A 56101-nucleotide genomic window follows, 5' to 3' on the forward strand; every position below is an offset into this window, starting at 1 on the left:
GTCTGCCGCGTTCAACTGAATCAGCGGCCCAGCGTACGTTGGGGTTGCCTGCAACATCCTTTGCTCCTCCGGGCTGTCTTCTGGTGCAGCCGTCGTTTATCGTCAGTTTTCATGTTACCGGTTTATGTAACCGGTAACATTGGCGCAATCGTAGACGCGTTTTGCGATAATTGCTAGCCCCTTTTTTCCTGTGTTTCCCTAATCGGCCCATCGATCACGTGACCAAGCCCACCACCGTGTCCCTCGTAGATACCGCGCCCCCCGTCACACGCCGCGCGCGCAAGAGCACCGGGCGCGTCACATTGAGCGACCTTGCCAAGCTGGTGGGTGTGACCAAGGTGACGGTGTCCCGCGCGCTGAACACGCCGGAGCTGGTGTCGGGCGACACGCTGGCACGCGTGCGCGAAGCGGTGCGGCAGACGGGCTACACACCGGACCTTGTGGCGGGATCATTGGCATCCAACCGCAGCCGGTTGGTCGTTGCGCTCATCCCGACGATTGCGGGCAGCGTGTTTCAGGAAACGGTGGCCGCGCTCACCACAGAACTGGCTGCGGCGGGCTATCAGTTGCTGATCGGCCAGAGCGGCTATGACGAATCACGCGAAGATGCGCTGCTCGATGCCATCGTCGGACGGCGCCCTGCGGGCATCGTGCTGACCGGCGTGGTGCACTCGGCCAGCGTGCGGCAGAAGCTGCAGGCTGCCGGCGTGCCGGTGGTGGAAACGTGGGACATCACGCGCAACCCGCTGGACATGCTGGTGGGCTTCTCACACCAGAAGGTGGGGCAAGCGGCGGCGCGCTATCTGAAGCAGCGCGGCGCAAAGCACGCCGCCGTCATCACGCCGAACGACCGCCGCGCGCAGGCACGCGCGCAAGCTTTCGTGAAGGCCTTCGGCTCAGGGGCCGACATTCCCATGATTGCCGCCGAATCCCCCGCCAACCTGGGCGACGGCCGGCGTGCGCTGGGCACATTGCTTGCGCAGCATCCGGGCACCGATGCCATCTTCTGTGGCGCCGACATCCTTGCGCTCGGTGTGCTGATGGAAGCGGAACATCGGGGCATTGCCGTGCCCGGCCAACTTCGCGTGGTCGGCTACGGCGACCAGGTGTTCGCCAAGGACACCACGCCTGCGCTCACGACCATCCGCATCGACGGAACGGGCATCGGCAAGCTGGCGGCAACGTTGCTGATCGATCGCATCGAACACGGCGACGAAGAACGCCGCACGGTCGATGTGGGTTTCACGCTCGTTGAGCGCGACAGCGCGTAGCGCTCAGGCAGTCGCCGCATCCGCATCGAGCGGAAACACGGGCCGCTGCACCTTCGCAAACGGAAAGCGCGCGTAGTCTGAACTCGTTACGCCGCCGCCGTCGCACTCCACCACGGCCTTGGCAATCGGAACAAAGACGGGCCGGCAGTACATGCGCGACTTCAGCAGCACGAAGCGCGCGGCACGTGGGTCCACACCGATGTGCGTGAAGATGCCGAGGTCCCAATGCTCCTGCGGCGTCTCGGTGACGACAATCTGCGCCGCGCCGATGTCGAGCAGCGCCGTGCGGCCCATGCGGATACGTTGCCCGGTATAGGTGGGCCCCGTGATCGTGTATTCGCCGTCGCTGATGGCGACGACCTTGCCCGTCAGCGCGCGCGGCACCGGGTAGATGCCCAGTTGGGTGAGCGGCACCTTGTCGCCTATGGGCAGCGTGACCGTGGCACCCTCGCCCGCCTCGATCATGGCCGCGACGGCTTCCGGATCGCACACCGGCCCGACAGCGATGCCGCTCAAGCCTTGCTTCAACGCTTCGTGCAGGACGTGCATGTCGTCGCACGTGCCGCCAGACATGCAGTTGTCGCCGTGGTCGAGCAGCAGCACGGGGCCGCTGACCGGGGCGTCGGCCAACTTGGCCGCGCGCGTGATCGATTCGGTCAGCGGTTCTGAGCGGTAGACGAACCCTTCGCGGTCGGCCCAGATGGCGTCTGCAATGCGTTGCGCAGTCGCGTCGGCAGCGTGCTTGTCGCCGTTGCCGACCACCACGATGGAAAGGCACGGGGCGGCTATGTCCGCCAGCCCAAACCCGGCCAGGATTGACACGGCCAGCATGCCGTCTTTCTCTGCCTGCCTGGCCAGCGCCACGGCACGGTGCATCGCGCCTTCATCGGTGCAGCTGCGCAGCGTGTGCGTGACCAGCGGCAAGCGGCGCCATGCCAGCACAGGGTTCGCACGCCCGGCCAGCTTGTCGAACAGCAAGCGGCCGGCGTGCTCGCCGGTCTCGTACATGTCGACGTGCGGATACGTCTTGAAACTGACGGCGATGTCGGCCAAGTCGATGAACGTTTGCGTGAGGTTGCCGTGCAGGTCCAGCGCGACGGCAATCGGCACATCGGGCACGACCGCGCGCAGGCGTTCGAGCAGGTCACCTTCACCGTCGTCGCTGTTCTCCGCGACCATCGCGCCGTGCAGGTCGAGCAACAGCGCATCGCACCCGGGCGCCGCCGAGACGATGGCGTCGCACAACGTGGTGTACGCGTCGGCTGCCACGCGCCCGCTGGGGTTCGCACCGGCAACGACGGGCACGACGATTTCCGCACCGGCCGCCTCGGCCAGATCGATGAACGCACCGGCCGCCGTGCGCGTGCCCTTGGCGGCGCGATAAGCGTCATCGCCGTAGTGCGGATGGAACGATGCCAACGGCGTCGGCACCGGCGAGAACGTATTGGTCTCGTGATTGAAGCGGGCGATCAGGATACGCATGGGCGGTCGGGTGGTGGTGTCAAACGCGGCCGGCGGCCTGCAGCATCGCGTGCAGCAGCACGTTGGCCCCGGCTTCCAGATGTTCGGGGCGGGCGTCTTCGATCTCGTTGTGGCTGATGCCGTCCTTGCACGGCACGAAGATCATCGCGGTGGGGGCCACGCGGGCAAGGTAGACCGCGTCGTGGCCTGCGCCGCTGATCACATCCATCTCTGACAAGCCCAGCTTGCGGGCTCCGCTGCGCACTGCGTTCACAAGCGTGGCGTCAAACGGCTGCGGCGGGAAGTAGACGACCTGGCGCAAGGCGATATCGATGCCGCTGCGTGCGCGCAGTTCGGCCACTGCCTCATGCAGTGCCGCGTCCATGTCGGACAACATCGCATCGTCGGCGGCACGAAAATCGATCGTCATCGATACTTGGCCCGGAATCACGTTGCGCGAATCCGGATGCACGCTCAGACAGCCCACCGTGGCGCGCGCATGCGGCGGGCGCTCGAGCGCGATGCGGTTGGCAATGCCGACCAGTTCTGCGGCGGGCAGCAACGCATCGCGGCGCAGCTCCATCGGCGTGGGGCCGGCGTGCGCCTCCATGCCGGTCAGGACCACGTCGTACCAGCGCTGGCCAAGCGCGCCCGTCACCACGCCAATCGTCGTGGCGTGCGCTTCCAGCACCGGCCCTTGCTCGATATGCGCTTCAAAGTAGGCGCCAACCTGCCTGCCGCCAACTGGCTCGGCGCCCGCGTAGCCGATGCTGTTCAGCGCCTCGCCCACGGCCACGCCGTCGCGGTCTTGTGCGGCCAGCACGGCGTCCAGCGCAAACTCGCCGATGAACGCGCCGGAGCCCATCATCACCGGCACGAAGCGCGAACCTTCTTCGTTGGTCCACACAGCCACTTCGATGGGCGCTTCCGTTTCGATGCCCGCGTCGTTGAGCGTGCGCACGACCTCGATGCCGGCAAACACGCCGTAGTTGCCATCGAACTTGCCGCCGGTCGGCTGCGTATCGATGTGGCTGCCCGTCATGACGGGCGGCAGCGCGTTGTTGCGTCCCGGCCGGCGCGCGAACAGGTTGCCGATGGCATCGACGCGCACGGTGCACCCAGCAGCCTTTGCCTGCGCGACAAAGAAATCACGCCCCTGGCGGTCGAGATCCGTCAGCGCCAGGCGCCGCACGCCACCCTTGGGTGTCGCGCCAATGCTGGCCTGCTGCATGAGCGTGTCCCACAGGCGCGCGCCGTTGATACGGAGTTGAGTCTCTGTCGTCATCATTTCTCGCAAGTTCATGCAGCCAGGCCGACACCAAGGTAGCGGTCCTTGATGGCGTCGTCGGCGCGGAAGGCTTCGTTGCTGCCGGTGTAGACCACACGGCCCTGTTCAATGATCACGTGGCGGTCAGCGAGCTGCGTGCAGACCTCCAGGTTCTGCTCGACCAGCAGGATGGACACGCCCGCCTGCTTGATCATCTTCAACTGCGCGACGATCTCTTCCACGATGACGGGCGCCAAGCCCTCCACCGGCTCGTCCAACATCAGCAGGCGCGGGTGGTTCATCAGCGCGCGGCCAATGGCCAGCATCTGCTGCTCGCCACCGGATAGGTTGGCGCCGCCGTTGCGCCGCCGCTCATGCAGGCGCGGGAAGATGCGATAGATGTCGGCCAGTTGCCACGGAGAATCCCGCCGCGCGCCGAGCTTCAGATTCTCTTCCACCGTCAGCAGCTTGAAGATGCCGCGATGCTCGGGCACGAGGCACAAACCCTGCGCGGCAATGCGATGCGCCGGCTGTCCGGCAATGTCCTTGCCCCGAAAGCGCACCTGCCCACGCGGCGTCACCACACCGGCGATCGCCTTGAGCGTGGTCGACTTGCCCGCGCCATTGCGGCCGAGCAGCGTCACGAGTTCACCCTCGCCCACCGATAGCGCCACGCCCTGCAGCACGTGGCTCTTGCCGTAATAGCCGTGGAGGTCTGCAACGTCGAGAATCGCCGTCGTCGTCATTTCTTGCCTCCCGTGATCATGTTGCCGAGGTACGCGGCGCGCACGCGCGGGTCCGACCGCACGGCGTCGGGCGTGCCCTCCATGAGCACCTTGCCCTGCTGCATGACGGTGATCGTGTCGGAGATGTCCATCACGATGTCCATGTTGTGTTCGATCAGCACGACGGTGTGGTCCTGCGCCAGGCCGCGAATGAGCGTCTTCATGGCGGGCAAATCGTCTACGCCCATGCCGGAAGTCGGTTCGTCGAGGAAGATCGCGCGCGGGTTGGCGGCCAGTACCATGCCGACTTCCAGCCGACGCTGCTGGCCGTGCGAAAGGGCAGCGGCCGGCGTGTCGGCCAGGCGCGGCAACTCAAGCCGATCCAGCACTCGGTCGACCGTATCGGTGCAGGCCAGATCGCCCTGCGGCAGGCGCCAGCCGTGCATGGCGCGGCGTGGCGTGGTGCCGAGTGCCGCCAGGCGCAGGTTCTCGCGCACGGAAAGACTCGGGAACAGGCTCGTCACCTGGAACGAACGCGCGATGCCGCGCTGCACGCGCTGGAAGTCTGCCTCGCGCGTCACGTCATGGCCATCGAAGACGATGGTGCCGCTGGTGATCATGCGTGTGCCCGTGAGCATGTGGAACAGCGTGGTCTTGCCCGCGCCGTTGGGGCCGATGACGGAGTGGACCGTGCCGGGCATCACACGCAAATCGACGCCGCCCAGTGCGGTGAACTTGCCGTACTGCTTGACGATGCCCGTGGCTTGCAGGATGGGCGTGGTGGTCATGCGCTTTCCTCCTGCACCGCCGGTGCGTTACGCGGTGTACGCACGCGCTGCCACAGCTTCTGCCCGAGCCCGAACAGCCCGCGCTGCATGAACAGGCTCACCGCAATCAACAGGAAGCCGAGCAACATGAGCCAGCGCGGCCACAGGCTGGAGAGCCAGTCTGACAGCAACACATAGAACGCTGCGCCCAACACCGAGGCAAACACGTTGCCCGTGCCGCCGATGACGGTCATCACCAGAATCATCTCGCTGACGTGGTAGTCGATATTGGCCAGCGGCGCGATGCCCGTGAGCATGGCGTGCAGCGCGCCGGCCAACCCAGTAACGGCACCGGAAATGACAAACGCCAGCAGCTTGAATGCGCGCACGTTGTAGCCGACGGCGAGCGCACGTTCTTCGTTGTCGCGGATCGCCAGCAGCGTGCGGCCGAATACCGATTCCGTCACGCGCTGCACGAGGAAAAACACGACAAGGAACAGCACCGCGACGAACGCGTAGAACGCCCACGGCGACGCCGCAAACGCCGGGCGCGGAATGTCGAGCAGGCCGTTGTCTCCGCCCGTGAGCGATGGCGTGGTGTAGGCCAGGAAATAGAACATCTGCGAGAAGGCCAGCGTGAGCATGACGAAGTACGTGCCGCGCTGCCGGATGGCGAACCACCCAACCACCGCCGCCACGATTGCGCCGACAACTACGGCCAGAACAAGCGCCACCGGCATCGGCAGCGCCAGTTGCGTGAGGCCGATGCCCACGGCATAGCTGCCCAGTCCGAAGAAGATGCCCTGCCCGAACGACAGCAGCCCCGTGTAGCCGAGCAGCAGGTTGCAGGCCATCACGGCCATCGCATAGACGAGCACTTCGGTGGCCAACGTGCCGGACGTCAGCACCAGCGGCAGCAACAGCGTCACGCCCAGCGCCAGCCACCAGAAGCGGTGACGCAACAATCCCTGGAATGCGGCTTGCATCATCCCCTCCCCAGCAGGCCGTGTGGGCGCAGCAGCAGCACGGCCGCCATCGCCACGTAGATCATCAGCCGCGCGCCCTCGGGCCACAGCGTGCTCATCAGGCTCTGCACGATGCCGACCAGCAGGCCGCCGACCAGTGCCCCCGCAAAGCTGCCCATGCCGCCCACCACCACCACCACGAAGGCAACGCCGAGGGCCTCCACGCCCATGAAGGGTTCCGCGCCGCGAATGGGCGCAGCCAGCACACCGGCCACCGCCGCCGTCGCCGCACCCAGGGCAAACATCAGGCTAAACAGGCGAAACACGTTGATGCCGAGCAGCGAGACCATCTCGGTCGATTCACTGCCTGCGCGCACCGCGCTGCCCAGGCGCGTGCCCTCCAGCAGCCACCACAGCCCGAGCGCCAGCACGGCAGTAAAACCGATCACGAAGAGGCGATATTTCGGATAGACGAAATCGCCCCACATCACCACGCCCTGCAGCGCATCGGGCGCCGGCACATCCACGCCCAGCGGCCCCCACGCCACGATGATGAGTTCCTGCACCACCAGCGCCAGCCCCACGGTGACGACGATGTGGAACTCGTGCGCCTGCGCATACACGTGGCGCAGCAGCACCTTCTCCGTCACCCAGGCAAGCGCGCCGATGACGATGGGCGCGAGCACAAGCGCCAACCAGAAATCCATGCCCATCTGCAGGGCCTGGAAGCAGAGATACGCACCGAGCGCATAGAACGCGCCGTGGGCAAAATTGACGAAGCGCAACAGCCCGAAGATGATCGACAGCCCCACCGCCAGCAGGAAGTAGAGCATGCCGATCCCCACGCCGTTGACGACCTGGAGCAGGTAGACGTTCATTGGAATCGCAGGTGGAGAGACGAGCACCCGCACCCTACGTTGAGTGCGGGCGTATGACGCATCAGGTCAGCTTGCACTGCGTCTGTTCGACCGGCAGGAAGGCCTTGCCCACCGACACCACTTCGGCAAAGTCGTCCTTGTCCTTCATGCGGTTCTTGGGCTTGCCCTTGAGCAGGTAGTAGTTCTTGAGCACCTGGTGGTCAGCCGCGCGAATCTCTTCGGGGCCCGTCAGGCCGTCGTACTTCATGCCCTGCAGCGCGGCAATCACGGCCTTCGGATCGGCGCTGCCGGCCTTGATCATCGCGTCGAGCAGGATCTTGGTGCAGGTGTAGGAGCCCGCGAGGCTGTAGTTCGGGTTGGACTTGAACGCAGCCTGCGTGCGCTTCACCAGATCGTGGTTGGCGGGCGTATCCACGTCGTGCCAGTACTGCGCGCCAAAGTACACGCCATCGCACAGGTCGGCGCCGAGCGATTCGAACTGCTCCAGGCCAGACGCCCACGCCACCAGGATCGTCGTGTTCTTCTTCATGCCGAAGCTCACCGCCTGGCGCAGCGTGTCGGACGATTGCGAGCCGAAGTTCAGGATCAGCAGCACGTCGGGCTTGGCGGCCATCGCGTTGGTCAGGTAACCGCTGAACTCCTTCTCGGTGAGCGCGTGGTAGCTGTTGCCCACATGCTCGATCCCCTTTTCCTTGAAGATGTTCTTGGCCGCCGAGAGCAACCCGTCGCCAAACACGTATTGCGGCGTGATGGTGTACCAGCGCTTGGCCTTGGGCATCGATTCGATCAGCGGGCGCACGGTGCGCTCGATGGCGCCGTATGTGGGCACCGACCAGCGGAAGGTCGCGCGGTTGCAGTCCTTGCCGGTAATTTCATCGGCCCCTGCGGTGGTGATGAACACGCCGCCAAACTTCTCCGCCTCCTTGCCCATCGCCAGCGATTCGGACGACAGGATGCCGCCCGCGAAGTAGCGCGCATTCTTCTGCTGCGCGAGTTCCTGCACCTTGCGCACGGCCGTGGCCGGCTTGCCTTCGGTGTCGAGCACGCTATACGCCAGCGGCCGGCCAAGCACCTTGCCGTATTGCTCCACGGCCAGCTTCATGCCGAGGTCGGCAAACTTGCCGTTGGCGGCAAACGGACCGGACATCGGCACCGGGCAGCCCAGTTCGATGGCATCGGCCGCCCACGCAGAACGGGCCTGCAGCAGCGAGGCGGGCACGGCGGACAGCGCCGCCAGTTTGAGCAAGTCTCGACGATTCAAAGCGCACTCCTTGGGTTCATGTGGATGACAGAACAGCGCTCGGAGCCACCACCGACGGCAGCTTCCTCCTAGCCTTGACCGGCGAGGTTTTCGCCGACCATCACGTCGAGCAAGAACCAGACCAGTTTCTTATATTTGTTATGATAAATAGGCGAAATCATCATAGAAGCCGCGTCCACGCCGCGTCAACGACGACGAGGTCGGTGTTTACGCCAAGGTGTGTGCGATGGAGGTGCCGGGCGACGATGCGGAAACGCGGTGCGTGCGCACGATCGAAGGGCATGCATGCACCACGTCGGGCAGCCCGTGCAGCACAACCCGGCAGTTAGAATGCGCGCAACTAGGAACGGACATTCATGGCCACACTCGGAGCAGGCAAGACGGCGTCAATCGGCATCCGCAAGCAGAAGCGCGCCGACCTCGTTGCAGAAGAACTGAAGCGGCTGATCACGCAGCGCAACCTCAAGCCCGGCGACAAGCTCCCGCAGGAGATCAAGCTGCAGGAAACCTTCGGGGTGAGCAAGGGCACGATTCGCGAGGCGCTCAAGTCTTTGGAGGTGCAGGGCCTGGTGAGTGTGAGCACGGGGCCCGCCGGCGGCGGCACCATCGTCGAGGTGCCGCTGGACCGCACGTTCCAGCTCATGCAGAACTATCTGTTTTTCAAAGACATCGGGATTGCAGACGTCTACACCGTGCGCCGGCTGCTTGAGCCAGAGCTGGCCGCCGGGGCGGTGCCGCATCTGACGGACGACGACTTCCGCGCGCTTGAACACACCATCGACCTGTGCGACCCGGCTTCTGCCAAGGCCGCTGCGCCGCTCGACCAGCGTCAGGAAGACCTGAGCTTTCACGACATCCTGGCCGCAGCCAATCCCAACCCGATGCTGCGGTTCTGCTGCGAGCTGATCAACGAAATGATTCGGCAGCTTGTGGTGTTCGGCAACGAAACGTCACCGAAGGACCACGCCAAGTTCGGCGCGTCCAACGTCAAGTTCCACCGGCAGATTCTGGATGCGGCACGCGCGCGCGACGCCGAGACCGTACGCGAACTCATGAGCACGCACATGGAAGACTGCACCCATCACGTCACGCGCATGAAAGGCCGGGTGCACGGCCGCCTCGTGCTCGACTCCGAGATGCCGCGCCGCCATCGTCCCGTGCTCGACGAACACGACGACAGCGGCCACGAAGACTGATCGCTCAGTAGGTTTTGTACGGCAGGAACTTGCCGCTCATGACGATGCGCACGCGATCGCCCTTGGGGTCGGGCTCGCGGGTGAGGTCCATGTTGAAATCGATCGCGCTCATGATGCCGTCGCCAAACTCCTCGTGGATCAGCGCCTTGAACGTTGTGCCGTACACGCTGACGAGTTCGTAGAAGCGGTAGATCAGCGGATCGGTCGGCACTGCCGTGGGCAGCGACCCCTTGTACGGTGGCACCTGCAGCAGCGCGATGGCCTCTTCAGGCAGATCCAGCGCCGCGCCAACGGCCTTTGCCTGCGCTTCGGTCAGCGTCATCTGGCCGAGCAGCGCTGCGGTGCTCCATTCCTTGCTGTGGCCGATCACCTCAGCCAACTGCGTCCACGTCAGTTTCTTTTTGATCTTCTGCAGGACGATCAGATCCGTTACGTATTCGCGTTGCATGGCGGCTCCCTGGGTTGGCTGAGAAAGTGCAGCCCGCGACATGAGCAAGGTCAATGCCAACCAGGGACCGCCGCGCCTGCTTTGCGGAGGTTGCGCAGATGACGGCCATGCCGCCATCGCGCTTTGAGGCGTGACGCGAAGCGCGTCAGAACCAGTGCATGATCCCGGTGTACACGCCTTGCTGGCCCGAACCCGGCGACGGCTTGCCGCCGCCCGCCTCAACCGAGAAAGACGCATTGCTGCCGTTCATCACGGTACCGATGGTGCCGTACAGCAACGTGCGCTTCGAGAAGTAGTAGTTGGCGCCCACCGTCAGCAGCGTGCCATTTCCGCCGCCCTGGTTGCGGTTCGCCCGGTATGCACCGCCGATCAGCGTCAAAGCCGGTGTGATCTGATAGTTGGCCCCCAGCCAGTAGGTTTGCTGGTGGGTCGCGCCGGTCGGGTTGTCCGCATCCGCAACAGTGGCGCCGCCCGACTGGATACGGCTGTAGCCGCCGAACAGCTTGACGTCACCGATCTGATAGGTGCCACCTGCCGTGAACAGGCGGGAAGCCGTATAGAGGTTGGTGAACTCGCCGTTGGTGTCGCGAATTTCTTCGTAGAACGCCTTGAGCATCAGCGGGCCGCTCTGGTAGGCCAACGCACCGGCAAGCTGCCTGCCGGCATTGAAATGCCCTGCGGTTCCGTTCAGGCCCGCCTGGGCGCGGAACGAGAAGCCGCCCCAGGTCGGCGAGTTGTAGGTGATCGCCTTCTGGCGCGAGCCCCAGGTGCGGTTGGCTTGCAGCGTCTCGGCGCCCATGTTCTGCAGACCCATCGGGTCAATCGACCATGTCTCGCCATCGGGGATGCCCATGGCGCGGCCCAGCAACAGCGTGCCGTACGTCTTGCTCGACAGCCCGACGACCGCAAAACGATTGAACAGCGCATCCGACGAACCGGAACCCGAGTTGAAGCCGTTCTCGAGGTTCATCACGGCAGACAGCCCGCCACCCAGATCCTCGGAACCCTTGAGGCCCCACATGCTGGTCCCCCATTGGTTGCCGCCGTACTGCAGGTTGCTGGCGGTGCCGTTTGCTGTCGCGATCTTGTTCGTGTAGTCGATGCCGCCGCCGACGCGGCCATACAGCGTGACACTGCTCTGCGCGGCAGCTAGGCCGCTGGTCGCTGCCAGCAGGGCTGCAGCGGCCGCGATGGCAATCCGCTGGGATGGGTTCTTGATACGCATAGCTTTCGTCTCCTCAATTTGGCGTTGTCTTTGTTCGTTCGAGCCGAGTCTCTTGGCGGGCCCGGACAGGAGAATGAGGAGAATTGACAGCGCTGTCAATGTAGGGAGTTGCCCTAGTTCTTTGCCAAGGCACGTCACTGCAAGGCGTTGGAGACAATCGCGTGTGGTGCCTCGGACCTAGGGCAAATCCCGAGATTGACAGCGCTGTCAATTTTGACCATTCTCCAGTCCCAACCGGCCCGTGAACCGGATGCCGGTGCCGGCCAAAACGCCCTTGCGCGTGATGGCGACGAATCTCCATGTGCGCGAGCCGTCCTGCGGCTGGCCACAGAGCCGTCGATGTACTTCCGTCCTAATCTGCAGTACATCTTGCATCCGGACGGCACCAGCCAGAACAAGAACGCGTTCGTGATCAGGCTGACAGCCGGCATAGCGTTCTGAACGACAACATCAATGAAGAAGGAGACATTCATGCTTTCCCGCGTACTGAACACCATTGCCGCTGCCGCGGTCCTCACTTTCGCAGCCACCTCGGCCCACGCCAGCAAGGAAGCCCCGGTGATCGGCTTCTCGATCGACGACCTGCGCGTGGAGCGCTGGACGCACGACCGCGACTACTTTGTCGAATCGGCCAAGAAGCTGGGCGCGACCGTGAACGTGCAGTCGGCCAACGCCAACGAAGCCAAGCAGATCGCCCAGATCGAAAACCTGATCGCCCAGAATGTCGACGTGCTCGTGATCGTGCCGTTCAACTCCAAGGTGCTGGGCAACGCCATCGCCAGCGCCAAGAAGAAGGGCATCAAGGTGGTGTCGTATGACCGCCTGATCCTGAATGCCGACATCGACGGCTACGTGACCTTCGACAACGTGAAGGTGGGCGAGCTGCAGGCGCAGGGCGTAGTCAAGCTGGCACCGAAGGGCAACTATTTCCTGCTGGGCGGCGCCGCCACCGACAACAACGCCCGCCTGCTGCGCGAAGGCCAGATGAAGGTCCTCAAGCCGTACGTCGACAAGGGCGACATCAAGATCGTCGGCGAGCAGTGGACGCCGGAGTGGGACCCCTCGAAGGCGCAGAACATTGTTGAGAATGCGTTGACCGCAAACAACAACAACATCCAGGGCATCGTTGCCTCCAACGACGGCACGGCCGGCGGCGCCATCCAGGCGCTGGCACGCCAGAAGCTGGCAGGCAAGGTGCCGGTGTCGGGTCAAGATGCCGACCTGGCCGCCGTGCGCCGCGTGGCTGAAGGCACGCAAGCCATGACGGTCTACAAGCCGATCAAGGAAATTGCCGCCACCGCCGCCGAGATGGCCGTCGACTTCGTCAAGGGCACCACGCCCAAGTTCAACACCAAGCTGAACAACGGAAAGAAGGACGTCGATACCGTGCTGCTGACCCCGACGCTGCTGACCAAGGACAACCTGGATAGCACCGTCGTCAAGGACGGCTTCTATACGCATCAGCAGATCTTCGGCAAGTAAGCAGCCGGTGCAGCAGTCGGTCGTCGGTCATCGGCGGCCAGTGGTCAGTCGTAGTCAGTAGGAGAACGCCATGAGCAGTAACGGCACCCTGTTCGAGATGCGCAACATCGTGAAGTCGTTCTCCGGTGTGCGTGCGCTCGACGGCGTCAGCCTGGCAGTCAAGCCGGGCGAGTGCGTCGGATTGTGCGGGGAGAACGGCGCCGGGAAATCGACCCTCATGAAGGTGCTGTCGGGGGTCTACCCCTACGGCACCTTCGAAGGCGAGATCCTGTGGGAAGGTGAGCCGCTGCACGCGCATTCCGTGCGTGACAGCGAGCGCGCCGGCATCGTCATCATCCATCAGGAGCTGATGTTGGTGCAGCAGCTCTCCGTCACGGAGAACATCTTCCTCGGCAACGAGATCACCAAGCCGGGGGGCCGCATGGACTACGACGCCATGCACGCCAAGGCGGAAGAGCTGCTCGCCCGCCTGCGCCTGACCGACGTGAACGTGGCCGCGCCCGTGATGAACTACGGTAGCGGCCACCAGCAGCTCTTTGAGATTGCCAAGGCGCTGGCCAAGAACGCGCGGCTGTTGATCCTGGACGAGCCGACGTCTTCGCTGTCCGCCAAGGAAATCGAGGTGCTGCTGTCCATCATCGACGACCTCAAGCGCAGCGGCGTGGCGTGCGTGTACATCTCGCACAAGCTCGATGAGGTCAAGCGCGTGTGCGACACCGTCACCGTCATCCGCGACGGCAAGCACATCGGCACGCGCCCCGCCGCCGAAATGACCATCGACAACATCATCACGATGATGGTCGGTCGCGAAATGACATCGCTCTTCCCCAAGGTGGAACACACCGTGGGCGAAGTCGTGATGGAAGCGCGCAACGTCACCTGCTGGGATGTCACCAACCCGAACCGCAAGCGCACCGACAACGTGAGTTTTGCCGTACGCCGCGGCGAGATTCTCGGCGTTGCCGGTCTGGTGGGCGCCGGGCGTACGGAGATGGTATCGGCGCTGTTCGGCGCCTACCCTGGCCGCTCCAGCGCCGAGATCATCATCGAAGGCAAGCCGGTCAAGGTCAGCACACCCGCGCAGGCGATTGCCAACGGCATCTGCCTGGTGCCCGAAGACCGCAAGCGCCACGGCATCGTCCCGCTGATGGCCGTGGGCGAGAACATCACGCTCGCCACGCTGGCTCAGCACGCACGCGGTTTGCGTGTCGACAAGGGCGCCGAACTCACCACCGTCGACCGCGAAATCAAACGCCTGCGCATCAAGACCGCAAGCCCCGCACTGGCGATTGCCAGCCTCTCCGGCGGCAACCAGCAGAAGGCCGTGGTCACGAAGATGGTGCTGGCGATGCCGAAGGTGCTCATCCTCGATGAGCCCACGCGCGGTGTCGACGTCGGCTCCAAATACGACATCTACAAAATGATTGTCGACCTGGCCGCCAGCGGCGTGGCGATCATCATGGTTTCTTCCGAGATGCCGGAAATCCTTGGCATGAGCGATCGTGTCCTGGTCATCGGCGAAGGCCAGTTGCGCGGCGACTTCGTCAATCAAGGCTTGACCCAGGAGCGCATCCTGGCTGCTGCAATCAACGCTGAACCCGGCCGCCAAGCGGCTTGAATTGCCATGTCCAATATCCTGCAATCCCAACTCGCCCGCCAAAACGGCGGCAATGGCGGCCCGCGCCTGGATGGCCGCGCCATCCAGCAACTGTTCGTGCGCTACAAGGTGCTGGCGCTGCTGCTGGCCGTCGCACTCATCTGGATCTTCTTCTACTTCCAGACCAACGGCACGTTCCTCAAGCCCAACAGCATCTCCAACCTGTTCCTGCAGATGTCGGTGACGGGCATGCTGGCCTGCGGCATGGTGTTCGTCATCATCGCGGGTGAGATCGATCTTTCAGTCGGCTCGCTGCTGGGCCTGCTGGGCGGGCTGGTCGCCATCCTCACCGTCAACCTCGGATGGAACACCTGGCTGGCTGTGGGCACGGTGCTCGTGGCGGGCGCGGCCATCGGCGTGGTCAACGGTTTCATCACGACCAAGCTGCGTGTGCCGTCGTTCATCGTTGGCCTGGGCGGGATGCTGGCCTTCCGTGGCTTGCTGCAATGGAGCACCGACAGCGTGACGATTGCCCCGGTGCCTGATGACCTCGGCAACCTCGCGCAGGGCTTCGTGCCGGCATGGTTGTCGTGGTCGCTGGCTGCCGTCATCGTGGTGGGTTCGGTTGTGCTGACCGTGCGCCGCCGTCGCGAGCGCGCTCGCCTATCGCTCTCGCTCACGCCGATCTGGGCGGACGGGCTGAAGCTGCTGGCCATCGCCGCAGCATCGTTTGGCTTTGTCGCAGTGCTCAACGACGCCAGCGGCGTGCCGCTGCCCGTGCTGATCCTGCTGGTGCTGCTGGCCATCTTCTCGTACGTCGCTACGCAAACCGTGTTCGGCCGTCACGTCTATGCAGTGGGCGGCAACATGGAAGCCACGCGCCTGTCCGGCGTGAACGTCGGCCGCGTCAAGCTGCTGGTGTTCGTGCTGATGGGCCTGATGTGCGCGTTCGCGGGCATCATCACCACGGCCCGTTCGGCCGCAGGTTCGCCCTCCGCCGGTGTGGGCGGCGAACTGGATGCCATCTCGGCCTGCTTCATCGGCGGCACGTCGATGCGCGGCGGCTCGGGTACGGTGTACGGCGCGCTGATTGGCGCGCTCGTCATGGCCAGCCTCGACAATGGCATGCAGCAGATGAACGTCGACGCCTCGTGGCAGATGATCGTCAAGGGTGTGGTGCTGGTGGTCGCAGTGCTGATCGACGTGCTGTCGGGCTCCAATCGCGGCTGACCTCGGCGGCTGACGTCGGCAGACGCCACACAACTCCTGGGCCCGTCTAGGCCCCCTCCTGATCTCGAACGACACGGCGGCGCGCGATGGTGTTGCAGCGCCAGCCGCCGGTCGCGCCTTTCTTTCCTTCATCCCGAACGGAATTCCACATCGTGGCTGACTACCAAACCCCTGCTCGCGTTCTTGTGACCGGCGTCGCTGGCAACCTAGGCCGCAAGGTCGTCGAGGCACTGGCCTCCGCCCCGTGGTGCACCTCCATCATCGGCGTCGACTGGGTTGCACAGAACATCGAGTTCTCTCCGCAAGCGGCCCAACGTTTCCAATGGGTCAAGGCCGACCTGACGCAAGCCGATGGTGCATGGACGGATCTGCTGAGCAACGTCGATGCGGTCATCCACCTGGCTGCCATCCACTCCACGCCAGACGCCACGTGGGAGCAGGCGCTGGCCTCCTACGGAATGACGCTCAATGTGCTGCAGGCCGCCGCCACGCACGGCGTGCGCCGCTTCGTGTTCGCCTCGTCCAACCACGCGATGGGCGCATACAAGGACCAACCCCTGGCCGGCACCATCGGCCCCGGTAAACTCACCGCCGAGCTACCGCCCGCCCCAGGCACGCGCTGGAATAACGGCACTGAAGACGTCTACTCACTCGCCTACGGAACGTCCAAGGCAATGGGCGAACGGCTCTGCAAGGCAGTGGGCGCCGTCTGCGCAGCCAACGGCGGCAAGCTGTCGATCGTGTCGCTGCGCATCGGCTGGGCGCTACCCGACGAGAACGACCCCAACGACATCAACTATTCCGGCACCGCCGGCACACCCGTGCCGACCGAGTTGCCCGATGAGGCCAGCCGCGTCGCACTGCGCTGGTTCCGCAACATGTGGCTCTCGAATGGGGATTTGCGCCGGCTTTTCCTGTGCTCCATCACGGCCGACCCGGCGCGCTGGCCAGCACCGGCCATCGTCGTGAATGGCGTGTCGAATAACAGAGGAATGGATTGGGGCCTGGAGACCGGGCGCGAGTTGCTGGGGTATGACCCGCAGGATGATTTGTATGGGTTGATTGGCGTAAGGCAATAGCGCTCCACGCAAAAGCCCGGCAATGAGCCGGGCTTTTGCGTGGAGCGTAGGAAAATCAGGCGACTTGAACCGGCCGCAGACTCTCTCCTTCCGATTCAGGCTCTTCATCGAGTGCGGCATTGCCACGACCACCCTTAAAAGCACGCAGCTTCTCCAGTAGCAGCGCGCTCAGAGTCCCGAGCGCGACACCACCGATGAGCGACAGCAGCGCCAGCGCAAGCGAACTTGGCCCCGAACGGTATTCCGGCAAAGTCGGGCCCGAAACAAAGCGCGCCTCTGTGATGTGCTTGTTGCGCATCTGCTCGGCAATCACCATGAGCTGGTTATAAATCTCGCGGGTTTTGTCGTCTTTAAGATCTTTGCCCGTGAACACAGCTTGAGCCGTCTTTACAAACTCGGTCAGCAACGCGCTACCGGTCTTAGCTTGGCGGGTACCTTGGTCGATACGTTCGTAGAATTCATTGCGCAGAGCGTTCTGCTCGGCGTCGCGTTCCAGCAATGTGAGTTGCGATTTCAGGTCAGCAATTTCGGTTTCAATGCCAACGAGCTGCGCAACGGGAGACAGATAGCGCGACGCGTTGGCGTCACTGCCGGTCGAAAGCAATTGACGCGCTTCCATCTTCGATGCTTCAGGGTACTTGCCCGCGATCAAGCGGGCCGCTTCGAGCCGGCTGGATGCCTGGGTCAGGGCCAGCCTCTTCTGGATGATCAGGTTGTCGATCTGTTGCTTTTTCGCCTTGGCTTCGCCAGCTTTGGTGTAAATGGTATCCAGGAGATCTTCACTCAGCATGGTGTCCTTGATGTAGTCCCCCATCAGTTGGACACGCGCTTGCGCGTTCTCTGCCGACCGATCCTTGAACGTAATCGAGAACCCCAGGATCCCGACGGCGTCGAGCATCCCTTTCGCGTCGGTGAGGTAACGCAGGTCCTCTTTCGATAGCGGCAGAACCGCCTGCACGTGCGCCTGGACGAAGCGTTCGCTCAGACTTCCCAACAAATACTGACCGTTGACATCGCCAATTTTCTTGTTGTCTTCGAGATAGCGCTGTAGCGTCTCGCGATCCCAGAACGCAGCCTTCTGGACGTTGTATTCCGCAAACTTGCGGGGTGCGCGCATGAACCCTTCGCTGGAGTACTGACGGCCAACCCAAAATGAGAGCGCAAAAATCAGTAAGGAGAATACGGTCGCAAACAGAATGATCTGTTGTCGTAGTTCCCAGCAGCGCGCAATGAAGGCTTGCAAATCAACATCGAATGAATCGCCATCGTCATACGCCGCAGGATTAATCTTCTTCATTACCTCTACCGTCCTAAAAATTTCCAATTGCTTGCAGGCACGTGCACTAGGAGTCACTTGACGCATTCTTATTGCGTCGGCTTCTGCTCAGCGCAGTGGGTCGCAGCCCCGCTGCCCACTATGAAGCTGTAAGAACCGTTACAGCTTAGTGACGAACTGGACAATCGGAATGAGAAATGGACGAAATCAAATACACACGCCCTGCTTCTAATGGTTGCCCAGTCAACGTAGGTGATTCTCGGCAGTTTTGCACCCGACTTCAAGGTCCGCAGCTGCGTGACGAGACAAAATTCGGGCACGAAACGATAATGGCTTAGGCTTTTGGCCAGTACCCTCCAACGTGTGGGTTGACTAATGCGTGACTTGCATAAGGAACGCAAATGCATCCCTATGGAAAGCCGGCATGTCTTCCAAGCGACAGTGGTAGCGCCGCGCCTTACGCCGGCGCGCAAGTCGATTCCCGAATCACCAGCTCATACTGCAAGTTTTCGTGCACCGAATGCGGCTTCAGCCCAGGCAGATGCGGACGATGAATCGCAATGAGCTGTTCCACAGCCGCATGCGCCATCGCCTGGATCGGCTGGCGCACGGTGGTGAGCGCTGGCCAGAGCTGGCGTGAGAGCGGCGTGTCGTCGTAGCCGCAAATGGAGAGTTCTTCGGGCACCTTGATGCCGCGCGCCTGGGCCACCCGCAGCACGCCGGCGGCCATGTCGTCGTTGCCGGCAAAGATGGCGGTGGGACGTGGCTCGCAGGACAGCAACCGCTCAGCGCAGGCCACGCCAGACTCGAACGAGTGCTCGCCCTGCTCGACCAATCGTTCGTCGACTTCGATGCCGGCCTGCGCCATCGCGTCGCGATAGCCAAATACGCGCTGATACGCCGCGCCATGGGCCGGGTCGCACACCACGAAGCCGATGCGGCGGTGGCCCAGCCCGATCAGGTGCAGCGTCATGTCGCGCGCGGCAGCGCGGTCTTCGGTGTTGACGGACAGCCCCTTGTGCTCGCGGTCGGCGGGGGCCAGGCGCACGTAGTCGATGCCGGCTTCATCCAGTGCCGTAATGAGCGACGGCACGTCCGACACCGGCGGCGTCAGGATGATGCCGGCCAGGGCACGCTGGCGCGCACTCTGGATGATCTGCTCGGCGAGGTTCGGGTCGCGGTAGTTGCACGGCGTGAGCAGCAGGCTGTAGTCGAGCGCCTGGCAGGCTTCGAGCGCGCCATGCTGAATGTTGACGATGTAGTTGTCGGAGGGGTTGTCGTAGACCAGCGCGATGATGTCGGCGCGCTTGCTGGCCAGTCGCCGGGCAGCCGGGTTGGGCCGGTAGTCGAGCGCCTGCATCGCCTCGACCACCTTCGCGCGCGTCTTCTCGCTGATGTTGGGCTCGTGATTCAGCACGCGCGAGACGGTCTTGATGGACACGCCCGCATGCGCGGCAACATCATCGACGGTGACAGCTCCTGCGTTGCGCTTCATGGTCTGACGATGGTCTGGCGAGAGTGGTTCTGGAACACGGAACGGGCGCCATCACGCGCCCGTCTATGTGTTCGATTTTACCGCCAACCCCCGCGCGGCGCGGCCGAAAAAAAACTAACGGGCGCTCAATCCCGAACGGCCGATCGGCAACCGGACGATGCCTTGCGCCAGGCTCACGCCCAGCAGAACGAGGCCGCCCCCGATCCAGTGATACCCGTGCACCGTCTCACCCAGCATCACGGCAGCCATACCGGCCGTGAAGACCGGCATCAGGTTCATCAACACCGCCGTACGCTCGCTGCCGATGCGCTTGAGCCCCTGCATCCACAGATACGACGCGGCGATCGACGAAGCAATGCCGGCATAGACCACCAGCCCGATGCCCTTGGCCGGCACGGCCAGGCTATGCGCCGTCATGGCCAGTGGCACGAGCATCACGACGGCCATCAGTACCTGCACGTACAGGTTGAGCCACTGCCCGAACGGCAGCGCCCAACGACGATAGAGGATGTTGTAGAGCGCATATGCCGTGGCGCCGGCAAGCACCAGCACGTCGCCGTGATTGATGCCGCCATCGAACAGGTTGGCCGGCTCTCCGCGCCCCAGCAGATACAGGACGCCCAGGAGCGACACCACCACGCCCATCACGGCTTGGGCCCCGACCGGCTGGCGGAATACCACCACATTCAGCATCAGCCCCAGCATCGGGACCAGCGCCCCGATCACGCCCATGTTGGTCGCGCTCGTGCTGTGCGCCGCGTAATACGCCAGGCATTGGTACATCACCATGCCCAGCAGCGCGAGCACCGCAAAGCGCCGCCACTGCGCCAGCACAGCCCGACGTTGACGCCACAGCGGCCGCGCGCAGAACGGCGTGAGCACGATGGCCGCCAACAACCACCGGTAGAACGAAATGGCCGCCGGGTCCACTACCCCGGCCGCGGCCTTCGACACGATCGTGTTGGCGGCCCAGATCAGCACCGCCATCAAGGGATACAGCACAGGCACGACGGCCTCCTCGAACACTGGAAGACGGCAGTGTAGTAATGTCCGGTTCAAAACATATACTTCAAACCGGACAACATCACCCCTCGAAAGCGACAACCGTGGCTGACACTCTGTACACCGCCTACCGCGATGCCGATCGACGGGTGCCGCAAGGAGCCCCGTTCTACTTTCGCTACGACCATTTCGAGCCCGAAACCGATATCGAGCCGCACACGCACCCGTGGGGCCAGATCAACCGCATCAGCCTCGGGTTGATGGAGGTGGTGGTCGATGGCCGCCGGCTGACGGCACCCGCCGAATACGTGATCTGGGTGCCGGCCAACCAGCCCCATTCGGCGTCGATCCGGCAGGCGACGGACTTCCTCTCTGTGTACATGGCCGAACCCCTTGCGCAGCGGCTGCCGCCCATGGCCTGCCTGATTCCGCAGACGCCGCTGGTGCGCGCGCTCTTCGAAGACTTCGCCACGCGCCGCGTCACCACCATGACCGACGAATGGGATCTGCGCCAGTTCGAGCTTCTGGTTGAAACGTTGGTGCGCGCCGGCCACGCCGACAGCTACCTGCCCGACAGCACCGATCGCCAGCTCGAGCCCATCCTGCACGCCATCCGCCTGGACCCGGCCGAGGCCACCACGCTGCAGCAATGGGCCGAACGCGTGCACAGCACCGAACGCACCCTGGCGCGCCGCTTCCAGACCGAACTGGGCATGAGCTTCGTGCAATGGCGCAACCGCGTGCGCCTGCTGCGGGCGCTGGTGTGGCTCAAGGAAGACCGCCCAGTGCAGGACATTGCGCTCGCGCTCGGCTATGGAACACCCTCGGCGTTTATTGCGATGTTCCGCAAGCAGGTGGGGTTTTCGCCCGAGCGCTATCGCCGGCAGATGTGCGGCGAGACCGAATGCCCCGGCGCATAGGCCATCGGCATCAAGGTGCCGAAGCGCGTGGCATCATGCGCGCGCTGCGACGGTTCGAACCGCAAGCGAATGGGCCCGGTATCGGCACGGGTACGGAGGGTTTTAATGCGTTGGCCACGCAGTTGAAGGGGCTTTGCCCAGGCTGGGCACTGGCAACACTTCGCTGCAACAACTCAAAACAATTGTGAGAAACCGCGCCGCGTCGCCGTTTGCGGGCCGCCATGTCCTTTAGAATTCGCTCTGTTGCAGATTTGGAAGTCCACACATGCGCACACCACGGTTCGCATCTGCCCGGATGCTGGGCAGCGCGCTCACCCTGAGCACGTTGGCACTCAGCGGCTGCAGTTCACTGATGTCGGAAGGCACGACCACGGCGGCCGGTATCGGGGGGGCAGCCCTCGCCGCCAAGGTGACCGACAACGCCGCGGTGGCCACCGGCATCGGGCTGGGCGTACAGGCCGGCGCACGGGCCGCGTTGCAGCACAGTCAGCGCGTTGTCCACACCGAAACGCAAGACCACATCGCGCAGATTGCCGGGGCGCTGGCCGACAACACTGTCGGCAACTGGCTGGTCAAGCACCGCATTCCCTTGGAGCCCGACGAACACGGCCGCGTGGTGGTCACGCGTTCGATCAACGGGCCGCTCGTCAACTGCAAGGAAATCCTCTTCACCGTGGACGGAGTTGAAGACGGCGCCGCAAAGGTCGACTTCTTCGTCGCGTCGATCTGCCATGACGGCAAGCAATGGAAGTGGGCGACGGCAGAACCGGCCACGGCGCGATGGGGATCGCTGCAATGAGCCGCGCGCGCTGGTTTGCCGCAGCGTGTGCGGGCCTGATGACTGGCTGCTCGTCGGTCGGGCCGTTGACCGGCGCCGCGGCGGGCGTGGCCACCGGCACCGTCACGGGAAACCCGGCGGTGGCTTATGGCGTGGCCGTGTCGGTCAACGCCGCGACCGATGCGTCGATCAAATACGCAACGCGCAAATGGGCCGCCAGCGAACAGGATGCGCTGGCCATGGCAGTCGGGCGGTTGAGTGACAGCACGCCTTCGCTCAACTGGTCGCTCGAACGCATGATGGGCCTGACCAAGGCGCACGGCCAGGTCGTGTTGGTGCGCACGTTCACGACACCGCTGGCCACCTGCCGCGAAGCCGTGCTGACCGTTCAGGAAGCCCAAGCGCCCAAGAATGCGCCCGGTGCCGGTTACACGATCTATGCATGCCAGAACGGCAGCACATGGCAATGGGCCAACGCCGAGCCCGCCGTGCCGCGCTGGGGCAACCTGCAGTAGCGCGCTTCCTCCATCGGCGCTGAGCAGCCACGCGCGCGGCACTTGCCTAGACGCTCCCTGGCGCCGAATTAAGCATCGGTCAGACGAGACATTAGAAAGTTTCACCTCAGATTGTTGGAGAACGGGCCGTTCTGGGGGATGCGCTTTCTGCGCGCCCTCTCTACGATGCGGGCGCGCTTTCGATGCGGGGGCAGCGCGTCAGCCATATGCGCTGTGGCATCGAAGCGGCTTTCCAAACTCCATCAATAAGAAGGACTTTCATGTTTCGCATTTTCGTATCCGGTATTGCCCTTTCTCTTGCCCTGTCTGGTTGCGCGGTCAGCGTCGGCAGTGGAACGGGCGTTGACAAGATTGCCGACGCCACGCAGGAATCGTTGCAAAAGCAATTCGTCCCAGGCGTCGCCAAACGTGAGGACGTAGCGCTCGAGCTGGGCGCGCCGAGCGACAAGGCGGCGGCCGGCGGTCTCGACATCTGGAACTATCGTTACGCGCGAAACGCGGCGATCGGCGTCGTGTTTGTCGGGATTCCGATTGGTTCGAAGAAGATCGCCTCGTTCTACTTCGACGATGCCGACGGCGTGCTCAAGAAGATCGAATACAAGGTCCTGCAGCAGTAACCCCTTTCTCGCCCGCCGTGCCCGCCACCTTGGTGCGGGCGCGGCATGGCCAACCTTCCCTCCCCGCTGCACGTCAATTCCCCCAATGGCAACGCGCGAACAAGGCTGGCTTGTTAAATTTAATACGAATCATTATCATTTGTGTTCTCAAATAAATTGAACACTGCCATGCACGGTATTGCCCTCCTGCTCGGGCTGCTGGCGGCGGGCTGCCTGTATGCGGCCGTGCCCAACCAGGTGTTGCTCGCGCCCGCTTCGCGCCTGCGCAGGCGCGTCCTGTGTAGCGTTGCCGTTGCGTTGTCGGTCATCGCCGTGGTGCTGTGGAACGACGTGCTCGGCTGGGCGGGGGCTGTTATCGCGGTGGTGCTGGTGGTCACGGGTGCGTTGTCGCTGTGGCCCATGGTGGGTGCGTGGATGCAGCTACGGCGTGCAGGCGTTGAGGCGCGGTCATGAACGGCATGGGCACCAAGTGGCTGGCCGGTACCGTTCTGGGGCTGCCGCTGTCGGTCGCGCTGTGCACGCTGTCGATTCTGTGGCTGCCGGGCGGCTGGGAAAGCGGCGTCATCGGCGCGCTGCTCGCGTGCCTGCCGCTGTGGGCCGTAATCATCAGCGTGAGCGTGCTGTTTTCAACCAGCGCCCGCGCGTGGAGCGTGCTGGCGGCCGCCAACGCGGTTTCGTTCGGCGTGCTCTGGCTACCGCGCCTGATGGTGACCTGACCTCGCCATGAAATCGACGACCTTGCGTCTGTATCAGACGCTGCATACCTGGGTGGGCCTGATAGCGGGTTGGGCGCTATTCATCGCGTTCTTTGCGGGGGCGCTCACCGTGTTCCATGAAGAACTGCATGCGTGGCAGAACCCGCTGCGCGCCAACCATGCGGCCGTCGCCACCACCCCTGCCGATATCGACCACTTCGTAAACGCGCTGGTGCGCACGCATCCGGCCGCTGCGGCCAGCGCGTACGTCATCTTCCCGAACGAGGGCGAACCGGAATTCTCAGCGTATTGGCAGAACAGCAAGGGCGATTGGCAAATGACGACCGGCAGTGGGCTGGCGGCTGGCAAGACCTCGCCGAAAGACCTGTCGATCGAGCCATCGAAGGGCGAGCTGGCCAATTTCCTGAACCGGCTGCACTACTCGCTGGGTCTGGACGCGCCGGGCATGTACTTCATGGGCGTGATCTCGGTGCTCTACGGTGTGGCGCTCATCTCAGGCGTGCTGCTGCACCTGCCGCGCCTGAAGAAGGATTTTCTGGCCGTGCGCCCAGGGCGCAATCTCAAGCGCTTCTGGATGGACATGCACAACGTGCTGGGTCTGTTCAGCCTGCCCTTCCACCTGATCTTCGCGATCACAGCGCCGGTGCTGTGTCTGAGCATCGTGCTGATGACCGTGTTCAACACGGTGGCGCTGAACGGCAAGCTGTTCGATGCGGTGCCGCGTGTGACAACAGCGGCCGGCACGGTGGTTGCGGCCAACCGCGCAGCGCCGATGCTGCCAGCCGAGCAACTGCTGGCCCGTGCACGCGAGTTGACCGACCCGAACTTCACCATCAAGTCGATTCACTACCAGCACATTGGCGATGCGAATGCCGTGGCGGAACTACGCGGCAGCAGCACGCGCGCGGTCGGCGACTACGGCTCGGTGGCAATTCACGCAACGGCCGACCAGCCCAACAGCGGCAAGCTCGTCGGCAACCAGACGGCCGATGCGCGGGACACCAACCATGCCCTCTACAGCTTGGTCTACGGATTGCACTTCGGCACGTACGGCGACATCGCCTTGCGTTTCGCCTATCTGGTGATGGGCCTCGCGGGGGCCTTTGTCTTCTACTCGGGCAACCTGCTGTGGATCGAATCGCGCCGCAAGCAGCGCAAGGCAGAACAACCGCGTCTGCATCAACTGCTGGCCCGCGCCACGGTGGGCGTGTGCATCGGATGCTGCGTCGGCGTGATGGCGACATTCCCGGCGGCGTTGCTGTGGCCGGAGCGTTCGGCGGGCGTGACGTACTACACCGTGTTCTTCGCGGCGATTGCGTGGGCGATGCTGCGACCGCCTGCACGCGGCGCCGTCGAACTGCTGAGCGCTGCGGCCATTGCAGCAGTGCTAGCGCCCATCACCAATGCGGTCGTCACCGGCGACCACCTGCTGCGCACGATGGCGCGTGGCGATTGGATGGTGGCCGGTTTCGACCTGGGTGCACTGGCGCTCGCGTGCGGCTTTGTCGGCCTTGCGCGTGCGACGCTGCGCCGGGCGCGCCACGGTGCGTCCGATTCTGTCTGGGCCACACCGGTGCGTGAAGCGCGCATCGGCAATGACCTGCGTCCGAGCGTCGCCAGAGAGCCATAGCTCCACACGCTCCGCACCAAGAAACCACAACACCCGCACAGAACTCCGCGCATGCCGAACGTCGGCTCGCGCGTGACTGCGCACGCCTGTCCACAACATTGATCCAGGGGAGCTTGATCATGCGAGCCGTTGCTTTACCACCCGCTTCACGTCGTTCCATCAACCGCCTTCGCCCAACGCCGCTGGCACGCCGCCTCGCGCTGGCGTTCGTCACCATGGGTGCAGGTGCGTCAGCGTACGCGCAGCAGACCACCACGCAGGTCGACCTGCCCGCCACGCAAGTCACGGCCGGCAAACCTGCTGCCTATGGCGCAAAGCAGGCCAGCACCGGCGCACTGGGCGACAAGGCTGTGCTCGACACGCCGTTCACCATCAACGTTGCCACGCAGGAGCTGATTCAGAACCGTCAGGCACAGACCATCGGCGAGGTGTTCAAAGGCGATCCGGCAGTCACTGCCAACAACGACGGCTACATCGGCGAGGCGTCGAACATCACCATCCGCGGCTTGCAGCTCGACTTACTGGAGGGCTACAAGGTCGACGGCCTGGCCGTGCCAAACTGGGGCAGCGATGTGCCGCTCGAACACTTCGAGCGCGTGGAACTGCTCAAGGGCCTGTCGGGCTTCATGTATGGCTTCGGCACCCCGGGCGGCATCGCCAATTTCGTAACCAAACGCCCGACCAACACCTTTGGAGGAAGCGCCACGTTCGGCTTTACCAGCGGCGGCGCGCTCAAGGAATCGGTCGATGTGGGCGGGCGCTTCGGTCCGACCAAAGCGCTCGGCGCGCGCCTGGGTGTGGTGCATGAAGAAGGCGACACCTTTGTCGACGGAGGCCATATCAAGCGCGACTCCGCATCGCTCGCGCTCGATGCGCGCATCACGCCCGATCTGCAGTGGTCGTTTGACGGCCTGTACATGCAGCGCAACGTGCAGGGTGCCTATTACGGCATCATCCCCGGCCAGGATTATGGTGTACCGGTCACTGAGTTCGTGCGCACGCCGCGCGCCATTGACGGCAGCCAGCGCGTGTCGTCGCGCGGGTCGTATTACGAGACCGAGATCAAATCCGTCGGTACCGAACTGAACTGGGCCGCCTCGCCGGATTGGAATGTGCGCGCCGCCTATCGCTACACGCAGCAGAACCGAGGCAATGCCGACAGCGCGATCCAGCTGACGGACAACGCTGGCAACTTCAGCGAATTGCAGTACAGCTCGTACCAGCGCTACCAGTACAGCCAGGCGCAGGTGATGGCCAACGGCAAAGTGCGCACGGGTTCGATCGAGCATGAACTCGTCTTCGGCACCTCGTGGCAGAGTCTCACGCAAGCCACGGGCGGCTTTGCTTCCACGCTACTCGGCACGGGCAACTTGTACGACACGTCGGCGTTCGTGTCGTCCGGGGCGACGCCGATGCGGGTGCCCTCGTCAGACGGTCTGGCGCGCACATCCCGGATCGACCAGACATCCGTGTTTACGAGCGATACAGCCAAGTTCAACGAGCACTGGTCGGTGCTGGGCGGGTTGCGCTATACGCGTTTCAACCAGACCGGCTACAACGCCGACGGCAGCACCTCGGCCAAATACACGCGCGAGCCGATCACGCCCACCCTGGCGGTGATGTTCAAACCCGTGCAGCCGGTGACGCTCTACACGAGCTATGTGGAATCGCTGGAGGCCGGCGCCACCGCACCCATCACGGCACTCAACGCGGGCACGGTATTCGGGCCGCTCAAGAGCAAGCAAATTGAGGTGGGCGCCAAGGCTGAACTCCACGACTGGACATTCGGCGCGGCGCTGTTCCAGGTGCAGCGCGGGCTGGCGTATTTGCGACCGGATAACGTCTATACGCAAGACGGCATGACGCGCTATCGCGGGCTGGAGTTGAGTGCACGCGGCAAGCTCGCGCGTGACTGGACGCTGCTGGGCGGGGTGCTGTTCATGAACTCAGAGAACACGGAGTCCGATGCGTCCGTGCTGGGCAAGCGCGCCTACGGGTCGCCGCGCTTCAAGGCGACGGCCTATGTGGAATATGCCGTGCCGCCGGTGCCGGGGCTCGTGTTGTCGGCGGGCGGCCAATACGTTGGCAACTCGGCGCTGGAAGCAAACAACAGCAACATCGTGCCGGGGTATCACACGTTTGACGTGGGGGCACGGTATTCGACCAAGGTGGGCGGCAAGCCGGTCACACTGCGGTTCAACGTCGACAACCTGACGAATGAGAAGTACTGGCTGCCGAGCTGGGGGTTCATTCTGGTGCAGGGGGCGCCGCGGACGTTTAGGGCTAGTGCTACGGTTTATTTTTGATTTTTCTGTTTTGCTTTTGTTTGGTGTTGTTGGTACGCCCCTTGTTTCATCCCCTGCCGGGGCTGACTCACTTTCTTTGGTCTTGCCCAAAGAAAGTAAGCAAAGAAATGCGCGCCCGAGATGGCGACCCATTCCTTGAATTTCTGTAACCGTGCGGGGAAGGAGGCAAACTCGCTGCGCTCAGACAAGCCTCCTTCCTTTTTCCGCCCGCTTACAGAAATTCAAGGCGCCATCTAGGGCAGGGGAAGTCAAAGGCCAAACCATCTAAGCGCAGGCCCAAACGACAAGGCCAACCTCACGACGGGTTAGCCTTTTTCTTTTGACGTTAGGCCCTTGATGGCGCCTTGGATTTTTGTTGCGGGAAGGATAAAGAGGGGAGGCCTGTCTGAGCGCAGCGAGTTTGCCTCCCCTCCCTTCCCGCGACACAAATCCAAGGAGGGGGTCGCCATCTCGGGCGCGCCTTTCTTTTGCCTACTTTTCTTTGGCAAGACAAAGAAAAGTAGGTCGTGCCCGGCAGGGAACGAAACAGGGGTGGACCACCAGCATAAAAAACAAGTTGCATATCTAACCATCGTCCCCTACCATCCACCTCACCATGTTCGACCACTGCCTCTACTTCAACACCACCGCCCTGGCCCGCAAGCTGGACCGCGTCTGGGCAGACGCCTTCGCGCCGTTCGACCTCACGCCGCCGCAAGGCTTCATGCTCCGCGCAATCGTCGACCGCCCTGGCATGCTGCAAAGCGAGTTGTCGGAAGCGATGTCCGTCACGCGCCCCACGGCAACGCGCGCACTGGATGGGCTGGAGGCCAAGGGCTTGATCGAACGCCGCAAAACGGAAGCCGACGGCCGCGAGACCGCCATCTTCCCGACGCGGGAAGCGGTCAAGATCGGCGCCGCGTTGAACGAGGCGAGCGGCGCCGTGACCGCAAGGTTGAAGCGCGTGCTGGGCAGTACCGAATTCACCGATACGGTGACGAAGATCCGCGGTGTGCGCTCCACGCTGACATAAGCGTCCATTTTTTTTGACCAAGTAGTTGCATTGCTAACTAACAGGAGAAACCATCATGCCTATTCTCAACGTCAAAGTCAGCGCCCAACGTTCTGCAGAAATGACGCAGAAGATTGCCAGCACCTTGCTGGACCTTACCTCCCGCATCCTGGGCAAGGACCCGAAGGTCACGGCCATTGCCATCGACTATGTCGACCCGGAAGACTGGATCGTCGGCGGGCAGACGCTGGCCGCGCAAGGTAAGAACAGCGTCTATTTCGACATCAAGGTAACGGACGAAACGAATACCAAGGCGGAGAAGGCGCAGTACATCGCCGAGGCGTTCGCGGCGTTTGCTGAGCTACTCGGCAATCTGCATGAAGAGAGCTATATCTATGTGCAGGACGTTCGCGCCGCAGCTTACGGCTACGGCGGCAAGACGCAGGAATACCGCTACCAGCACGCGTAAATATGCCGGCCGCGTCGCTCCCCACCCCAACAACGATCAGGTGAAAGCATGAACCGCATGAGCGCATTCTTCGCGGCCAGTTGGCTGGCCGCCGCGTTGCTGTACTTTGGCCAACATTCGTTGCCGTTGACCGCGCTGTCGGGTGTGGTGTTGCTCGCTGGCTTCGATCTGCTGCGTCCGTGAAACTTCAGTGGGTGCGGTGCTGCGCCCGGTATTGCAAGGGGCTGCAGCCGTGGCCCGCGAAGAACGCGCGGCTCAGTGCGCTGACGCTGCCATAGCCGCATTCATCGGCAATGTGGTCGAGCGGCTGGCGGCCGGTGCGCAGCAAAAACGCCGCGAGCTCCCCACGGAGCGCCGCCACGTAACGCCTCAGGTTGCTGCCGGTGGCGGCGGCAAAACGGCGCGTCAAGGTCCGCTCGCTCATCGCTGCCTGGGCCGCCAGTTCTGCAAGTGCTGGGGGCGCTGCCAGTTCCCGCTCCACGATGTCCTGGATGGCCAGGATGGCCGCATCGCCGTGGCGCTTGAACTGCGCGGTCCACACGGCCATGTGTTCGTATGACGGCAGCGATTGCGTGAGCGCCGTGCGCAGCATCCGCCGCGATGCACCCGCCCCGCAGCAGTGATCGATGACGTACGCGCAAGCGTCCACGGCGGGGTTGATACCGCTGACGGTGATGATCCGTCCATCCACCGCAAGTGGCTGATCCGGCGTGTAACGCACGCCGGGAAAATGCCGGGCAAACCAGGCGCGCTCGCTCGCCAGCCCCGTCGCCCGGCAGCCATCAAGCAGCCCCGCCTTGGCGAACAGCGGCGCCGCGTTCATGCCAACGACCAGGGCGCCAGCCTCATAGCGCCTGCGCAGCCAATCGGCGATACGCGCCTCTTCCGCATCCAATGCCGCCTCCGGGGCGAACTGCGCGGGCACGATCACGACGTCGTAGGCCGTCTCGATCAACGCAGCGGTGGCGGGCACAGGCATATCACCAAAGCTCGATACGGCGCCACCATCGGTGGACAGCAGATCGATGTCGAAAAGCCGGCTGCCCATCACATCCACGCTGCGCGCCTGCATGGTGCCGGCAATGAGCAGCATCTCTTGAGTGAGAAACACGTAACCGGCAAACAAGCGAGGCGGCAGCAGGATCGCGATGCGCGCCCGCGCGTGCACACCGTGGCGTTTGGAGGCTGCTTTCGGCTGGCGCTTCATATCAATAAAGTGGCGATCCAGATCAACCGGAATTGTCACGGCCTTGTTGAAATACGGCAACCCCGCTGCCACCGATCCTGAGCCGCCATGATTGCCCGCACGCTGTTCGACGCTGAACACGACACCTTCCGAGACTCCGTCCGCCGCTTCATCGAGGCCGAAGTCCTGCCCCACCACGAGCGCTGGGAAGACCAGGGCTACGTCGACCGCGCCATCTGGGAAAAGGCGGCCGCCGCCGGCTATCACTGCGCCAGCATGCCCGAAGCGTATGGCGGCGCAGGTGCCGACATCCGCTACAGCACCGTTCTGATGGAAGAGATCGCGCGGGCAGGCGCAACGGGCCTGGGCTTCGGCCTGCACTCGGAAATCGTCGCGCCGTATCTGCTGCACTACGGCAGCGAGGCGCTGAAACAGTACTACCTGCCCAAGCTGGCGAGCGCAGAGATGATCGGCGCGATTGCCATGACAGAACCCGGCGCGGGCTCGGACCTGCAAGGCGTGCGCACCACCGCCACGCGCAGCAGCGACGGCAGCCACTACGTGCTCAACGGCTCGAAGATCTTCATCACCAACGGCTGGCACGCGGATGTGGTGATCGTCGTGGCGCGCACCACGCCGGAAGGCGGCGCCAAGGGCACGAGCCTCTTTGTCGTCGACACCAGCATGGACGGCTTCAGCAAAGGCAAGCGACTGAAGAAGGTCGGCATGAAGGCGCAGGACACCGCCGAGCTGTTCTTCGACAACGTGCGCGTGCCTGCCGCCAACCTGCTCGGCGAGGAGCATCGCGGTTTTGCCTACCTGATGCAGGAACTGCCGTGGGAGCGCCTGCAGATCGCCATCGGCGCCATCGCTTCGGCCGAAGGCGCGCTTGAATGGACCCTGCGCTACGTGCGCGAACGCCAGGCCTTCGGCAAATCCATCCTCGATTTTCAGACCGCACGGCACGCACTGGCGGAACTGAAAACCGAAGTCCAGATCGGCCGCGTGTTCGTCGACCAGTGCATCGCGCTCAAGCTGGCCGGCAAGCTCGATGCCGCCACGGCGTCCATGGCCAAGTACTGGACCACCGACCTGCAGTTCAAGGTAATGGACCGCTGCGTGCAGCTGCACGGCGGCTACGGCTACATGTGGGAATACCCCATCGCCCGCGCGTGGGCCGATTCGCGCGTGCAGCAGATCTACGGCGGCACCAACGAGATCATGAAAGAGCTGATCGCCCGCACCCTTTAACGAGCACGACCTTCAGGACGCAACGCTATGGAAGCCTATATCTACGACGCCGTGCGCACCCCGCGCGGCAAGGGCAAGAAAGACGGCAGCCTGCACGGCGTGACGCCGCTGCGCCTGGCCGCGACCGCACTGCGCGCCATCCGCGATCGCAATCAGCTCGACACGGCACTCGTGGACGACGTGGTGCTCGGCTGTGTTGAACCCGTGGGCGAGCAAGGCGCGTGCATCGGCCGCGTGGCAGTGCTGTCCGCCGGCTATGCCGAGACGACGGCCGGGGTGCAGATCAACCGCTTCTGCGCTTCGGGCCTGGAGGCCTGCAACATGGCTACCGCACAGGTCATGGCCGGGCAAAGCGACTTCGCCATCGGCGGCGGCGTAGAGAGCATGTCGCGCGTGCCGATGGGCGCCAGCGGTGGCGCATGGCCGGTCGACCCGGCCGCCGCCATCCCGCTGTATTTCGTGCCGCAGGGCGTGTCGGCCGACACCATCGCCACCAAGTGGGGCTACAGCCGCCATGACGTCGACGCCTATGCCGCGGAGAGCCACCGCCGCGCCCATGCGGCCAGCACGGCGGGCTGGTTCACAGGTTCGATCGTGCCGGTGCGCGACCAGAACGGCCTGACCATCCTCGACCGCGACGAGATGATCCGCCCGCAGACCACCGTGGACACACTCGCGCAGCTCAAACCCTCGTTCGCGGAATTGGGTGAGCAATACGGCTTTGACGCGGTGATCCGCCAGCGCTATCCGGAACTGGAACGCATCGAACACGTGCACCACGCGGGCAACAGCTCGGGCATCGTCGATGGCGCCGCGGCCGTGCTGATCGGCAGCCGCGAGGCCGGCAAGCGCGCGGGCCTCAAACCGCGTGCGCGCATCCGCAGCTTTGCGAGCATCGGTTCGGAGCCGTCGATCATGTTGACGGGGCCATCGTATGCAGCAGAGAAGGCACTCAAGCGCGCCGGCATGTCGGCATCCGACATCGACCTGTACGAACTCAACGAAGCCTTCGCCTCGGTCGTGCTGCGCTTCATGGAGGTGCTGGCCGTGCCGCATGACCGCATCAACGTCAACGGCGGCGCCATTGCGATGGGCCATCCGCTCGGTGCAACGGGCGCCATGATTCTCGGCACGCTGCTCGACGAGCTGGAGCGGCGTGGCGCAAGCACGGGCCTGGCCACGCTGTGCGTCGGTGCCGGCATGGGCACCGCCACCATCATCGAACGCGTTTAAGGAGCGTGCTGACATGATCGACATCACCATCGACACCGACGGCATCGCCACGCTCACGTGGAACCAGCCGGGCCGCGCGCAGAACGTGCTCAACGGCGACACCTGCGCCGCCTTCTTTGCCGCCATCGACCACGTATGCGCCGATGCCAGCGTCAAGGGCATTCTCGTCACCTCCGCCAAGGCGGATTTCATTGCCGGCGGCGACCTCGAATGGCTGCAGGCCAGCGACGACGCAGCCACGTTGTTTGATCGCACGTGCGAACTGCATCGCATGCTGCGCAAGCTGGAAACCTGCGGCAAACCCGTGGCCGCCGCACTGCCGGGCTCCACGCTGGGCGGCGGGTTGGAGATTGCGCTCGCCTGCCACTACCGCGTGGCGGCGGACAACGCCCGCGCGCGCTTTGGCCTGCCGGAAGTCACGCTGGGCCTCTTGCCGGGTGGCGGCGGCACGCAGCGTCTGCCGCGCTTGATTGGTGTGCAGAAAGCGTTGCCGATGCTGCTGGAAGGCAAGCGCATCAAGGCGGCCGACGCGCTCAAGCTCGGCATTGTCGATGCGGTCGTCAATGCGGGCGAGGAAGCCGATGCCGCGCGCACGTGGCTGCTGGGCGACGGCCCGACCCGCGCGCAGCAGCCGTGGGACATCAAGGGCTACAAGGTGCCCGGGGGCGGCATCGCCAGCCCGGCCGTGCAGCAGCTATTCACGGCGGCCAACGCCATGCTGCGGCAGAAGACCTACGGCAACTATCCGGCAGCGGCCAGCATCCTGTCGTGCGTGTACGAAGGGCTTATCACTGATCTCGATACGGGCCTCAAGACCGAGGCGCGCTACTTCGTGCAGGCGGTGCTGTCTCCGGAAGCCCGCGCGATGATCCGTACGCTTTTCTTCAGCCTGAACGCCGCCAACAAGCTGGCCGCGCGCCCGGCCGATGTGCCGGTGCGGCGCTACGCCAAGGTGGGCGTGGTCGGTGCCGGCATGATGGGTGCGGGCATTGCCTATGTCACCGCCAAGGCGGGGTTGCCCGTCGTGCTACTCGACACCACGCAAGAAGCTGCCGAACGCGGTAAAGACTATTCACGCAAGCTCGTCGAGAAACAGGTACAGCGCGGCCGCCTGCATGCCGAGCAGGCCGAAGCGCTGCTCGCCCGCATTAAACCGACCACCTCATACGCGGACCTCGACGGCGCGGGCCTCATTGTCGAGGCCGTATTCGAGCAGCGCGAGATCAAGGCCGACGTCACGCGCATGGCCGAGGCCGTGATCTCGCCGGACGCCATCTTCGCGTCCAACACATCGACGCTGCCGATTACGGGGCTGGCGGAGGCGAGCCAGCGGCCGGGCAACTTCATCGGGCTGCATTTCTTCTCGCCGGTCGACAAGATGCCGCTGGTGGAGGTGATCGTCGCAAGGCAGACCACGCGGGCCACGCTGGCGCAGGCGCTCGATTACGTGAAGGCCATCGGCATGACGCCCATCGTCGTCAATGACAGCCGAGGGTTCTATACGAGCCGCGTGTTCTCGACCTACGTGCTCGAAGGCCTGGCGATGCTCGCCGAAGGCGTGGCACCCGCATTGATCGAGAATGCCGGGCTGCAGGCCGGCATGCCGGTCGGGCCGCTCGCGCTGATCGACGAAGTCTCGAGCGAACTGATCCACAAGGTCAACCAGCAAACCCGCACCGACCTGGGTGTCGCCTACATCGAGCGCCCAGGCGAAGCCGTGGCCGAGCGCATGGTGGCCCTGGGCCGCATCGGCCGCAAGGCGGGAAAAGGTTTTTACGACTATCCGGAGAACGGCAAGAAGGCGCTATGGCCCGGGTTGGCGACCGAATACCCCAAGGCCGCCACGCAGCCCGACGTCCTGACGCTGGTCGATCGCCTCATCACCGTGCAGGCCGTGGAAACCGCACGCTGCCTGGATGAAGGCGTGGTGACCGACCCGCGCGATGCCGATGTGGGTGCGCTGCTCGGTTGGGGATTCCCTGCATTCCGGGGTGGGCCGGTGTCGCACATCCATCGCGTGGGGGTGGGCGCCTTTGTCCAGCTGTGCGACCGGCTGGCTGCAGAGCACGGCCGCCGCTTCGCGCCGCCCGCCCTGCTGCGTGACATGGCAGACAAAGGCACCGCGTTTTACGAACGCTGACCTCTCCCGCGCCGCGCAAACCCAGATCGCGCGGCGCCTCACTCGGCAAGCGTTGCGCCCAAGCACCAACCCGGGTGCCGCCCGGGGTTGCCCACCCATAAGCAAACGATTGCGCATCCATGCGCCCGTCTGACCGTTCGGCTTAAGACACATGTGCTTCGCTCCGATATAGAGTGGAAGGCACATAAAATTGCCGACGTCAGGCACGCTGCGCGCGTGCCCGAGACAACTGGACACGCAAACGCTGGAGTGGGGATGCCCGCAGAGCAATCGAAGGCTTCTTCTGATGGCACGACCGGTAACACGCCCGGGCAAAGATGGGGGCAGAGGCTGCTGTCGCCGCTGAATGTTGGTGCGGCGGTGGTCTTGCTGTTCATCTGGACGTTCACATTCCATCAGCTCACCCTGGAGCACGACAGGCTGATCCGCGATGCGCAGGCGCGCACGCAGGTTGAAGCACGGGCATTTGGTGAGTACTCACTCGGCAGCGTGCGGCGCGTGTCGGAGTTCCTGCTCGATCTGCGCGCGAGCTGGCTGTCGGGTCGCGACGTGTTCGAGCACGTCATCCACGAGCGGCAGGAAGCCGTGCGCGATCTGACCTTCCAGGTGGCCGTGATCGACGAGAACGGCATGCTGGTCTACTCCAGCATCGGCCCCACGACAGAACGCCTCGACCTGAGCCAGCGCGAGCACTTTCGCGTGCACAAGGAATCCGGCGGACGCGACGTGCTGTTCATCAGCGACCCGGTGCAGGGCAAGGTCTCGAAAAAGTGGTCGATCCAGTTCACACGCCCGATCCTCAGGGCTGGGCAGTTTGCCGGTGTCGTGGTGGTGTCGGTCAGCCCGGAACAGTTCGCCAGCTTTGCCAATACGCTTGCGATTGGCAAGGACGGGGCTGCCACGATCATCCGCGAGTCAGGGCAGGTCCTGGCACGCGTGCCCAATCCGACCGCGGGTATCGAAAAGCCGCCGCGCGCCCGGCAGTTCAACAAGCCGGGTGCGCTGGGAACAGGCAACTACCGCGTGGTGTCGGGCACCGACGGCGTGGAGCGCATCATCGGCTATCACCATGTGCCGGAGATCGGGCTGTACTTCCTGGTGGGCGAGTCGGTGGCCTCGGTGCTCGCGCCTTACGACGGCTATCGGCGCACTTCGCTGGTGGAGGCAGCCGGCTCCACCCTGCTGCTCGCGCTGCTGTATTTCACGCTGCGCCACCAAGGTGCCGAGCGCAAGCGGCACATCGAAGAGATGCGCCTGGCCTCCATGGTCTATGCATCGAGCAGCGAAGCGATGATGGTGATGACGCTCGACGGCCGCGTGATCGACGTGAACCCGGCGTTTACCGTCACCACGGGCTATTCGGCGCAGGAGTTCAAGGGCCAGTCCAGCGACACCATCCGTTCCGAATGCAACGAGCGGGCCGTGATCGAAGCCATGCGCGAGGGCGTTGCAACCAAGGGGTCGTGGAGCGGCGAATACCTGATCCGCCGCAAGGACGGCAGCGAGTTCCCCGCCCTGCTCACGATCGACACCTTTGCCGACAGCACGCTGGGTGAGCCGCGCCGGGTTGCGCTCATCCACGACATGACGGAGAAGAAGCGCGCCGAAGAGGTCATCTGGCGGCAGGCCAACTTCGATGCGCTCACCGATCTGCCCAACCGGCATATGTTCTACAACCGCCTGCGCCAGGAGATTGCGCGGGCGCGTCAGACGTCCACACAATTGGCGTTGCTGTTCATCGATCTGGACCGTTTCAAGGAAGTGAACGACACGCTCGGCCATGACCAGGGCGACGTTCTGCTCAAGGAGATTGCCCGGCGCATCTCGGCCATCGTGCGCGGCACCGATACGGTCGCGCGGCTGGCGGGCGACGAGTTCACCATCATCCTGCCGGACCTGTCCGATGACGGGGCGGTCACGCCCATCATTCGCAGCCTGCTTGCGCGCATTGCCGCACCGCTGCCGCTTGGCCAGGAAAGCGTGGAAGTGTCGGCCAGCATCGGGGTGGCGCTGTACCCGCGCGACGCCGACACCGCGGAATCGCTGCTCGTGCGCGCCGACCAAGCCATGTTTGCGGCCAAGAGCGCGGGGCGCAATCAATGGGCCGTCTTTACCCCGGCCTTGCAGCGTGCCGAACAGGAACGCCTGCGCGTGACCAGCGACTTGCGCGTGGCGCTCGCGCACGGGCAGCTTGCGGTGCACTACCAGCCCATCGTCGATCTGCTCACGGGCAAGGTCCACAAGGCAGAGGCGCTGATCCGCTGGACCCACCCCGTGCGAGGCGAGATCGATCCGGGAGATTTCATTCCGGTGGCCGAGGACACCGGGCTGATCGTCGAGATCGGCAAATGGGTGCTGAACAAGGCGCTGGACCAGCTCACGCACTGGCAGGCCACGCTCGACACCACGATGCAGGTGTCGGTGAACAAGTCGCCGCTGGAGTTCCGCGCGCACCAGTCGGGCACCGAATCGTGGCCCAAGGTGGTGGAGCGCCGGGGGCTCCCGCCGCACAGTCTGGTCGTTGAAATAACCGAAGGCTCGTTGATGGCAGACAGCGCGGAGGTGATCGAGCACCTGCACGAATTCCGGCGCGCGGGTGTGGACATCGCACTCGACGATTTCGGCACGGGGTATTCGTCGCTCTCGTACCTGAAGCGCTTTGATATCGACTACATCAAGATCGACCAGTCGTTCGTGCGCAGCCTCGCGCACGACCCAAAAGACATCGCACTGTGCAGCGCCATCGTGAGCATGGCGCACGCGCTGCGCATCAAGGTCATTGCCGAAGGGATTGAGACCGAGGAGCAGAAGGCGATCCTGGTGGCGGCAGGCTGTGACTACGGCCAGGGCCACCTCTTCTGCCCGCCGGTGCCGCCCGCCGCGTTTGAAGCCTTTGTGGCCAAAAGCCAGCTTGCCGAAACCTAGGTACCACGGCGCGCGCCGCTTCGATCATTCGGCCCGCATGGCTTGCAGCCCCTAGACGCCCCGGGCCGCATGTGAACCCGCGCCGACCACCGTGCGGTTCTTGCCTTCGTGCTTGGCCTGATACAGCGCAAGGTCGGCGGCTTCGATCAGCGTGGTGGTCGGCACGTCGTGCACCGGATTCACCAGCGCGCCGCCGATGCTGACCGTTACGTAGTCGCCGGTGGACGAATGCAGGTGCGGCACCCGCAGGGTCTCGATCGCACCGCGGATCTTCTCTGCCAGCAGCTTCAACCCCTCGGCACTATTGCCGGGGAGCACGACGGCAAACTCCTCTCCGCCAAAACGCGCTGCCAGATCACCGGGGCGGCCCAGGCACGCTTCCACCGTGCTGCCGATACGCTTGAGCACCTCGTCCCCGGCCACATGGCCGTAGGTATCGTTGTAGAGCTTGAAGTTGTCGACATCGATCATCAGGAACGACAGCGTCGTGCCCTCGCGTGCGCCGCGCCGCCATTCCGCGCTCAGGTATTCGTCGAGATAGCGGCGGTTGGCCAGCCCCGTCAGGCCATCGGAGTTGGTCAGGCGGCGCAGTTCCAGATTGGCTTCGAGCAACTGCTGCTGCGACTGGCGCAGCGCGCGGTACGCCTCGTCACGCTGCAGCAGGTTGACGTACGAGCGCGAGTGGTAACGGATGCGCGCCAGCAATTCGATGCGGTCGGGCAATTTGACAAGGTAATCGTTGGCGCCCGCTGCAAAGGCAGCGCTCTTGATGACCGGCTCCTCCTTGGTCGACAGCACGATGATCGGCACGTCGCGCAGCACCGGGTTGGCGCGATAGTCGCGCACCAGCGTCAGACCGTCGGTGCCCGGCATCACCAGGTCCTGCAGGATGACCGTGGGGCGCGTCTGGATGGCGGCGATCATCGCCTCGTCGGAGCGCGCGCAGTAGTGGAAATCAATACGATCTTCACTGCTCAGCGCCTGACGGATGGCCTCGGCCACGATGGCCTGATCGTCCACCAGCAGCACCATCACCGGTACATCGGCAGCTGCCGGCGTACGCAACAGCGCGCGTGCGGCCTCCAATGCGGCTTCCGCTGCAGGCATGGGCTTATTCTGGTCAGCTCCATCCGGATGATCCGGAATCTCGGGTGGTTGGTTGGTCATGTGATGCTCCCCGTTTCTGGTTATGTGTGTCATGGCGATGGCTCGTGCGTGCTTCAGGCGCGCACGAGCGCGATGAGTTCGTCGGCGATGCGGTCAAGCGGCAGGATGGCGCGCGCCGCATCCAGCGCAGCCGCAGCCTTGGGCATGCCATACACCGCGCTGGTGGCGGCGTCCTGCGCGATGGTGTGGTAACCCTTGGCGCGCATTGCCTTCAAGCCGATGGCGCCGTCCCGGCCCATGCCCGTAAGCAGTACACCGATGGCGCTGCCCCGCCAGTGCTCGACCACGCTGTGGAAGAACACGTCGACCGACGGCCGATAGGGCGTGCTGGCCGGCTCACGCGTGTAGCCGAAGGTACCGCCGGGCAGCACATGCATGTGGTCATTGGTGGCCGCGAGCAGCACCTCGCCTGCATGCGGGCGATCGCCTTCCACGGCCACGCGCACCTTCAGGGCGGTCTGGCCGTTCAGCCATTCGGCCATCCCGGCTGCGAAGGCCTGGTCAACGTGCTGAACCACCGCAATGCCCGCGGCAAACTCCGCTGGCAGTTTGCCGAGCACGGCAGCCAGCGCGGTGGGCCCTCCGGCAGAGGCGCCGATGGCCACCAAAGGCACCGCGCCGTCACGCGCGGGGGTGCCCACACACGGCCTCGGCGCCACGGGTTTATCCAGGAGGCGGCCGATCTGGTCGATCTTGGTGAGCAACGGGTGGTTGGCCTCGGCATCCGCGCCGCCGCCAAGCGTGGGCGTATCCACGGCGTCCAGCGCGCCGGCGCCCATCGCCTCGTACACGCGCCACGCGTTGGCACCCACGCTGCTGGTCACCACCAGGATCGCGCACGGGTTGCGCGACGCCATGATCCGACGGGTGGCTTCCACGCCATCAAAGCGGGGCATGATCAGATCCATCAGCACCACGTCGGGCGGCTGCGCGGCACAAAATTCAACGGCCTGCGCCCCATCGGTCGCCACCCACAGCACGCGGTGCTCGGGCCGGCGTGCGATCGTGCGGCGCATGGCTTCAACGGCCAGCGGCATATCGTTGACGATACCGATATTCATGTCCGCGCTTCTCCAATCAGGTCGCGCACTGCGTCGAGCAGCGCTTCATCGTGGAAACTGCCTTTGGCCAGGTAATAATCCGCGCCGGCATCCAGGCCGCGGCGGCGGTCTTCCTCGCGGTCCTTGTAGGACACCACCATCACGGGCAGCGCCTTGAGCGCGGCGTCGCGCTTGATGAGCGTGACCAATTCGATGCCATCCATGCGCGGCATGTCGATGTCGGTAACGACAAGGTCGAAGTCTGCGCCGCGCAAGGCGTTCCAACCGTCCATGCCGTCTACGGCCACGGTGACGGCGTAGCCGCGTTTTTCCAACAGCTTGCGTTCCAGCTCGCGCACCGTGAGCGAATCGTCCACCACCAGCACATGCTTGCGCTGCTGCACGGTCACGCCCTGCCCGCGCTGGACCTTATCGAGCTGGCCGCCGCGCACGAGCTTGTCGACTGAACGCAGCAGGTCGTCAACATCGACGATCAGCACCGCATCGCCGTTTTCCATCAGCGCACCGGCGGCAATATCACGCACCTTGCCAAGCCGAGCATCCAGTGGCTGGACCACCAGCATGCGCTCACCCAGGAAGCGGTCGACAGCAATGCCGTATGTCTCAGCGCCCTCGCCAATCACGACCACCGGCACGCTCTCGCGCGCTTCGCCCGGGGGTTGCGTACCGAGCAACTGGTGCGCCGTCACCAATCCTGTCGGGCGGCCCTCGAATCGGAAATGCTGCTGGCCTTCGAGCATGTCGATCTCGGTGCGGGCCAGCTCAAGCGTGCGCCGCACGTAGGCCAGCGGAAACGCATACGCCTCGCCGCCCACGTCCACCAGCAGGCTGCGGATGACGGACAGCGTGAGCGGCAACTGCAGCATGAAGCGCGTGCCGCGCCCCGGCTCGTTGTGGATGCGGACGGTGCCGCGCACCGCCTTGACCATCTCGTGCACGGCATCGAGCCCGACACCACGTCCGGACACATCCGTGACCTGCTCGCGCATCGAGAAACCCGGCAGCAGCAGGAAGTCGAGCAACTCGTGATCCGACAGGCGGCTGGCGGTGTCGGCATCGGACAGCCCGCGCCGCACCACTGCTGCGCGCACCGCCTCCAGGTCGATACCGGCACCATCATCGGCCACGGTAATCAGCAGTTTGCCGGCGCTGTGGCGCGCTTCCAGCGTGATGCCGGCTTCCGCTGGCTTGCCTTGTGCCTCGCGGGTTGCGGGCGTTTCCACGCCATGGTCGACGGCATTGCGCAGGAGGTGGCCAAGCGGTGCGTCAAGCATGTCGAGAATGTCTCGATCGACCTGCGTGGCCTCACCGACGATGGTCAAGCGCACCTGCTTGCCCAGTGAGCGCGCCAGGTCGCGCACCACGCGCGGATAGGCATGCGTCGCGTCGCCGAACGGCCGCATGCGGCATTGCAATGCCTCGTCGTACAGCTGCTGAGCAAGGTGTGTGCTGCGACGATCGAAGCGGTCGAGATCGTCGATGTGCTCGCCCAGCGTCTGCTGCATGTGGCTGAGCATCTGGCGCACGTCGTTCAGCGCAGCGTGCATGTCGGCGTCAGCATGCCGGTCGAGCCGCTCGACCAGCGTTTCGTAAAGCGTGTCGAGCGCCAGCGCTGCCGCACGGTGCGTGCGTTTGACGCGCAACATCGATTCGCCAAACGGCTTGAGCCAACGAGACTCCACCAGCGATTCACCCGACAGGCTCAGCAGACGGTCAAGGTTGTCGGCGCGCACGCGCAGCATGCGATGCGGATCGCTTGTGCTGCCGATGGGCGCACGTTGCGGTGCGGGTGCAGCGGGCTCGGGCGGCGGCACCGCAGGCGCGGAGAGCGCCGCCACCTCGGCATTGAGCAGCGCCATCGCGGCCTGCAGCGTGGCGTCTTCGGTGGCGGGCTCCGGTTCGGCAAACGTTGTAGCTGCGCGTGCGACGGCGGCGCCCTCCGGCGCGGAAAACGCAGCCAGAACGGCATCGACCTCCGCTCGCGGCACCTGCCCGCCCGTAGCAGGCAGGCCCACACGCAGCAGCAGATCGGTGCCACGCAGCAGCACGTCGATATGCGCAGCGCTTAGTACCAGCGTGCCGTTCTGCGCTGCCACGAACCACTCTTCCATGCGGTGTGCAACGTCTACACCGTCCTGCAGGCCGACGATGCGCGCCGCGCCCTTGAGCGAATGTGCCGCACGCATGCAGGCTTCGAGCGCGGCGGCATCGGCGGGCGTACGCTCCAGCGTCAGCAGTCCGGTGGACAGCACACGTGTCTGCGTCTGCGCTTCTTCATGGAACAGCGCGAGCAACGATTGGCGGCCCAGATCGTCATCCATGCTCATCGCAGGCTCCGGGCAATCGAGTCGAACACGCGGTCGGTATCAAGCAAGCCAATGGTGGCATCGCGCCACGCCAGTACGCCGCGTGCGTGGGCCGTGGTCGCGTGCGTGAGGGTGGACGGCACCGGCAGCAGCGCGGTGGCCGGAAAGCGCAGCACGCCTTCCACTTCATCCACCGGGAAGACGGCCGGTTCATCGCGGTGCGCAGCCACCAAGAGCCGCGCATAACCATTGCGCCCGGCATGCTTGCTGCCCGCTTGATCCAGCCCCAGCAGCTCACCCAGCGACACCGCCACCGTCAGTGCCCCGCGAATGTTGACCAGCCCCAGCACCACCCGGTTGCGCCGATGCGGCAACGTGTGGATCGCGCGCGGCGTATCGATCTGCCGCAGTGCGGTGGCCGGCAGCGCGAGCCATTCATCGGCGATACGGAATACGAGTACGGCCAACTCCGCGCCTGCCTGCTCCAGCGTACGCAGCGGCGCGGCCGTGCGATGCGCCAGCGCCGCGGCTTCCAGGTCGGCATCGCTCAGCGCGCGATCCAGCAGAGCGGCGGCCCCCTCTTCAAAGATGGGGCAGTTCAGGCAGCGCGCGTACTCAGGCAGGCGCGGGCAGGATTGATCGCCACGCGTGCCGATGCGGTTCCAGCAGTCATCTACGAGCGTGGTAACGCCCGCGTGGTCATGGACGGCGTGCGCCATGTTTTCCTCGTGAGTGCTCCGGGGCTCCGGAGAGTGCAGATGGGGTCTTGTCCTGGCGCGCCAGGGCGCGTTCCGCACGCAGCATGAGCTGGCGTGCGCCCACCGTATCGCCGGCAACGTCGAGCAGCGCGGCCAGGTGGGTCAGCGCCTCGTAATGCGCGGGTTCCAGGTACAGCGCCTTGCGGTAGAAATCCCCTGCATCCGCCTGGCGCCCGCGCGCATCGGCAATCAGGCCGAGCAGGTAGAACGTATCGGCCTCGGGGGCACGCAGGTTGGCGATCTCCAGCGCCACACGTTCGGCTTCATCAAGATTGCCGGCGTCGGCCAGCCGCCGTGCGTCGGCCACGGTGGGCGGCTCGCGCAGCACAGCCTCAATCTCTGGAATGGCGGGCAGTAACGGGCGTGCGGCGAGGCTCGGCGCCGGGTTCGGTCTGGGTGGCGCAGACACGCGCGCCGCCACGGGACGCACCGGTACGGATGGCAATGCCACGCCGGGCAATCCCACCACCGGAACCGCATGTTCGGGCGGCAGTGGCAAGCGAAACGGCAACGGCGTCCGCACGCCAGTTTCACCGGCTGCCATGCGTTGAAACGCAAACGCCAGCGGAATGCGCGCAGAGCTCATCGCATGACGCATCATCAGGCCCGTTTCCGCCGGGCCGACGAAGATCATGCCGTCTTCCGCCAGTTGTGAATCGAGCCGGCGAATCGCCTGATCCTGCGCATCGCGGTGAAAGTAGATCAGCACGTTGCGGCAGAAGATGAAGTCGTAGCGCGTGTCATCGGCCGGTGCGTCCGACAGGTTGGCTTGTGCAAAACGCACCAGCCCGCGCACGGTATCGCTCAACTGCCAGCCGCCGGCGGCTTCAGTGAAATGCCGGTCGCGAAAGGTCAGCGGATGGCCTCGGAATGCATTGCGCCCGTACACCCCACGCCGTGCCTGTTCAATGGCGCGCACGCTGATGTCGATCGCCTCAATGGTGAAGCGTGCGGGGTCGATGCCTGCATCGAGCAGCGCCATCGCTGCAGAGTACGGCTCTTCCCCCGTCGAGCACGGCGCACTCAGGATGCGCAGTACGCGCATCGGCTCGCGCGCAAGTTTTTCGCCCACCACGCGGGCAAGCGTGACAAAGGCCTCGCGGTCTCGGAAGAACCACGTCTCGGGCACCACCAGCGCTTCGATCAGGGCCTGCCGTTCTTCGGGCACAGTGTTCAGGCGCAGCCAGTACGCGTCCAGCGCCGCTGCGTCCACGGTGTTCGGCATGCCGCGCGTGGCCAGCATTGCGCGCGTGCGGTCCAGCACCGCGCGCTCCAGCGTGTTCGCACCGAGCGACGGCGCGTCAATGCCCGTCTCGTGCGAAAGCCAGGCTTCAAAGCGGGGATCAACGGCCACCATGATGCTCAGCCAACGGCTGCCGGAAACAGCAACGCACGCACGTGCGCGTCGAGCATCGCCTCGATATCGACCCGCTGCACCAGGCCGTCGTCCAGGCTTGCCACGGGACCGAGCCAGCGCGCATTGGGCGTGGCGACACCGCTGTCGGCAAAGTGCACTTCGTCGATACGTCGCGTGTGCGTTGCGTGCTCAAGCATCAGGCCCAGCAGCGGCGCCTCGTCGCCACGGATGCCGGATTCATAGCGCACGAGCACCAGCCGCGTGGAGCGCAATGGCCGCGCGGGGCGGCCCAAGGCAAGCTGAGGCACGTCGATCACCGGCACGGGCGCGCCATGCCGTTCGATCACGCCCGCCACCCAATCTGGCGCACCCGGAATCGACTTGGTGGCCGCCAAGGGCAGCACTTCGGCAATCTGCGCCACGTTGAGCGCATAGCGGTCGCCATCGAGCTGGAACAGGAGATAAAGCATGGCGATTCTCGCTACAGCAAAAACACCTCAATGCGGATGCGTTTCGGATCAGGCTTCGATCTTGAAACGCGACACGCCGGTACGAAGCTGGTTGGCCACCAGCGTCAGGTCATCAATCGCCTGCGACGATTGGCGCAGCGACTCCGCCGTCTGCTGCGCGGCTTCGGACAACTGCGACAGCGCCTGCGTAATCTGCTCGGCGCCAGTGGCCTGCGTCTGCATGCCTTCGTTCACCATCTGGAAGCGCGGCGCGAGCGTCTGCACTTCGGTAATGATCTGCGAGAGCTGTGTGCCGACCTGCTGCACATCACGCATGCCGCGCCGCACCTCTTCCGAGAACTTGTCCATACCCATCACGCCGGCCGACACGGCCGACTGGATTTCCTTGACCGTCTGCTCGATGTCGTAGGTGGCAACTGCTGTCTGGTCGGCCAGTCGGCGGATTTCCGTGGCCACCACCGCAAAGCCGCGGCCGTATTCGCCGGCCTTCTCCGCCTCGATGGCCGCGTTCAACGACAGCAGGTTCGTCTGGTCGGCCACCTTGGTGATGGTCGAGACCACCTGGTTGATGTTGGTCGCCTTTTCATTGAGGATCGCCAGCTTGGCGTTGACCGAACCTGCAGCTTCCATCACGCCGCGCATGGTGTCTTCCATGCGCGTGAGGCCGCTCTGGCTGGCGCCGGCCAGCGTGGCGGATTGCTCGGCCACGCTCGATACCTCGTTCATCGTGCGCAGCAGGTCACGCGAGGTGGCAAAGATCTCGCGCGACGTGGCGCCGATCTCGGTGGTGGTGGCGGCAGTCTCGGCGGCTGTGGCCTGCTGCTCCTTGGACGTGGCGGCAATCTCGGCCACGGACGTCGTCACCTGCAGGGAAGATTTCTGGGCCTGCGACACCAGGCTCGCCAGCTCTTCGGCCATGCGGTTGAAGCCTTCTTCCAGTGTGCCGAATTCATCGTTGCGGCGCAGATCGAGCCGGCCAGACAGGTTACCGGTGCGCATGTCATCGTGCGCATCCACCACACGGGCCATCGGCACCGTAATCGCCTTGAACAGCGCATAGCCCAACACCAGCGCGGCGAGCAACACCACGCCAAGCGCCACGGCCAGCGTCACCTCGGTGCTCTGTACGGAGCTGCGAATCTGCTGCGCCGATTGGTCGGCCGCCGCACGGTTGTCCGTCACAAGCTGCTCGGCAACCTTCACGGCCTCTTCCCAGGCAGGAATGGCACGTTGCGCCACAACCTGTGCAGCTGGCCTGGATTTGGCGGCCTGTTGCACAGCGTCGTTGAACATGGCCAGGTATTTGTCGATGGCGGCGCGATACACGCCAAACCGCTGGCGGTCATCCTCGCGGAAGATGGTGGCCTCGTAGGCGGTCGCGTATTGATCCAGCTCCCGCACGCTTTTGGCCGCACGGTCCAGGTCGCGCCGCACGGCATCTGCATCGGTATCGACAAACAATGCACGTTCGAGCATCGCCTGGCTGTTGCGCGTGGCCGCGCGCAGCGATGTCGACAAATACAAACCCGGTACCGAGTCGCGCTCCAGGCTCATCGCCTCTTCGTCAATCGCGCGAAGCCGCGTGTACGACACCGCCGCCATGATGACCATCAAAACGAACAGCGCACCGAAGCTCAAGACGATGCGGTTGCCGAGTGAGAAGCGGCCGCCGCGAAGCATGCCTGACAGGGTTGCGTTGCTGATGCGGGGCGTCGCAGAGACCATGTTTGAAACCTAGAAGAAACCGACAAGAAAGCCGTGGCGAAAAAGACGTGACAGCGGCACGGAGCGCGCCACACAGGACTGTTTGGAATGGTAAAGGAACGTATCGGTCACCGGAACCGAAACCTTTGTGATTCCGCGTCAATACAAGGGGAAGCCCGTGCCGGGACAAGATTGACGCACCGCCCCATTGAGCACAGGCGCGCACATGGGCGGTGTCTGCGCGGTGGTCTCAACCGCCCCGCAGGGCCTGCGCAAACGCTTGCACCACGTCGGCAGAGGCGTCGGTGATGGCCCAGTAGCCCATGCCGGCAGTGCGCCAGATCATCAACTGGTAGCCGCGTTCGGTGCGCAGCGTGGGCTCGGTGTCGCTGCCGGCCTCGGGGCGTACATACAGGTCGACGGGATGCTTCGCGGAGCGGTAGACCAGCACCGCCACCGGACGCCCGTCGATGTAGTCCAACCGGCCGCCGATCAGCGGGAAACCCCGAGCGGCGAGGTCGACGACCGGCGGCGCATAGTCAATACGGCCGTTGAACCACGGCTTGACCGTGTGGCGATCGGACGACAGTACATCGGTCTCCCGCGCCCCCAGGAGCGCCCGCACATGGCTGGCGGTGATGTCGTGCGCTGTGAGCGCCGCCGCATCGGGCCGGCCAACCAGCACGCCCACACCAAGTGCTACCGCTGCGAGCGCGCCTGCGCCCAGTCCCAAGCCGAGCCCGCGAGATGGCGTGACCAACCAGTTGGCCATGCGCTGCCATGGTGATTCCATGCGGCGCGGCGCGCGCGCGCGAGTCGATTCGGCCTGCACGCCAGCCTCCGCTCGCACGGCCTGCAATACACGCTGGCTCAAACCTGCGGGCGCCTTCGTGTACAACGCCGGCGCGCGCAGCCCCTGGCGCAGTGCACGCACCACGCCATCGTGACGCGCGGCGATGTCGGTGCAAGCGGCGCATGTGGCCAGATGCGCCTCGATGCGCAGGCTGTCGGCCGCACCGAGTTCGCCATCGGCGCGGGCAGCCAGCAGCGCGCGGATGTCGTCACAGTTCATGGCGGAACTCCTTGGTGCTGTTTCCCAGGCCGCCCGATGCGCGGATGGGCGTCACATTGGTGCGCAGCGGCGCGTTGTCTTCCGTGAGCAGGCGGGCGAGTTGCTGCCGAGCACGCGCCAGCCGTGACATCACCGTGCCGATGGGCGCGTCGACCACGGCGGCAATGTCGCGGTACGGCAGGTCCTCCAGTTCGCGCAGCACGAGCACCTCGCGATACGGCACCGGCAACTGCGCCAGCGCGGCATGCACGCGGCGCACGTCGTCGATGCGGGCAAGCAGCGCGGCCGGGTCGACGCCGTAGCTGGTGCTGTCGTCGTTGCTCTGGCAGGCGGCCGCGTCGTCATCCCACGGCTGGGCCGGGGCCTGTTTGCGGCGGGCACATTCCGAGAACCACGTGTTGCGCACGATGGCCAGCAGCCACGGGCGGCCATCGCCGCCGCGAAACCCGCCAAACAGCCGGAATGCGCGCAGGCAGGCTTCCTGGACGATGTCGTCGGCGTCTTGCGCGTCGCCCGAGAGCCAGCGCGCCAGGTTGTAGGCGGCATCGACATGCGGCAACACCGCCTGCGCAAAGCGCTGGGCGTCGGTGGGCAGATCGAGCGTGGGGTCTGGCAGGTCGGGCATGGCGGCCTGGGGGACGTTGACCTTCGTATACCGAGGTGCAATCCAGTTTATTCCCGCACCGAAGAAATTTTGTGAAAAGGCCAATCTTGTGGAATACGTGGGCACCCCTGCCGGTATGACAGACAGGACCGGCGCTTCCGTCATTGCCCTCGCGCTGGACTGCTACCCAACTCAGTCATCTATTGCAGGGGACACCCATGAGCAAGCAACCCGGACGACGCCAGTTCATGCAACTGGCCGCGGTCGGCGGTCTGGTGTACGCATCGGGCCTGCCCGGCTGGCAGGCGATGGCGGCCACCACGCGCGCCGCCGGCACCAAGCAGGACGATTTCTATTTCGTGCAGTTATCCGACACCCACTGGGGCTTCAAGGGCGCGCCCAATCCGGATTCGCAAGGCACGCTGCCCAAGGCGATTGCGGCGGTGAATGCGCTGTCGCCGGCGCCAGATTTCGTCATCTTCACGGGCGACCTCAGCCACATCAGCGACGACCCCGCCGAGCGCCGCAAACGCCTGGCCGAGTTTCGCGACATTGCCGCGCAGATCAAGGTGCCGGTGGTGCACTACATGCCGGGCGAGCACGATGCCTCGCTCGACAACGGCGAGGCCTATATCGAACTCTTCGGCCGCACGCACTATTCGTTCGATCACAAGGGCGTGCACTTCATCGCCATCGACAACGTGTCGGACCCGTCCGCGCGCGTGGGCGAGGCACAGCTCGCGTGGCTGGCGGCCGATGTGCATTCCGTGCCTGAGCACACACCCATCGTCGTGTTCACGCACCGGCCGCTGTTCGATCTGTACCCGCAATGGGACTGGGCCACACGCGACGGCCAGCAGGTCATCGACTTGCTGATGCCGCACCCCAACGTGACGGTGTTCTACGGCCACATCCACCAGGAGCATCACCACATGACTGGGCACATTGCGCACCACTCGGCGCGCTCGCTGATGTTCCCGCTGCCTGCACCGCCCGCCCCGGGCTCGCAGGCCAAACGGAACCCGATCCCGTGGGATGCCGCCGCGCCGTATCGCGGCCTCGGCTGGCGCAGCATCACCGAGCACGGCAAGCAGGACGCCGCCACCTGGGCGCTCGCCGAACAGCCAATCCAGGCGAACAGCAAAGCCAACACCATCACCAAGACGCCGGAGACCACCTGACATGCGCCCTCTCATTGCACACAACCCCAAGCGCCGGCTGGCGCTGCGCCAGTTCACCGTGCTCGCAGCGGGTGCGGCGCTCGCCTGTGTTGCGCACGGCGAGGGCCCGACGGTCATCCGCGTACACGCGCGCAAGTTCACGTTCACGCCAGACAAGATCACGCTCAAGCGCGGTGTGCCGGTGGTCTTCGAACTGACCGGGCAGGACATCCTGATGGGTTTTTCGATTCCGGATTTCAACGTACGGGCCGACGTGGTGCCGGGTCAAACCGTGCGGCTGGCGCTCACGCCCGACAAGACCGGCACGTTTGATTTCCTGTGCGACATCTTCTGCGGCTCGGGCCACGAGACGATGAATGGAACGTTGACCGTCACCTGAAGCGCATCACGCGACACTCAACGCAAAACGCCCCGAACAGGTCGGGGCGTTTTCATCTGCGAGCGCTGTTTCAGGCCAGCGCGCCTGGCGCCGCCAGGGTCAGCAACAGTTCGTCGAGGCGCTCCAGGGTGGAGGTCATGCCCTCCTTCATACCCATGTCGATGACCTTCTGCACATCCTCCGGCGAGTTGTACAGCACCACAGTGGTCACAAGGGTGCGTGCGTTCGCATCGGTAAAGGTGACATCCCAGCGTGCGCGGGGCAGATCCGGATTCACCGCGCCGGTTTCATCAGAAAAGGCGTCAAGAACCGCATAGCCGTCGATCGGGTTGATCTTCTGATAGTCCTGACGGCTCCAGAACGACTGTCCATCAGGGGTGATCATGGCGTAGTGCCAGTAGCCGCCCTCCTTGAATTCCATATGCTTGGTCTTGGTGGTCAGCGGCTTGGGCGCAAACCACTGATCGAGCAGTTCGCGCTTCGTATGGCAATCCCACACAAGCTGGCGCTTCGCCGCGAACTCTCGCCTCACCGTGAGGCTGCTCTTTTGCATGTCGACCACGAAATCAAACCGAAGATCAGCCTTCATTGCCTTCTCCTTGGAGTTTCTCTAAGAGGTTGTCCAGATTGCCGTACCTGCTTGCCCAGATCGCGTGCTGTTGCTCAAACCAGCGCTCGGCGGCAGCCAGCTTCTTGCGCTCGAGCATGCACGTCCGGATTCGTCCGCTCTTTTCCGAGCGGACCAGCCCGACGCCTTCCAGCACCCGCATGTGCTTCATGAACGACGGCAGCGCCATGTCGAATGGCCCCGCCAGTTCACTGACCGTCGCGGGCCCTTCGCCGAGCCGTTGAATAACCGCCCTGCGCGTTGGGTCCGAAAGCGCGTGAAATACCGCGTCTAGCGCAATTCCATTGTTATCCATTTGGCTAACTATATACGTGAGAATGCTTTGATGCAACAGGGCTCGAGAGCGCGTTGTGACGTGGGTGGCCCGTCAGCATGAACACACTCCCATGCTAGGATGACCTTCCCCCCCGGCAGCCGCCACACCGCACATGACCACCATCTACGCGACCCTCGGCGTGCAGCCGAACGCGACCCTGGACGAAATCAAGCGCGCTTACCGCCGCGCCGCAATGAAGTGGCACCCAGACCGCAACCCCGGCCGCGAAGCCGAGGCCTATGCGGCGTTCCAGGAAATTCGCGAAGCCTACGCGATCCTCTCCGATGCTGAACAGCGCCGGGTCTACGACGAGGTATTCGCGCAGGAAATGCAGCGCTGGCAAGCCGAGCAAGAGGCACAGGAAGCACAGGAGCGGGAAGCGCAACGCGAGCGCGAACGCCTTGCGCAGGCGCATTACGAAAAGATGGTCGCCATCGCCATGCGCTTTGCCGACGCAGGCCACAATCGCGACGTCCTTTTCGGCGTGCTGCTTGGCCGGGACTGCGATGCAGAACTTGCCGCGCGCATTGCCGACAGCGTGTGGGCTTTGCAGGAAGCACGACGCGACACCGCGGCCACCACAGACACGCCCGACAGCGAAGCGACGCCCCAACCCGATGAGGCGACTTCGCCCCAGCGGCACGCGACCGCGTTCGAGTCGTTCTGGCAAGGGTTGTTTGGTCTGCGGCAATAGTTGCAGATGCCAGACGCCGCGTAGAGAAAGCAATCGAATGCGCGGGCACCGCTCACTTGCAAATGGTGGCGGCGATCAAGCATGTCGGGCACTCGACGGCCCCGGCCATATCGTTGAGAATCCGGGCGATATTTCGGCTGCTATTGCGTGCCGTTGGCATGTGGAGAATCAATGCGAATCGATGTACAGATCGTCAGGTCGTTGACTGACGGAGAGAGCGGGGGAAACCCCGCGGGGGTTGTGATTGACGCTGATGCGCTCGACGTTGACCAGAAGCGGGAAGTTGCCAGGCAAGTCGGGTTATCAGAAACAGCCTTCGTGTCGAAGTCGGGCATAGCGACGATCAAACTCGAGTTCTTCACGCCAACGCGCCAGATTGCTCACTGCGGACACGCGACGATTGCGACCTTCTCGCTGCTGAGGAAGCTCGGTAGGGTCGCCGATGGAAGTCTGTCAAAAGAGACGATCGATGGCTGCAGGACCGTTCTCGTTGACGGTGACGTTATCTTGATGCAACAGCAGCCTCCCGGGTATCACCCAATCAAGCAGGAATCCGATCTCGCTGCGCGAATTGCAAGATCGATTGGGATGAAGCTGGAGGACATCTATGGCATGGCAGAACCGACCGTGGTCAACACGGGCAACAGCTTTCTTATCGTTGGGTTGCCCGACGAATACTCCGTCGCTGCAATCCGTCCGGATCAGCGGGCGATCGAAGCGATTAGCGAGGAACTCGACCTGATCGGCTATTACCTCTTTTCGACATCAACGCGGACTGCTGATCGTCAAGCAGGAGCGCGCATGTTCGCACCAAGATTCGGGATTCATGAAGAGTCGGCAACCGGCACAGCAGCAGGCCCTTTGGCTTGCTTTCTATACGAGAAAATGGGCGTCAAGCACCGGGTGATGACAATAGAACAAGGACAACTGATGCTGCCGCCATCTCCGAGTGCGATCAAAGTGATTCTCGATATTCAGGAAGGCACGATCGCTGGATTGATGGCCGGAGGGACCGCGACATTGGAGCAGTCTGTGAGGGTAGATGTCTGACTGACGGGGTCGGTGACGGACTGCCCGACATACGCCAATTCTGATTTATAGTTTCGCCCCTGCTCAGACGAAGCAGCCATCGGTACACTCTGCGCCATCGTTTTCCGTGCCATAGAGAAAGCGACCGAGGCTTGGAACCCTCGGACATAACGGGCAAGCGCCGAGCATAGGTGCTTGTCCTCAACCGCTATGGCTTGGCTTCGTCTCCCTCATTGGGCGAGCCAGGCTTGTACGGCTTCGGCCGTGCCGATCGTTATGTCTCGGTGTTCCAAACCTGCCTGTGCTCGCCCACCCCTCCCAAGGGTTGGGCGCGGTTCCGTTCATCACATGAAGAGGAATGCCGTGACCCGCTCGATCTCCCACGCCGCCAGCTCACACGCGGTGTTCAACCGCAACGCTGCCGGCAACGCATGCGCAACAAGCGCGGCCCATACGCCGGAACACCTCCAGCAACAACGCTGACTTCATGGGCGACCCAGGCGCATGAGGTCTGCTGGTGCCGATGTTGCAGCATCGGTGCCGGGGCTTGCCTGGGCTCGCCCACCCTTTGCCCGCTGTGAAGCACGTCACGCATCCACGACTTCGGTCGTAATGCAGGCAACGTCGATACTCGCCGCGGATTGAACGTTCGACCGCAAGGAGGCCGTCGACTCGCCATCAACATGTGAATTCTTGTTGGGTTGATAGAAGTCGGAGACCGCGCAAGCTAGCCTTGCCAGTTCTCCCGCGTTGGCTGCCGGTTGGCTCATTGCCAAGCGCGGATTCCATGACTTCTGTTGGAACGCCGCCCATGGGCAACCGTCTTGCTTTGCTGAATACGCGCACAGTGTCCGTCACGGGCCACGGCCTGCCAGAAATTCTGGGCAAACCGGCGCTGGTGTTCTCCAAGCTCTCCGGCACCGAGCGGCTGTGCGAACTGTTCGAGTACGAAGTCGAACTCAAGACCCCCGACGAACGCAACGTCCTCTACGGCCCTGGCGCCAACCTCGACACCAACGCCCTGCGCGGCCAGGAACTCACTGTCACCATCGCGTTGGACGGCACTGGCGCCGGCACCCGTCAAATCAGCGGGCTCGTCACCGACATCGTCGGTCCCATCCCGGTCCATGGTGGCCGCCAACTCAAATATCGTCTCACGCTGCGCCCCTGGCTTTGGCTTGCCACGCTCAACCGCGACACACGCATCTTTCAGCAGCAGACCGTGGTGGAGATTCTGGATGCGCTGCTGGGTGGCTACATCTTCCCCGTCGAACGCCGGCTCGACATCGCCCGCTACCCCAGGCGCGACTACCAGGTCCAATACAACGAAAGCGACTTCGAGTTCTTCCAGCGCCTGACGCAGGAATGGGGCATCGCCTGGCACATCGAGCACTCGGGCGGCAAACATCGTTTGGTGCTCACCGACGGCAACGGCGCGTTTGGTCCATTCGCCAGCCCCGCCTACCAGACCATCCGCTGGCAGCCGTCTTCCGACCGCATCGACGAAGAACACCTGCACACCTTCGAGCTGCACGACAAAGTCGTCTCGGGCCAATGGGCGGCCACCGACTACGACTTCGTCAAGCCGAGCGCCGACCTCACCGTCCGCGCCGCCGATCCGCTCGATACGGCCCACGCCAATGCCGAAGTGCGCGAATGGCCCGGTGACCACAGCCAGCCTACTACCGGAAACGACCCTTGGAAGGAAGGCGACCAGATCGCCCGCATGCGCATGGAGGCCCTGCGCCAGCACGGCCGCCGAGCCCGGGGTGCCGGTAACGTGCGTGCGATGGTCCCAGGCTGCACCTTCACCCTCACGCACTTCGTCCAGAGCGAGGCCAACCGCGAATACCTCATCGTTGGCGCCCAGCTTCTGATTGAGGACGTACCCGAATCTTCTGGCGGCAATCCAGCGTGGCGCTGCGAAGTGAGCTTCACCGCCCAGCCCAGCAACGAGCTCTTCCGCCCCGAGCGCACCCAGCCCAAGCCGAGGACAACCGGGCCCCAAACGGCCACCGTCGTAGGTCCGGAGAACCAGGAGGTCTGGAGCGACGAATACGGCCGCGTCAAGGTGCAGTTCCACTGGGACCGCATCGGTCAACGCAATGCAAACAGTTCCTGCTGGGTGCGAGCGTCGTCTCCCTGGCAGGGTGAGCGCTTCGGCGCCATCCAGATTCCACGCATTGGGCAAGAAGTCATTGTCGACTTCCTCAATGGCGATCCGGATTGCCCGATTATTACCGGGCGCGTCCCTAATCGGGAGAACATGCCCCAGTGGCCTATGCCAGGGCACCATGCGCTCTCTGGTTTCGTCAGCAAGGAATTGCACGGGGGTAGGACCAACACCTTTGTCCAGGACGACACCCAAGGCCAAATCCAGACGCAACTACAAAGCGATCACCAGAACTCAAGCCTGAGCCTGGGGTTCATCACTCGCATCCTGCGCGGCCAGGGCCGCAAGGACAAACGCGGTGAAGGCTTCGAGTTGCGCACCGACGCCCAGGGCGTCGTGCGGGCCAATGGCCTGCTGCTCACCACCGAAGCGCGGCTCAAGGCCCAAGGCCACCACAAGGACTTGGCGGAAACCGTCCAACGCCTCACCGTTGCGCGCGACCAGCAAGAGACCTTTGCCGAACTCGCGCAAGAACATGAGGCACAAGACCCGACGGACCAAGCCGAGGTCGCCCGCGCCATCAAGGCGCAGAACGACGACATCCGGGGCAGCGGTGCAGCCAACGCCGGGAGCGGCAGCTTCCCCGAACTCAGCGCACCGCACCTCGTCCTGGCCAGCCCCGCCGGCATCGAAGCCACCACGGCGCAATCGATGCACCTGGCCACCGGCGAGCACCTTGCGCTATCAAGTACTGGCCACACCAGTCTCGCCGTCGGCCACAAGCTCATCGCCAGCGTCAGCCGGGGCGTGCGCATCTTCATTCAAAGCCTGGGCTACCGGCTCATCGCCTTCAGCGGCGACATCGACCTGCGGGCGCTACAGAACAGCATCAACCTGCTCGCCAAGCTTGACATCAAGGCTACCGCCAACCGCATCACCATCAGCGCCAAGCAAGAGCTC

Annotated in this window: 53 protein-coding genes (2 of these 53 only partly in view); 27 read left to right on the plus strand and 26 right to left on the minus strand. The window is 64.2% G+C overall.

All coding sequences use genetic code 11. The features are described from left to right. Window positions 1-57, minus strand: the start of a protein-coding gene (locus tag ACTJK4_RS19830) for a UxaA family hydrolase (RefSeq protein WP_440077732.1). 1491 nt of this gene lie to the left of the window's left edge; only the first 57 of its 1548 coding nucleotides appear in the window; the start codon lies at window positions 55-57; its stop codon lies beyond the left edge, outside the window. A 161-nt stretch (window positions 58-218) separates the two neighbouring features. On the opposite strand from ACTJK4_RS19830, the gene ACTJK4_RS19835 reads away from it, so the two are divergent. Continuing rightward, on the plus strand, window positions 219-1271 hold the full coding sequence (locus ACTJK4_RS19835) for a LacI family DNA-binding transcriptional regulator (protein ID WP_440077731.1): 1053 nt from the start codon (window positions 219-221) through the stop codon (window positions 1269-1271). Window positions 1272-1274: 3 nt separating this feature from the next. On the opposite strand, the gene ACTJK4_RS19840 is transcribed toward ACTJK4_RS19835, so the two are convergent. From ACTJK4_RS19840 to ACTJK4_RS19870, 7 genes are all read right to left on the minus strand, one after another. Continuing rightward, entirely contained in the window at window positions 1275-2753 is a 1479-nt protein-coding gene (locus tag ACTJK4_RS19840; RefSeq protein ID WP_440077730.1) for a M81 family metallopeptidase, read from the minus strand. 19 nt (window positions 2754-2772) lie between these two features. After that, the gene (locus ACTJK4_RS19845; RefSeq protein ID WP_440078086.1) at window positions 2773-4017 is read right to left on the minus strand and encodes a Zn-dependent hydrolase; all 1245 of its coding nucleotides are present in this window, start codon (window positions 4015-4017) and stop codon (window positions 2773-2775) included. Window positions 4018-4031: 14 nt separating this feature from the next. Next, a complete protein-coding gene (locus ACTJK4_RS19850) occupies window positions 4032-4745 on the minus strand; it encodes an ABC transporter ATP-binding protein (RefSeq protein WP_414563213.1) in 714 nt (237 codons plus the stop codon). Continuing rightward, window positions 4742-5512: an ABC transporter ATP-binding protein gene (locus ACTJK4_RS19855; RefSeq protein ID WP_440818752.1), complete on the minus strand. Its 771-nt coding sequence runs from the start codon at window positions 5510-5512 to the stop codon at window positions 4742-4744. The genes ACTJK4_RS19850 and ACTJK4_RS19855 overlap by 4 nt, the downstream gene beginning before the upstream one ends. After that, a complete protein-coding gene (locus ACTJK4_RS19860) occupies window positions 5509-6477 on the minus strand; it encodes a branched-chain amino acid ABC transporter permease (RefSeq protein WP_440818774.1) in 969 nt (322 codons plus the stop codon). Before ACTJK4_RS19860 ends, ACTJK4_RS19855 begins: the two co-directional genes overlap by 4 nt. Then, a complete protein-coding gene (locus ACTJK4_RS19865; RefSeq protein WP_316879779.1) occupies window positions 6477-7334 on the minus strand; it encodes a branched-chain amino acid ABC transporter permease in 858 nt (285 codons plus the stop codon). The genes ACTJK4_RS19860 and ACTJK4_RS19865 overlap by 1 nt, the downstream gene beginning before the upstream one ends. Window positions 7335-7395: 61 nt before the next feature. Further along, window positions 7396-8595 carry an ABC transporter substrate-binding protein gene (locus ACTJK4_RS19870; RefSeq protein WP_440818753.1) on the minus strand — a complete coding sequence of 400 codons (1200 nt, stop codon included), beginning with the start codon at window positions 8593-8595 and terminating at the stop codon, window positions 7396-7398. Between the two features lie 356 nt (window positions 8596-8951). Between ACTJK4_RS19870 and ACTJK4_RS19875 the strand changes: the two genes are divergently transcribed. Continuing rightward, on the plus strand, window positions 8952-9791 hold the full coding sequence (locus tag ACTJK4_RS19875) for a FadR/GntR family transcriptional regulator (RefSeq protein ID WP_440077727.1): 840 nt from the start codon (window positions 8952-8954) through the stop codon (window positions 9789-9791). A gap of 4 nt (window positions 9792-9795) precedes the next feature. Here ACTJK4_RS19875 and cynS read toward each other — a convergent pair whose 3' ends face one another. Both cynS and ACTJK4_RS19885 read right to left on the minus strand, forming a co-directional pair. Beyond that, entirely contained in the window at window positions 9796-10239 is a 444-nt protein-coding gene (gene cynS, locus ACTJK4_RS19880) for a cyanase (RefSeq protein WP_440818754.1), read from the minus strand. 145 nt (window positions 10240-10384) lie between these two features. Continuing rightward, complete coding sequence (locus ACTJK4_RS19885; protein WP_260803529.1) at window positions 10385-11464, minus strand: porin; 1080 nt, start codon at window positions 11462-11464, stop codon at window positions 10385-10387. A gap of 213 nt (window positions 11465-11677) precedes the next feature. Here ACTJK4_RS19885 and ACTJK4_RS19890 point away from each other — a divergent pair, with 213 nt between their 5' ends. From ACTJK4_RS19890 to ACTJK4_RS19910, 5 genes are all read left to right on the plus strand, one after another. Beyond that, window positions 11678-11905, plus strand: coding sequence for a carbohydrate porin (locus ACTJK4_RS19890; protein ID WP_260803530.1), 228 nt, complete (start codon window positions 11678-11680; stop codon window positions 11903-11905). Window positions 11906-11935: 30 nt separating this feature from the next. Beyond that, window positions 11936-12946 carry a D-xylose ABC transporter substrate-binding protein gene (gene xylF, locus ACTJK4_RS19895; protein WP_232038879.1) on the plus strand — a complete coding sequence of 337 codons (1011 nt, stop codon included), beginning with the start codon at window positions 11936-11938 and terminating at the stop codon, window positions 12944-12946. Window positions 12947-13016: 70 nt separating this feature from the next. Next, the gene (locus ACTJK4_RS19900; RefSeq protein ID WP_440818755.1) at window positions 13017-14564 is read left to right on the plus strand and encodes a xylose ABC transporter ATP-binding protein; all 1548 of its coding nucleotides are present in this window, start codon (window positions 13017-13019) and stop codon (window positions 14562-14564) included. A 6-nt stretch (window positions 14565-14570) separates the two neighbouring features. Next, on the plus strand, window positions 14571-15773 hold the full coding sequence (locus tag ACTJK4_RS19905; protein ID WP_232038877.1) for a sugar ABC transporter permease: 1203 nt from the start codon (window positions 14571-14573) through the stop codon (window positions 15771-15773). 152 nt (window positions 15774-15925) lie between these two features. Continuing rightward, the gene (locus ACTJK4_RS19910; protein ID WP_433868371.1) at window positions 15926-16852 is read left to right on the plus strand and encodes an NAD-dependent epimerase/dehydratase family protein; all 927 of its coding nucleotides are present in this window, start codon (window positions 15926-15928) and stop codon (window positions 16850-16852) included. Window positions 16853-16907: 55 nt separating this feature from the next. Here the strand turns inward: ACTJK4_RS19910 and ACTJK4_RS19915 are convergent, their stop codons facing one another. The 3 genes from ACTJK4_RS19915 to ACTJK4_RS19925 all read right to left on the minus strand — a co-directional run bounded on the left by ACTJK4_RS19915 (window position 16908) and on the right by ACTJK4_RS19925 (window position 20631). Further along, entirely contained in the window at window positions 16908-18149 is a 1242-nt protein-coding gene (locus ACTJK4_RS19915; protein WP_260803534.1) for a hypothetical protein, read from the minus strand. A 436-nt stretch (window positions 18150-18585) separates the two neighbouring features. Beyond that, window positions 18586-19623: a LacI family DNA-binding transcriptional regulator gene (locus ACTJK4_RS19920; RefSeq protein ID WP_260803535.1), complete on the minus strand. Its 1038-nt coding sequence runs from the start codon at window positions 19621-19623 to the stop codon at window positions 18586-18588. 114 nt (window positions 19624-19737) lie between these two features. Next, a complete protein-coding gene (locus ACTJK4_RS19925) occupies window positions 19738-20631 on the minus strand; it encodes a DMT family transporter (RefSeq protein ID WP_440818756.1) in 894 nt (297 codons plus the stop codon). 98 nt (window positions 20632-20729) lie between these two features. Between ACTJK4_RS19925 and ACTJK4_RS19930 the strand changes: the two genes are divergently transcribed. From ACTJK4_RS19930 to ACTJK4_RS19965, 8 genes are all read left to right on the plus strand, one after another. Then, window positions 20730-21545 (plus strand): AraC family transcriptional regulator, encoded by an 816-nt coding sequence (locus tag ACTJK4_RS19930; RefSeq protein ID WP_440818757.1) that lies wholly within the window; start codon window positions 20730-20732, stop codon window positions 21543-21545. Window positions 21546-21810: 265 nt separating this feature from the next. After that, on the plus strand, window positions 21811-22344 hold the full coding sequence (locus ACTJK4_RS19935; RefSeq protein ID WP_440818758.1) for a hypothetical protein: 534 nt from the start codon (window positions 21811-21813) through the stop codon (window positions 22342-22344). Continuing rightward, window positions 22341-22838 (plus strand): hypothetical protein, encoded by a 498-nt coding sequence (locus ACTJK4_RS19940; RefSeq protein WP_440818759.1) that lies wholly within the window; start codon window positions 22341-22343, stop codon window positions 22836-22838. Before ACTJK4_RS19935 ends, ACTJK4_RS19940 begins: the two co-directional genes overlap by 4 nt. A gap of 260 nt (window positions 22839-23098) precedes the next feature. Then, the gene (locus ACTJK4_RS19945; protein WP_232038870.1) at window positions 23099-23455 is read left to right on the plus strand and encodes a hypothetical protein; all 357 of its coding nucleotides are present in this window, start codon (window positions 23099-23101) and stop codon (window positions 23453-23455) included. Window positions 23456-23623: 168 nt separating this feature from the next. Next, window positions 23624-23908, plus strand: coding sequence for a hypothetical protein (locus tag ACTJK4_RS19950; protein ID WP_440818760.1), 285 nt, complete (start codon window positions 23624-23626; stop codon window positions 23906-23908). Beyond that, window positions 23905-24171, plus strand: coding sequence for a hypothetical protein (locus tag ACTJK4_RS19955; protein ID WP_260803540.1), 267 nt, complete (start codon window positions 23905-23907; stop codon window positions 24169-24171). Before ACTJK4_RS19950 ends, ACTJK4_RS19955 begins: the two co-directional genes overlap by 4 nt. A 7-nt stretch (window positions 24172-24178) precedes the next feature. Further along, window positions 24179-25801, plus strand: coding sequence for a PepSY-associated TM helix domain-containing protein (locus ACTJK4_RS19960; protein WP_440818761.1), 1623 nt, complete (start codon window positions 24179-24181; stop codon window positions 25799-25801). A 119-nt stretch (window positions 25802-25920) separates the two neighbouring features. Beyond that, entirely contained in the window at window positions 25921-28107 is a 2187-nt protein-coding gene (locus ACTJK4_RS19965) for a TonB-dependent siderophore receptor (protein ID WP_440818762.1), read from the plus strand. Here ACTJK4_RS19965 and ACTJK4_RS19970 read toward each other — a convergent pair. After that, a complete protein-coding gene (locus tag ACTJK4_RS19970) occupies window positions 28098-28295 on the minus strand; it encodes a hypothetical protein (protein WP_440818763.1) in 198 nt (65 codons plus the stop codon). The genes ACTJK4_RS19965 and ACTJK4_RS19970 overlap by 10 nt on opposite strands. A gap of 407 nt (window positions 28296-28702) precedes the next feature. Between ACTJK4_RS19970 and ACTJK4_RS19975 the strand changes: the two genes are divergently transcribed. The 3 genes from ACTJK4_RS19975 to ACTJK4_RS19985 are packed head-to-tail and all read left to right on the plus strand — an operon-like array spanning window position 28703 to window position 29750. Further along, the gene (locus ACTJK4_RS19975; RefSeq protein ID WP_232038865.1) at window positions 28703-29119 is read left to right on the plus strand and encodes a MarR family winged helix-turn-helix transcriptional regulator; all 417 of its coding nucleotides are present in this window, start codon (window positions 28703-28705) and stop codon (window positions 29117-29119) included. 55 nt (window positions 29120-29174) lie between these two features. Then, window positions 29175-29567, plus strand: coding sequence for a tautomerase family protein (locus ACTJK4_RS19980; protein WP_322017947.1), 393 nt, complete (start codon window positions 29175-29177; stop codon window positions 29565-29567). Window positions 29568-29624: 57 nt separating this feature from the next. Beyond that, window positions 29625-29750, plus strand: a complete 126-nt coding sequence (locus ACTJK4_RS19985; RefSeq protein ID WP_256731195.1) for a hypothetical protein — start codon at window positions 29625-29627, stop codon at window positions 29748-29750. A gap of 4 nt (window positions 29751-29754) precedes the next feature. Here the strand turns inward: ACTJK4_RS19985 and ACTJK4_RS19990 are convergent, their stop codons facing one another. After that, window positions 29755-30774 (minus strand): GlxA family transcriptional regulator, encoded by a 1020-nt coding sequence (locus ACTJK4_RS19990; RefSeq protein WP_440818775.1) that lies wholly within the window; start codon window positions 30772-30774, stop codon window positions 29755-29757. Window positions 30775-30861: 87 nt separating this feature from the next. Here ACTJK4_RS19990 and ACTJK4_RS19995 point away from each other — a divergent pair, with 87 nt between their 5' ends. The 4 genes from ACTJK4_RS19995 to ACTJK4_RS20010 all read left to right on the plus strand — a co-directional run bounded on the left by ACTJK4_RS19995 (window position 30862) and on the right by ACTJK4_RS20010 (window position 38302). Next, complete coding sequence (locus tag ACTJK4_RS19995) at window positions 30862-32004, plus strand: acyl-CoA dehydrogenase family protein (RefSeq protein WP_440818764.1); 1143 nt, start codon at window positions 30862-30864, stop codon at window positions 32002-32004. Window positions 32005-32031: 27 nt separating this feature from the next. Then, window positions 32032-33237: an acetyl-CoA C-acetyltransferase gene (locus ACTJK4_RS20000; RefSeq protein WP_440475645.1), complete on the plus strand. Its 1206-nt coding sequence runs from the start codon at window positions 32032-32034 to the stop codon at window positions 33235-33237. A gap of 13 nt (window positions 33238-33250) precedes the next feature. Beyond that, window positions 33251-35377 carry a 3-hydroxyacyl-CoA dehydrogenase NAD-binding domain-containing protein gene (locus ACTJK4_RS20005; RefSeq protein ID WP_440818765.1) on the plus strand — a complete coding sequence of 709 codons (2127 nt, stop codon included), beginning with the start codon at window positions 33251-33253 and terminating at the stop codon, window positions 35375-35377. A 255-nt stretch (window positions 35378-35632) separates the two neighbouring features. After that, complete coding sequence (locus ACTJK4_RS20010) at window positions 35633-38302, plus strand: bifunctional diguanylate cyclase/phosphodiesterase (RefSeq protein ID WP_260801073.1); 2670 nt, start codon at window positions 35633-35635, stop codon at window positions 38300-38302. A 51-nt stretch (window positions 38303-38353) separates the two neighbouring features. On the opposite strand, the gene ACTJK4_RS20015 is transcribed toward ACTJK4_RS20010, so the two are convergent. The 9 genes from ACTJK4_RS20015 to ACTJK4_RS20055 all read right to left on the minus strand — a co-directional run bounded on the left by ACTJK4_RS20015 (window position 38354) and on the right by ACTJK4_RS20055 (window position 48822). Next, window positions 38354-39409 carry a diguanylate cyclase domain-containing protein gene (locus tag ACTJK4_RS20015; protein ID WP_440475653.1) on the minus strand — a complete coding sequence of 352 codons (1056 nt, stop codon included), beginning with the start codon at window positions 39407-39409 and terminating at the stop codon, window positions 38354-38356. A gap of 113 nt (window positions 39410-39522) precedes the next feature. Continuing rightward, a complete protein-coding gene (locus ACTJK4_RS20020) occupies window positions 39523-40530 on the minus strand; it encodes a chemotaxis response regulator protein-glutamate methylesterase (protein ID WP_260801074.1) in 1008 nt (335 codons plus the stop codon). Further along, complete coding sequence (locus ACTJK4_RS20025) at window positions 40527-42857, minus strand: hybrid sensor histidine kinase/response regulator (protein WP_440818766.1); 2331 nt, start codon at window positions 42855-42857, stop codon at window positions 40527-40529. Before ACTJK4_RS20025 ends, ACTJK4_RS20020 begins: the two co-directional genes overlap by 4 nt. After that, entirely contained in the window at window positions 42854-43555 is a 702-nt protein-coding gene (locus tag ACTJK4_RS20030; RefSeq protein WP_253540744.1) for a chemotaxis protein CheW, read from the minus strand. Before ACTJK4_RS20030 ends, ACTJK4_RS20025 begins: the two co-directional genes overlap by 4 nt. Further along, entirely contained in the window at window positions 43536-44951 is a 1416-nt protein-coding gene (locus ACTJK4_RS20035) for a CheR family methyltransferase (RefSeq protein ID WP_440818767.1), read from the minus strand. The genes ACTJK4_RS20030 and ACTJK4_RS20035 overlap by 20 nt, the downstream gene beginning before the upstream one ends. A gap of 5 nt (window positions 44952-44956) precedes the next feature. Further along, on the minus strand, window positions 44957-45421 hold the full coding sequence (locus ACTJK4_RS20040; RefSeq protein ID WP_232038854.1) for a chemotaxis protein CheW: 465 nt from the start codon (window positions 45419-45421) through the stop codon (window positions 44957-44959). Between the two features lie 48 nt (window positions 45422-45469). Then, the gene (locus ACTJK4_RS20045; RefSeq protein WP_440475939.1) at window positions 45470-47146 is read right to left on the minus strand and encodes a methyl-accepting chemotaxis protein; all 1677 of its coding nucleotides are present in this window, start codon (window positions 47144-47146) and stop codon (window positions 45470-45472) included. Between the two features lie 229 nt (window positions 47147-47375). Then, window positions 47376-48197 (minus strand): anti-sigma factor family protein, encoded by an 822-nt coding sequence (locus tag ACTJK4_RS20050; RefSeq protein ID WP_440818768.1) that lies wholly within the window; start codon window positions 48195-48197, stop codon window positions 47376-47378. Next, complete coding sequence (locus ACTJK4_RS20055) at window positions 48187-48822, minus strand: RNA polymerase sigma factor (RefSeq protein WP_440077715.1); 636 nt, start codon at window positions 48820-48822, stop codon at window positions 48187-48189. The genes ACTJK4_RS20050 and ACTJK4_RS20055 overlap by 11 nt, the downstream gene beginning before the upstream one ends. Window positions 48823-49019: 197 nt before the next feature. Between ACTJK4_RS20055 and ACTJK4_RS20060 the strand changes: the two genes are divergently transcribed. Beyond that, window positions 49020-49982 carry a metallophosphoesterase family protein gene (locus tag ACTJK4_RS20060; RefSeq protein WP_440818769.1) on the plus strand — a complete coding sequence of 321 codons (963 nt, stop codon included), beginning with the start codon at window positions 49020-49022 and terminating at the stop codon, window positions 49980-49982. A gap of 1 nt (window position 49983) precedes the next feature. Beyond that, entirely contained in the window at window positions 49984-50361 is a 378-nt protein-coding gene (locus ACTJK4_RS20065; RefSeq protein WP_322017939.1) for a cytochrome c oxidase subunit II, read from the plus strand. Window positions 50362-50431: 70 nt separating this feature from the next. Here the strand turns inward: ACTJK4_RS20065 and ACTJK4_RS20070 are convergent, their stop codons facing one another. Further along, entirely contained in the window at window positions 50432-50950 is a 519-nt protein-coding gene (locus tag ACTJK4_RS20070) for an SRPBCC family protein (RefSeq protein WP_433868388.1), read from the minus strand. Further along, window positions 50940-51284, minus strand: a complete 345-nt coding sequence (locus tag ACTJK4_RS20075; protein ID WP_102065625.1) for an ArsR/SmtB family transcription factor — start codon at window positions 51282-51284, stop codon at window positions 50940-50942. The genes ACTJK4_RS20070 and ACTJK4_RS20075 overlap by 11 nt, the downstream gene beginning before the upstream one ends. 133 nt (window positions 51285-51417) lie before the next feature. Here ACTJK4_RS20075 and ACTJK4_RS20080 point away from each other — a divergent pair, with 133 nt between their 5' ends. The 3 genes from ACTJK4_RS20080 to ACTJK4_RS20090 form a co-directional block, all read left to right on the plus strand. Further along, a complete protein-coding gene (locus ACTJK4_RS20080; RefSeq protein ID WP_433868389.1) occupies window positions 51418-51999 on the plus strand; it encodes a J domain-containing protein in 582 nt (193 codons plus the stop codon). 171 nt (window positions 52000-52170) lie between these two features. Further along, entirely contained in the window at window positions 52171-53049 is an 879-nt protein-coding gene (locus ACTJK4_RS20085) for a PhzF family phenazine biosynthesis protein (RefSeq protein WP_433868390.1), read from the plus strand. Window positions 53050-53839: 790 nt separating this feature from the next. Beyond that, on the plus strand, window positions 53840-56101 hold the 5' portion of the coding sequence (locus tag ACTJK4_RS20090; RefSeq protein ID WP_440818770.1) for a type VI secretion system Vgr family protein. The gene runs 606 nt beyond the window's last position; the window shows 2262 of its 2868 coding nt (coding positions 1-2262); the start codon lies at window positions 53840-53842; its stop codon lies beyond the right edge, outside the window.

The organism is Ralstonia sp. 22111, from assembly GCF_052045895.1.
Classification (GTDB): Bacteria; Pseudomonadota; Gammaproteobacteria; order Burkholderiales; family Burkholderiaceae; genus Ralstonia; species Ralstonia wenshanensis.

Excerpts from the sequence above, each read along its gene's own strand:
- ACTJK4_RS20080 (WP_433868389.1), top strand. The coding sequence starts at position 51,418 with ATGACCACCATCTACGCGACCCTCGGCGTGCAGCCGAACGCGACCCTG.
- ACTJK4_RS19865 (WP_316879779.1), bottom strand. The coding sequence starts at position 7,334 with ATGAACGTCTACCTGCTCCAGGTCGTCAACGGCGTGGGGATCGGCATG.
- ACTJK4_RS20055 (WP_440077715.1), bottom strand. The coding sequence starts at position 48,822 with ATGCCCGACCTGCCAGACCCCACGCTCGATCTGCCCACCGACGCCCAG.
- ACTJK4_RS20045 (WP_440475939.1), bottom strand. The coding sequence starts at position 47,146 with ATGGTCTCTGCGACGCCCCGCATCAGCAACGCAACCCTGTCAGGCATG.
- ACTJK4_RS19955 (WP_260803540.1), top strand. The coding sequence starts at position 23,905 with ATGAACGGCATGGGCACCAAGTGGCTGGCCGGTACCGTTCTGGGGCTG.
- ACTJK4_RS20035 (WP_440818767.1), bottom strand. The coding sequence starts at position 44,951 with ATGGTGGCCGTTGATCCCCGCTTTGAAGCCTGGCTTTCGCACGAGACG.
- ACTJK4_RS20000 (WP_440475645.1), top strand. The coding sequence starts at position 32,032 with ATGGAAGCCTATATCTACGACGCCGTGCGCACCCCGCGCGGCAAGGGC.
- ACTJK4_RS19990 (WP_440818775.1), bottom strand. The coding sequence starts at position 30,774 with ATGAAGCGCCAGCCGAAAGCAGCCTCCAAACGCCACGGTGTGCACGCG.
- ACTJK4_RS19945 (WP_232038870.1), top strand. The coding sequence starts at position 23,099 with ATGTTTCGCATTTTCGTATCCGGTATTGCCCTTTCTCTTGCCCTGTCT.
- ACTJK4_RS19855 (WP_440818752.1), bottom strand. The coding sequence starts at position 5,512 with ATGACCACCACGCCCATCCTGCAAGCCACGGGCATCGTCAAGCAGTAC.
- ACTJK4_RS19975 (WP_232038865.1), top strand. The coding sequence starts at position 28,703 with ATGTTCGACCACTGCCTCTACTTCAACACCACCGCCCTGGCCCGCAAG.
- ACTJK4_RS20060 (WP_440818769.1), top strand. The coding sequence starts at position 49,020 with ATGAGCAAGCAACCCGGACGACGCCAGTTCATGCAACTGGCCGCGGTC.
- ACTJK4_RS20075 (WP_102065625.1), bottom strand. The coding sequence starts at position 51,284 with ATGGATAACAATGGAATTGCGCTAGACGCGGTATTTCACGCGCTTTCG.
- cynS (WP_440818754.1), bottom strand. The coding sequence starts at position 10,239 with ATGCAACGCGAATACGTAACGGATCTGATCGTCCTGCAGAAGATCAAA.
- ACTJK4_RS19885 (WP_260803529.1), bottom strand. The coding sequence starts at position 11,464 with ATGCGTATCAAGAACCCATCCCAGCGGATTGCCATCGCGGCCGCTGCA.
- ACTJK4_RS19980 (WP_322017947.1), top strand. The coding sequence starts at position 29,175 with ATGCCTATTCTCAACGTCAAAGTCAGCGCCCAACGTTCTGCAGAAATG.
- xylF (WP_232038879.1), top strand. The coding sequence starts at position 11,936 with ATGCTTTCCCGCGTACTGAACACCATTGCCGCTGCCGCGGTCCTCACT.
- ACTJK4_RS19995 (WP_440818764.1), top strand. The coding sequence starts at position 30,862 with ATGATTGCCCGCACGCTGTTCGACGCTGAACACGACACCTTCCGAGAC.
- ACTJK4_RS19965 (WP_440818762.1), top strand. The coding sequence starts at position 25,921 with ATGCGAGCCGTTGCTTTACCACCCGCTTCACGTCGTTCCATCAACCGC.
- ACTJK4_RS20040 (WP_232038854.1), bottom strand. The coding sequence starts at position 45,421 with ATGCTTTATCTCCTGTTCCAGCTCGATGGCGACCGCTATGCGCTCAAC.
- ACTJK4_RS19915 (WP_260803534.1), bottom strand. The coding sequence starts at position 18,149 with ATGAAGAAGATTAATCCTGCGGCGTATGACGATGGCGATTCATTCGAT.
- ACTJK4_RS19845 (WP_440078086.1), bottom strand. The coding sequence starts at position 4,017 with ATGACGACAGAGACTCAACTCCGTATCAACGGCGCGCGCCTGTGGGAC.
- ACTJK4_RS20020 (WP_260801074.1), bottom strand. The coding sequence starts at position 40,530 with ATGAATATCGGTATCGTCAACGATATGCCGCTGGCCGTTGAAGCCATG.
- ACTJK4_RS20065 (WP_322017939.1), top strand. The coding sequence starts at position 49,984 with ATGCGCCCTCTCATTGCACACAACCCCAAGCGCCGGCTGGCGCTGCGC.
- ACTJK4_RS20070 (WP_433868388.1), bottom strand. The coding sequence starts at position 50,950 with ATGAAGGCTGATCTTCGGTTTGATTTCGTGGTCGACATGCAAAAGAGC.
- ACTJK4_RS19900 (WP_440818755.1), top strand. The coding sequence starts at position 13,017 with ATGAGCAGTAACGGCACCCTGTTCGAGATGCGCAACATCGTGAAGTCG.
- ACTJK4_RS19875 (WP_440077727.1), top strand. The coding sequence starts at position 8,952 with ATGGCCACACTCGGAGCAGGCAAGACGGCGTCAATCGGCATCCGCAAG.
- ACTJK4_RS19860 (WP_440818774.1), bottom strand. The coding sequence starts at position 6,477 with ATGCAAGCCGCATTCCAGGGATTGTTGCGTCACCGCTTCTGGTGGCTG.
- ACTJK4_RS19960 (WP_440818761.1), top strand. The coding sequence starts at position 24,179 with ATGAAATCGACGACCTTGCGTCTGTATCAGACGCTGCATACCTGGGTG.
- ACTJK4_RS20015 (WP_440475653.1), bottom strand. The coding sequence starts at position 39,409 with ATGCCTGCAGCGGAAGCCGCATTGGAGGCCGCACGCGCGCTGTTGCGT.
- ACTJK4_RS19950 (WP_440818760.1), top strand. The coding sequence starts at position 23,624 with ATGCACGGTATTGCCCTCCTGCTCGGGCTGCTGGCGGCGGGCTGCCTG.
- ACTJK4_RS20030 (WP_253540744.1), bottom strand. The coding sequence starts at position 43,555 with ATGGCGCACGCCGTCCATGACCACGCGGGCGTTACCACGCTCGTAGAT.
- ACTJK4_RS20010 (WP_260801073.1), top strand. The coding sequence starts at position 35,633 with ATGCCCGCAGAGCAATCGAAGGCTTCTTCTGATGGCACGACCGGTAAC.
- ACTJK4_RS19850 (WP_414563213.1), bottom strand. The coding sequence starts at position 4,745 with ATGACGACGACGGCGATTCTCGACGTTGCAGACCTCCACGGCTATTAC.
- ACTJK4_RS19840 (WP_440077730.1), bottom strand. The coding sequence starts at position 2,753 with ATGCGTATCCTGATCGCCCGCTTCAATCACGAGACCAATACGTTCTCG.
- ACTJK4_RS20085 (WP_433868390.1), top strand. The coding sequence starts at position 52,171 with ATGCGAATCGATGTACAGATCGTCAGGTCGTTGACTGACGGAGAGAGC.
- ACTJK4_RS20025 (WP_440818766.1), bottom strand. The coding sequence starts at position 42,857 with ATGAGCATGGATGACGATCTGGGCCGCCAATCGTTGCTCGCGCTGTTC.
- ACTJK4_RS20005 (WP_440818765.1), top strand. The coding sequence starts at position 33,251 with ATGATCGACATCACCATCGACACCGACGGCATCGCCACGCTCACGTGG.
- ACTJK4_RS19935 (WP_440818758.1), top strand. The coding sequence starts at position 21,811 with ATGCGCACACCACGGTTCGCATCTGCCCGGATGCTGGGCAGCGCGCTC.
- ACTJK4_RS19940 (WP_440818759.1), top strand. The coding sequence starts at position 22,341 with ATGAGCCGCGCGCGCTGGTTTGCCGCAGCGTGTGCGGGCCTGATGACT.
- ACTJK4_RS19985 (WP_256731195.1), top strand. The coding sequence starts at position 29,625 with ATGAGCGCATTCTTCGCGGCCAGTTGGCTGGCCGCCGCGTTGCTGTAC.
- ACTJK4_RS19905 (WP_232038877.1), top strand. The coding sequence starts at position 14,571 with ATGTCCAATATCCTGCAATCCCAACTCGCCCGCCAAAACGGCGGCAAT.
- ACTJK4_RS19920 (WP_260803535.1), bottom strand. The coding sequence starts at position 19,623 with ATGAAGCGCAACGCAGGAGCTGTCACCGTCGATGATGTTGCCGCGCAT.
- ACTJK4_RS20050 (WP_440818768.1), bottom strand. The coding sequence starts at position 48,197 with ATGAACTGTGACGACATCCGCGCGCTGCTGGCTGCCCGCGCCGATGGC.